We start from the raw sequence: 46,874 nt of genomic DNA, 5'->3' as shown, positions 1-46,874 counted from the left end.
CAAATATTGCGAAAACCCCTGTACCGTTTATTCGGTACAGGGGTTTTCTGCGTTTGGGCTACCGTTGCTGCCATGAACTACAAGATCCGTTCGATACGCGCCGACGAGTGGGCCGCGGCGAAGGAACTGCGGCTGGTCGCCCTGCAGGATCCCGTCGCGCATCTCGCCTTCCTGGAGACCTACGAGGCGGCGAAGGCCCAACCGGACTCCTTCTACCAGGAGCGGGCCGTAGGGGCCGCCGAAGGTGCTGAAAAGGCTCAGCAGATCATTGCCGAGGGGCCGGACGGCGAGTGGGTGGGGACGGTGACCGTGCTTCTTGAGGAGGCCGGGACCGTCGACTGGGCCGGCTTCGCGGTCGACCGGAAGCAGGGGCACATCGTCGGGGTGTTCGTGCGGCCGGAGGTGCGGGGCATCGGCCTGACCGAGGTGCTGTTCGACGCGGCGCTGGAGTGGGCCTGGGGGCGCGGTGTCGAGCGGGTGCGGCTCATCGTGCACGAGGACAACGAGCGGGCCCGGCGGTTCTACGGCAAGGTCGGCTTCGTGCCTACGGGAGTTGTCGTGCCGTTGTCCGGGGACGCGGCGGACGAGCGCGAGCTGGAGATGGCGTTCGAGCGGCCGTAGTCGCGGAGTGCCGTAAGTCCTTTTGCTACACCGGGAGTTCGTGGTGCGGCCAGCGGGCTCTGGCCTGTTCCCGGGAGCGGAGGAGGGCCAGGGTGGGGAGGCCGCGGTCGGCTCCGGTGGCCAGGAGGTCGGGGAGTTGGGGGAGCGGCGCGACCGCGGCGATGTCGTCCAGGACAAGCGTCATTGGTGGGTCGAGGCGACCGGCCGATGACCGTTCGGCCATGTGCCGGCCGCGCTCGACCACGCTTGATGCGAGGGCGGTGAGGAGAGGCATCGCACCCGGGTTCGTACGGGGGTCCTCGATGGATTCACCTACCAGATAAAGCGTGCCCCCTTCGTTCGCGAAGGAATCCAAGGAGAGCGCGTCAGTTCTGTTGGGTGTGCAGGCTTCGCGGATGTTGACCGTGAAGAGGGAGGACAGTGCGCGGCTCGTCAACTCCTGGGCGATGTCCCGGCGTTCGGGGTGGGAGGTGAGTGCGGCTTCCAGTTCGCCTGCCGCGCCGGGGGCCGCCTTGGGGTTCGTGCGGAGGGTTCGTACCGCGTCCTGGATCTGCGTGCCCTGGGACCAGCGGTGGACGTGGCGGATGGTGCGGCCGTCGATCGCGGCGGCGTGCAGGTAGCTGCGGAGGAGTGTTTCGGCCGTGTCCGCTACCGCCTGGTCGATCTTTGCGGTGGGTTTTACGGGGGCCAGGAGGGCGGCGGCTCGTTTTACCGCGGTCTGTTTGTCCTCGCAGCCTGTCGTGGGGGACCAGTGGAGGCGGGCCGGGGTGTCGCAGAGGTGGGTGGGGTCGTAGAGGAGGACCGGGCCGAGTTTGGCTCTGGCGTCCTTGGTGTCCTGCCAGACCGTCTTGTTGGACGTGACTACCAGGGCGGGGCCTTCCGCGTCTCGTACGGCCTGGGTGGCTGTGGATTGGCGGCTTTCCGTTGTCGCCAGAAAGATTCTTTCCCACCCACCCACCACCCGTTCACCGTTGGAGAGAGAAGTTGAGGTGACAGGTGCAGGTGCAGGTGCCGCCTGTTCCAGGAGGACCGTTGGCTGCAACTGTTGTTGTGGTTCCGGGCGTTGGGGCGGTACCTCTTGAGGTTCCGGTGAAGGTGGGGCGGCCAGGGCCTTTGCCCGCGTCCTTGCCCTTACCGCCCGCCATCTCGCCAGCGTGCCCATCACGAACACCGTCAGGACGACCAGGATCATCAACTGGCCGATGAACAGGCCCCAGAAGAGGCCGTAGCCGGAGAACTGGGCGGATGGGGACTGCGGCCAGGCGCCGGTGATGTCGTGGGGCTGGGCGATCAGGTGGCGCATGGCCAGCGGGGTGCGGGCGAAGGTCACGCCGGTCGGCCAGGAGCCTTTGGAGAACAGGGCGGCCAGGCCCGTGGCCGACCACACCAGCAGGGTCATGCCGATGAGGAACGCGAGCAGGCCCACCAACAGGCCGTCGGGGATACCCCCTTGACGCTCGCGTCCACCGTCGTCCGGTCTCATGTCATGCCACCGCCGTTCACGCCACCGTGGACTCGGAGGAGCCGTCGAGATCGCTCAAGTGCTGTTCCATGAAGGCAGCCGCGCGTTCTTCCGCCTCCAACTCGGCGGCGCGCAGGGCGTCGTCGGTCAGTTCGCGGTCGTGGTCGCGGGAGGACTGGGTCATCGCGCGGTCGGTGAAGACGAGGGGGCGTTCCGTCTCGGTGATGAGGTGTTTGACCACCTGGACATTGCCGTTGACGTCCCAGACCGCGATGCCGGGAGTGAGGGTCGGGATGATCTCCACCGCCCAGCGTGGTAGCCCCAACACCCGCCCGGTTGCCCGGGCTTCGTCCGCCTTCTGGGCGTAGATGGTCCTTGTCGACGCCATTTTGAGGATCGCCGCCGCCTCCTTCGCCGCCGCTCCGTCCACGACGTCCGACAGGTGGTGGACCACCGCCACGAACGACAGGCCGAGCCGTCGGCCGAACTTCAGCAGGCGCTGGAAGAGTTGGGCCACGAAGGGGCTGTTGATGATGTGCCAGGCCTCCTCGACCAGGAAGATGCGCTTCTTCCGGTCGGGGCGGATCCAGGTGTGCTCCAGCCAGACGCCGACGATGGCCATCAGGATGGGCATGGCGATGGAGTTGCGGTCGATGTGGGACAGGTCGAAGACGATCAACGGCGCATCCAGGTCGATGCCCACCGTCGTCGGGCCGTCGAACATGCCTCGGAGGTCGCCGTCGACCAGGCGGTCGATGACGAGGGCCACGTCCAGGCCCCAGGCGCGTACGTCGTCTATGGCGACGTTCATCGCCTCGGCCGACTCCGGTTCGGGGTGGCGTAGTTGCTCGACGATGTCCATGAGGACCGGCTGCCGGTCGACGATCGTCTCGTTGACGTAGGCGTGCGCCACCTTCAGCGCGAAGCCGGAGCGCTCGTCGAGGCCGTGGCCCATCGCCACCTCGATGATCGTGCGGAGCAGGGCCAGTTGGCCTGTGGTGGTGATCGCCGGGTCGAGGGGGTTCAGACGAATCCCCATGTCCAGGGCAGCTGTTGGGTCCAGGCGGATGGGGGTTATCCCCAACTCCTCCGCGATCAGGTTCCATTCGCCGACGCCGTCCTCGCCCTGGGCGTCCAGGACGACGACCTGGCGGTCGCGGAAGCGGAGTTGGCGTAGGACGTACGTCTTCTCCAGGGCCGACTTGCCGTTGCCGGACTCGCCGAGCACCAGCCAGTGGGGGGCAGGGAGTTGCTGGCCGTAGAGCTGGAAGGGGTCGTAGATGTACCCCTTGCCGGAGTAGACCTCGCGGCCGATGATGACGCCCGAGTCGCCCAACCCGGGGGCAGCCGTGGGCAGATAGACCGCCTGGGCCTGGCCTGTCGAGGTGCGGACCGGGAGGCGGGTGGACTCGATCTTGCCGAAGAGGAAGGACGTGAAGGCGTCGGTGAGGACGGACAGCGGATCCCGCATCTGAGCCCTACCTCCGGATGCCGGTGGCGAACGGCAGTGTGTTCACAAACGCTCGGTGGTGCTCGCGGTCGCACCACTCCAGCTTCAGATACGACTTGCCGGCGGACGCCCTTATCGTGCGCTTGTCGCGCGCGAGGGCCTCGGGATTGCGGGAGGAGACGGTGATGTAGCCGACCAGGTTCACCCCGGCAGCGCCGCTCGCCAGGTCCTCACCGCGCTGGTCCATGCGGCCGTGGGCGGCCACGTCACGGGGGTCGACGGTGCGGTTCATCTTGGCGGCGCGGGAGGCGTCGGCCTCGTCGTTCGTCTTCTCGGTCAGCATGCGCTCGATGGCGACCTCGGTGGGTTCGAGGTCCATCGTGACGGCGACCGTGCGGATCACGTCCGGGGTGTGGACGAGCAGCGGGGCGAGGAAGTTGACGCCCACGGGGGTCATCGGCCACTCCTTCACCCAGGCCGTGGCATGGCACCACGGCTCGCGGGTCGACGACTCACGGGTCTTCGCCTGGAGGAACGTCGGTTCCATGGCGTCGAGTTCGGCCGGCCAGGCGTTGCGCTTCGTCATCGCCTGGAGGTGGTCGATGGGGTGGTCCGGGTCGTACATGGAGTGGATGAGCGAGGCGAGCCGGCCCTGGCCGAGGGGCTGTCGTACGCGGATGTCGGCTTCCTGGAGACGTGAGCAGATGTCCGTCAACTCGCGCGCCATGACGACCGCGAGCCCCGCGTCCCGGTCGAGCTTGCGGCCCGCCTGGGGGCGGGAGGCGCGGGCCATCGCGTGGGCCTCGGCGGAGAGTTCGCGGTTGAAGTGCATACAGGCGACGAGGTAGGCGCGGTGCTGCTCGCTGCTGGTGGACACCATCGACTGGAGCTGGTCGTACGATTGTTGCAGCCAGGTCAGTGACTTCTCGTCGCCGCGCTGGGCCACGTCCTTGGCGTGCGCGTCCGGGTCGGCGGGCAGCGTGCGGGCGAGCATCTGGATGCGGGTGACGAAGCCGTCGCCGTTGGCCACATGCTTGAGGAGCGTGCCGAAGCGGTCGACGAGGGCTTCCTGGTCCTCGCTGTCGCGCAGGCCGACGCCCGGACCCTCGATCTCGATCGCCGCGGTGACCGTACGGCGGTCGGCGTGCAGGAGTACGGCGATCTCGTCCGGGCCGAAGGGGGCGGCCAGCCAGTTGATGCGGCCGATCCCCGGAGGCGGGCCGATCTCTACCTCGCGGCCGTCGAGGTGGACGCCGGCCTCCATGACGGAGGAGCGGTACGTCGTGCCGTTGCGCAGGGTCCGCTTGTAACTGCGGTTGATCTCGAACCACTTGTAGAACGTGCGGCGCTTGTACGGCACGTAGACCGCCATCAGCGCCAGCAGCGGGAAGCCCGTCAGCAGCACGATCCGCAGGGAGAGGACCGGGACGAGGAGCCCGCACATCATGCCGAGGAAGGCGCCCATGATGATGAGCGCGATCTCGCCGGTCTCACGATTCTTGCCGACGATCGCGTTCGGCCGTGCCCGGCCGATCAGATATGTCCGGCGGGGCGTGATCGGATGGGACAGGTGGGACTCTGTCGTCAACGCCCTTCACCTCCCGTGCGGTTGTTGCGGGCGTTGCTGGCGTGCGGGGTGTTCGCCGGGCTCTGGCGGGGCGGGGGCGCGGAGCTGGGGACTGCTCCGCCGCCGCCCGAGGAGGGGCGGGTGCTGTGGGCGGCGACGCCGCCGGAGACCGGGTTGGACGGGCGGGCGCCGCCGCCGGAGGACTGGCCGCCTCCGCCGTCGTTGGTGCGGGCGCTGTGGGTCTTGATGCCCTGGGCGACCATGGTGGCCGGGGAGCTGATGACCGCGGCGGCCTTGCCCTCGGCGCCCTGCATGATGCGGTTGTTGCGGCCGTTGGCGATCTCGTCGCCGAAGCCGGGGACGAAGCGGTAGATCATCGCGCTGGCGAAGATGGCCAGCAGGATGATGGCGAGGCCGGAGACGACGGCGGAGAACGAGTCCGGGCCGTCGGCGGAGGACAGCGCGCCGGCCAGGCCCAGCACGATGACGATGACCGGTTTCACCAGGATCACCGCGATCATGATGCCCGCCCAGCGGCGGACGTGGCCCCAGAGGTTCTTGTCGACGAGGCCCGCGTAGACGACGGTGCCGAGGAGGGCGCCGACGTAGAGGAGGGCGGCGCGGATGACGAGCTCCAGCCAGAGGACGCCGGCGGCGAGGATGCTGACCAGGGAGACGACGATCAGCATGATCGGGCCGCCGCCGATGTTGTTGCCCTTGGCCAGGGCGCTGGAGAAGTTGCCGAAGAAGGTGTCCTGGTTGCCGGTCGTCTTCGCGAGGACGTCCGAGATGCCGTCCGTGGCGGAGACGACTGTGTACAGGATCAGGGGTGTGAACGCGGAGGCGATGACCGTGAGCCAGAGGAAGCCGACGGCCTCGGAGATCGCGGTGGTGAGGGGGACGCCTCGCACCGCGCGCTTGGCCACCGCGAGGAGCCACAGGAGGAGGGTGAGGATCGTCGAGGCGGCGAAGACGACGGCGTACTGCTGAAGGAACTTGGAGTTCGTGAAGTCGACGCTCGCGGTGTCCTTGACGGCGGCGCTGAGCTTGTCGATCGTCCAGGAGGCGGCTTCGGCGCAGCCCTTGGCGAGGGAGGAGAGGGGGTCGAGGGTGTCGGTGGTGCTGGGGGTGGTGGTGCCCGCACCCTTCTTGCCGTTCTCGCAGATGTCCTTGGCCTCGCCGACCAGGAGCTTGCACTCCTGAGCCGCCGACGACCCCGTCGGTGTCGGGGTGGGCGAGGGGGCCGCGACGGCATGGGTGGCCAGCAGCACGGCAGTTGTCTGTACGGCGGTGAAGGCGGCCGCGGCCTTGAGTACGAGACGTGAGCTACCGGGCATAGGTGAACCCTCCGTACTCCTGGACGGCCTTGGCCATCTCGTCGGCAGTCGATGCCTTGTTGTCGCCGGGCACGGGGGCGGGGCCGTCCTTCTGGGAGAAGCTGTCGGCCTTCCAGTCGCCGTCCGCCCAGCGCAGGTGGAGCGTCAGGGTGAACCAGTCGCTGGTCACCGGGTTGGTCGAGACGGTGCCGGCCGTGCCGTACAGCCCGGTGCACCAGACTTCCACCGTCGCCGCGGTGTCCGAGTAGCTCGTGACCTTGGTGCCGATGGGCACGGTGCGGGAGACGTAGGTGTTGCCCGTGCTCGCGTTACCGTTCGCGTCCAGGCCGAGCTTGCTCAGGAACTCCTTGGAGTAGGCCTGGTCGAGGCTGTTCTGCAGCGCGGTCTGCCGGTCGGCGACGAAGACCTGCCGCACGATCTCCGCCCGCCGGGCCGGCTTGAGGATGTCCGCCGAGACGAGCACCGTCGCGTAGTTGGTCGCGGCGCTCTCCGCGCCCTGCTCGTCGTGCGCGAAGCCGGCGGGGATCCCGCCCGCCTTCGTCTGCACCGGCTTCGTGCCGCTGGCCGCCGTGGAACTCGCGTCCGGCTTCGAACCGCCGGACACGGTCGTGTCGTTGGAGGCGGAGTCGTTGCCGCCGCGGTTCGCGAAGGCGATGGCGGCGATGAGGAGGACGACTACTCCGACGACCGTCACCAGGCTTCTGGAGGAGGACCGGCCGCCTCTGCGGGCGCCGCCGTAGACGTCGCCCGCGGTCTGGGGGTAGCGGGTTCGGGTCTGGCCGGTGCCGCCGTAACCGCCGGAGGTCTCGTGCTCGTCTCCGGAACTCATGCCGGGTACGCCCCTTCGCCGTCGTCCAGAAACATCTGGAAGTACGACGGTAGCCGTGCTGGTTCCCGCGCGGGCGCGGTGTGGTGACTCGACATCAGGGAAACGCAACCTCAGCCGGTGGGCGCGACGGGCGGGTGGGGTGGGGAGAGCGGGCGGTCGAGTCCGGCGGCTATACGGCCATGCCGTACACGATCGTGAAGAGGGTGCCTAGGGAGCCGATGATGAAGACCCCGGTCAGCCCGGCGATGATGAGGCCCTTGCCCTGTTCCGCGCTGAACGTGTCGCGGAGCGCCGTCGCGCCGATGCGCTGTTTGGCCGCACCCCATACGGCGATTCCGAGACAGAGCAGGATGGCGACCGCCATCACGACCTCGATCATCACCTTGGCCTCGTTGCCCAGGCTGCCGAAGGGGCCCCAGTCCGGAGCGATCCCCCCGATGATGGTGTTGATGTCTCCCTTGTCGGCCGCAAGGAACATGTAAGTCACCGCCCCTGGTGGGTAGTTCCGCATCCCCTGCTGGTGCGCAGAGGTCAGGCATCATTGTCGCCGACAATGCCGCCGTCGTATGTCGACTTGGCGTCATTGGTTGGCGAGTTTCGTACGAATACTGCGTACGGTCACTCTGTGTATCACGGTAGGTAACGCCGGGCAACGAGGCCTGGGCGGAACCTGTGCGTGGTTCGGTCGTTAGCCCCTGATTATCGAGTTGCTCGTGCTGATGTTCTCATGATGAACGGGCCGCGGCTGGATGCCGCGGCCCGTTCCCTCATGCCACGTGTGGCCCCCACGACCCACGGTGGCATGACATGTGACTGTGGATCAGATCAGGGTGGGGGTCCCTCGGTCGGCCTCAGTTGGCGAAGGCCGAGATGCCTTCCGGGGTGCCCCAGCCGGTCGGGCCGTCGTAGCCGGTCTCGGCGGTGCAGAAGTACGCCGTGGTGCAGGAGCCGTTGTAGCCGCTCGTCACGTCGTTGAGGGACGAGGTGCCCGCGTAGTCGTAGGGGTACTGCGCCGGGTAGGTGCCGCTGGCCGGGGTGCCGGCGAGGGCGTAGACGCCGGCGATGATCGGGGCGGAGACGCTGGTGCCGCCGAAGGTGTACCAGCCGGCGGTGACGCCGTAGGAGTCGTAGACGGAGACGCCGGTGGCGGGGTCGGCGACGGCGGAGACGTCGGACTCCATGCGCTTGGTGCAGCCGGTGTCGGTCTGCCAGCTGGGCTTGGCGTCGTAGGCGGAGCAGCCGGAGCCGGTGCCCTCGGTGCTGGAGGTGCGCCAGACGGCCTCGGTCCAGCCGCGGGTGGTGGAGGAGGTGGAGAGCTTGGTGCCGCCGACGGCCGTCACGTACCGGGAGGTCGCCGGGTACTCGGCGCCGTAGGCGCTGTCACCGGAGGAGACGGTGATGGCCACGCCCGCGTGGTTGTAGTACGAGGTGTCGTACGACGTCTGGGAGGAGGACTCCGAGCCGCCGTAGCTGTTGGAGACGAACTTGGCGCCGAGGGCTACGGCCTCGTTCTCGGCGGTGCCGAGGTTGACGTAGCTGGCGCTGGTGGCCTCGACGAGGGTGATGTTGCACAGCGGGCAGATCGCGCTCGCCATGTCGAGGTCGAGGGAGATCTCCTCGGACCAGCCGGCGTCACTGGTGGGGAGGGACGTCGTGGAGCCGGTCTGGCTGACCTTCTTGAAGCAGCCGTTGGCCGTGGTGCAGGCGGAAAGGCCGTAGTACGAGCGGTAGGTCGCGAGGTCGGCCTCGGCGTTGGGGTCGTTGTACGCGTCGACGATCGCGATGGTCTCGCCCGAGCCGTTGGAGGCGGCGGCGGAGGTGAGGCCGTATGCCGACCGGAGGTTGGTCGGGCTGTAGCCGGAGGGGGTCGACGCGTCGGCGGCCTTGGGGGTGATGCCGGTCTTCGCGGCCTGCATCTTCTGGAAGGCGGTGAGGCCGCCGGTGACGCGGTAGGACTTGCAGGTGAGATCGCCGGTGTGCTTGGGGGTCGCACAGGGGGTGGCGGCGTAGGTAACCGCGGCGGAGGTGGTGGCGCTCTGCACGGCGTCGGCCTGTGCGGCGGTGCCGAGGCCGGTGAAGACGAGTGCGGCCGTGGCTACGGCCGCGGAACCTATGCGGCGCCATCTACCGTGCGTGTGGGGGGAGTTGGGGGTCGTGGTACGCAAGGTGCAGCCTCCTGAGTCGGTGGAACAGGGGCGGTGCGGGTGCGTCTCGCCGGTGCGGTTTCCCCGGCGGTGGGGGGCGGCCCGCGATGACCATCTCTTGTTGAGTACGCGACAACAAGAGGCTGCTGGAATCCTGACTTCCGGCTTACCGAACAGGGTCTGGCTCTTTACCAAACTCACAGGTTTTTCATGGGAGTTGGGGCCCATCGCGGGACCGGGACACGGCGAACGGGCCGCGGCTGGTTGCCGCGGCCCGTTGCCATTTGCTCCGCCAAGGGGACCCCACGTCCCCCTTTGCCGGCGGCTCCCCGTGACCCGACGGGGAGGCTCTGCGGTGGTGCCTCAGCCGGTGAAGGCCGAGATGCCCTCCGGGGTGCCCCAGCCGGTCGGGCCGTCGTAGCCCGACTTCGCGGTGCAGTAGTACGAGGTGGAGCAGGTGCCGTTGTTGCCGCTGGTCACGTCGTTCAGCGCGGAGGTGCCGGCCGCTGCGTAGGGGTAGGAGGCCGGGTAGTCGCTGCTGCCGGGGGTGCCGGCGAGGGCGTAGACCGAGGCGATGATCGGGGACGAGGCGCTGGTGCCGCCGTAGGTGCCCCAGCCCGTGCCGTCGGCGCCGTAGGTGTCGTAGACCGAGACGCCCGTGGCCGGGTCGGCGACCGCCGAGACGTCGGAGATCATGCGCTTGGTGCAGGTGGCGTCGGTCTGCCAGGTGGGCTTGGCGTCGTACGCCGAGCAGCCGGAGCCGGTGCCCTCGGTGCTGCTGGTCTTCCAGACGCTCTCGGTCCAGCCGCGGGAGTTCGAGGACGTGGAGAGCTTGGTGCCGCCGACGGCGGTGACGTAGCGGGAACCGGCCGGGTACTCGGCGCCGTAGGCCTCGTCGCCCGCGCTGGCGGTGATCGCGACGCCCGGGTGCTTGTAGTACGAGGTGTCGTACGTCGTGTCGGAGGAGGACTCCGAGCCGCCGTAGGAGTTGGAGACGAACTTGGCGCCCAGCTTGACGGCCTCGTTCACCGCGGTGCCCAGGTTGGCGTCGCTCGCCGACTTGGCCTCGACCAGGAGGATGTTGCAGTTCGGGCAGGTCGCGCTGACCATGTCGAGGTCGAGGGACTCCTCGCCCGCCCAGCCGCTGTCGGCGGAGGGGAGGGAGGTCGTCGAGCCGGTCTGGCTGACCTTGGTGAAGCAGCCGTTGTCGGTGGTGCAGTCCGAGAGGCCGTAGTACGAGCGGTAGGTCGCGAGGTCGGCCTCGGCGTTCGGGTCGTCGTAGGCGTCGACGATCGCGACGGTCTCGCCGGAGCCGTTGTCGGCAGCCGCGTCGGCCAGGCCGTAGGCGGACTGGATGTCCGAGGGGCCGTAGCCGGTGGGGTCGTCGGTGGTGGCCTTCGGGGAGATGGTCTTCGCGGCGACGCCCTTCAGCGCGGCCTGCTTCTCCATGAAGGCGGTGGTGCCGCCGGTGACGCGGAGGGCGTTACACGCGGCGAAGCCCTTCTTCGGGGTGGCGCCACAGGCTGCCTTCTCGTACTGCACATGGGCCTTGGCGACCTGTGCGGCGATGGCCTTGGAGCTGACCTTCTTGGTGCTCGCGGTGGTGTCCGCGGCGGCGCTCGCGTGGGCCGCGGTGCCGAGGCCGGCGATCAGGAGCGCGGCGGTCGCGGCGGCGGCAGAACCGATTCTTCGCCAGTTGCCGCGTATGTGGGGGGAGTTGGGGGGTGACGTACGCAACGTACAGCCTCCAGAGTGAGGTGGGCAGAGGCCTGCGGGTGGGGGATCCACCGGTGAGGTTCCCGGTGGGGGCGGCGGCCCGTGACGACCATCTCTTGTTGAGTACGTGACAACAAGAAGGGTTCCGGAGTTCTGACTTCCGCGTTACTCAAGGGGGTTGGGGGATTGCTGATCAATGGCGCCGGGATGACACGGCAATGGCCCGGGCTTGACTCTCTCCACGGAAAATCCACAGCGGGACGCGCGTTGACAGGCGTCAACGGGAGGCGTCTGCGGTGCGCTGGACGTGCGCTCGAAGTGCGCTAGAAGTGCGCGAGGATCTGGCGCAGGGGATGCCCGAGCGCGGTTGCGACGGAGGCCAGTTCCTCCTCGGTGAGCCACCCCCGGTTCGGGTACAGGACCTCGATCCTGAAGCTCGCGAAGCCCATCGGCCAGTCGTGGACCAGGTCGTTGAGTGATGTCTCGGCGCCGCAGCAGGGGACCGTGACCAGGAGGGTGGAAAAGCCTTCGTCGTACCGCTCCTGAACGGCTTCGCCCCACCAGCCGTCGGATTCCGTGCCGCAGTGCGGGCAGCTGATCGTCTTCAGGTTGCCGCCGCAGGAGACCACCTCGACGGTGTCGTGCCATCTGACGTCCAGGCCGCGACGGGCGTCGTCGTCGGGCAGCAGCCCGGACAGTACGGCCGCTGCGTGATCCGCGGCGTCCCGGTCGGGCTGCCAGGACGGATCGGTCGGAATCACCGTCAAGTAGTTGTCGCTCACTGTTCGTTCTCGCGGGGCTTGAGGCCGTTCAGCAGGTGGTGCACGAGGACCGGGATACCGGCGACCGCGGCCTCCGGGGTGAGCGTGCCCTGGGCCGCGAAGGAGGCCGTGCCGTGCAGTGCGGCGCCGACCACCAGGCTGACGGTCCAGGGGTCGCCGGCGACGATCTCGCCGCGCTCCTGGGCGTCGGAGATGATCCGCACGAACGGGACGGTCGTGCTCTCCACGGCCGCGCTCAACTGCTCGGAGATGTCCGGGTCGTGCTTGCGCGAGTACATGACTTCGAGCAGCTCGGCGTTGGACGCGGCGAAGTGCACATACGCCTTCGCCAGCGCGGTGAGGCGCTCCTCCAGCGGCAGCGCGGGGGCGTCGGCGCCGTCCAGCACCTGGGCCATGCGCTCGAAGCCGGACAGGGCCAGCGCGTCGACGAGGGCCTGCTTGTCCTTGAAGTGGCGGCCGGGGGCGGCATGGCTGACCCCGATGTCCCGGGCGAGCTCACGCAGGGACAGGGCCGCGACGCCCTTCTCCAGCAGGGTGCGCTCCGCGCTCGCGAGCAGGGCGGAGCGCAGGTCTCCGTGGTGATAGGGGCGTACAGGCATGTGAACCATCGTATCCCGATGTAGACAGCGGCAGCATTGTTGCTGGCGACATCATTGTTGTCATTGACAGCATTGTAGTCGTTGCCTACATTGGGAGGCATGGGCAACACGGACAAGACCATCAGTGACAAGAGCAGCGGCAGGGCGCCCAGGTGGGACGCGAGCCGGATCCCCGACCTCACCGGCCGGACGGCGGTCGTCACCGGCGCCAACAGCGGTATCGGCTTCGCCGCCGCCGCCGAGCTGGCCCGCGCGGGCGCACACGTCGTGTTCGCCGTACGGGACCCGGAGCGCGGGCGGGCCGCCGCGGCGAAGGCGGGCGGCAGCACCGAGGTGCGGCGGCTGGACCTCGCGGACCTGGCGTCCGTGCGGGAGTTCGGCGAGGGCTGGGACGGCCCGCTGGACCTGCTCATCAACAACGCGGGCGTGATGATGCTCCCCGAGGGGCGCACCCGGGACGGCTTCGAGACGCAGTTCGGCACCAACCACCTGGGGCACTTCGCCCTCACGAACCTGCTGCTGCCGCACATCACCGACCGCGTGGTGACCGTCTCCTCCGGCGCGCACAAGATGGGCGACGGCTACATCCACTTCGAGAACCTGAACCTCGACGGCATCTACGGCCCGCAGCGCGCCTACTCCCAGTCCAAGCTGGCCAACCTGCTGTTCACGCTCGAACTCCAGCGCAGGCTGGCCGAGTCGGGCTCACGCGTCCGCGCGCTGGCGGCCCACCCGGGCTGGGCGGCGACCAACCTCCAGAGCCACACGGCGAACCCGGTCAGCCGCGCGCTGATGGCCGTGGGCAACAGGGTCCTGGCCCAGGACGACAAGGGCGGCGCCCTGCCCACGCTGTACGCGGCGACCCAGGACCTGCCCGGCGCGAGCTACGTCGGACCGAACGGACTGGGCGAGATGCGCGGGGCGCCGACGCTGGTGGGGCGCAGCCCCGAGGCGAGTGACGTGGCGGCGGCGGGGCGGCTGTGGACGGCTTCGGAGGAGCTCACGGGAGTGCGGTTCTCGGTGGGGGCGGTGGCGTAGGAGGGTGCGGGGCGGCGGGGGCGCGGCTTCGATGGCAGGCGCCGACCGGACCGTGTGCGGTGCCTCGCGGGCCGGCAGCCCACGCTGGTGGCCCTAACTCCAGCTGCGCGACTGGGCGTTGAAGACGTCGGCGGGGCTGTGCACCGGCAGGACGCACAGGAGGTGGCCGCCGGGGGCGCGCAGGGTGCGGCACTCCAGCCAGCGGGAGACCGGGGTCGCGCCCAGGGCGAGCAGGCGGGCGGTCTCCGCCGCCACGTCGTCCGTCTCGATGTCGATGTGGAAACGCGGGTTGGGATCGTCGACGGCCTGAACCGCCGTCACCAGCCCCGGAATTCCCTCGTGCAGGGTGGTGAACTGCTCCTCCGAGGGGACCGGCTCGGCGGGGACGCCGAGGGCCGCCGACCAGAAGGCCGCAGCGGCGGCGGCCTCCGGCCCGGGGGTGTCGATCAGGAGGGCGAAGACGCGGCTTCTATGCATCTGGCCCGTTTTCCGGGCCTGTTGGGTCCGCCGGATCCGCCCCGTCCGTGTCCTCCAGGTCCTCCACGCCCTCCACGAAGTGGTCGAACTCGCCTGCCTGTACGCCCAGTACGAAGGCGTCCCACTTGCGGCGGTTGGTGGTGACGACGTTCTCCGGGTCGCTGGTCTCGCGGATGTAGACCGGGGCCTCGCCGTCGTCCCCCGCGCCGAAGGCGATCTCTATCCAGGGGCCGGGTCCGGTGGCGTCCGGTGGGGCGGCGCGTTCCCAGGTGAGGTCGGGGGGGATGTCTGACACGGGACATTCCTCTTTCTGGAGCCGGGGCGGCATCGAGTATCGCTCAGGGGGCAGAAGAGACGGGAGGACAGTACGGTGGACTGACCGCCGAACGAAGCGCCGAACGAGTCATTGCACGAGCCGTTCACAGCGAAATCTCAGCAAACGTCGACGTCCTTTCTCACCTTCGTGGGACAAAGTGGGGGCCGATGAAGCGCAGCTCACGCATCTCCCGTTCCGCTCGCCTCGCGGGCAACCGCCGGTACGCGCTGTTCGTCGCCGTGGTGACGCTGGCCCTGACCTCGGCGTCCGTGGCGACCGCCGACGACGGCCCGGGGCCCTTCGGCGTGACCACCGTGACCGAGGTGAACAAACAGAGCGTGCGCGTCGGAGCCCTGTTCGGCGCGGCCCATGCCACCAGCCTGGCCGGCGGCCACCACTGCACCGCGTCCGTGGTGCACAGCGCCGGGCACAACCTCATCGTCAGCGCGGCCCACTGCCTGGACGGCGACCCCGGCGACGTCTTCGTGCCCGGCTACCGGGACGGCAGGGCGCCGTACGGGGTGTGGAAGGTCGTGCAGCGGTTCCTGCCGGACGGGTGGTCCAAGGGGCAGGCCGAGGACAGCGACATAGGCTTCGCCACGGTCGCCGAGGTGGACGGCAAGAACATCGAGGACGTGGTCGGGGCCGACCGGTTCGTCACCGGGATGGCCACCGGGGCCACCGCCGTGACCATCACCGGCTACCCCTCCGCCACCGACCAGCCCATCAACTGCACCAACAAGCCCACCCAGCACAGCGCCACCCAGCAGCGCATCGACTGCCCGGGCTTCACCGGCGGCACCAGCGGCAGCCCATGGGTGAACGGCGACCAGCAGGTCGTCGGCGTCATCGGCGGACACGAACAAGGCGGACTGACACCCGACATTTCCTACAGTGTCGTGCTCGGGAAAGAAGCGGCCGAGTTGTACAAGGACGCCACGAGCGACCCGGAATAAGGGCCGCCGCACCACCCGGTCCGCTCGCTGAATACGCGTCACATCCGGCGGAAACACAGCGAAATGCCGCCACCCTGCCCCGAAATGGCCTTGAACAGGGCTGACATGGGGGAGGGTTGAGCCGTGCGAAAAGTATGGGTGATCGGTGGGGTCGCGGCCGGGCTCGGGCTCAGCTTCGTGATGCTGCTCGTCGTCGGGGTGTACCTCGTCGCCGGGAACCTCGTCAACGGAGCCGGCGGAGGCAGCGTCTCGCTCGCCAAGGGTGCGGTGCCGGCGGCCTATTCGTCACTCGTGCAGAAATGGGGCAACCTCTGCTCCGCCCTCAACCCCGCACTGCTCGCCGCCCAGCTCTACCAGGAGAGCGGCTTCAACCCGAACGCGAAGAGCCCCGCGAAGGCCGAGGGAATAGCGCAGTTCATCCCCGGGACCTGGGCCACGCACGGGATCGACGGCAACGGTGACGGCGTCCGCAACGTATGGGACCCGAACGACGCGATTCCGTCGGCCGCGACCTACGACTGCCAGCTCGCCTCGTATGTGAAGGACGTGCCGGGCAACCAGAGCGAGAACATGCTCGCCTCGTACAACGCGGGCGCGTACGCCGTCATCAAGTACCAGGGTGTGCCGCCGTACGCGGAGACCAAGAACTACGTGAAGACGATTACGTCCCTGGAGCAGAGCTTCGCCGCGCCCGTCAGCCGGGTCGACCCCTCCGAACAGGCCGCCACCGCCATCACCTACGCCCAGAGCAAGCTCGGCACCCCCTATCTGTGGGGCGGGAACGGCACCGCCGACCAGGGCGGGCGCTTCGACTGCTCGGGGCTGACCAAGGCCGCGTTCGAGAGTGCGGGGATCACGCTGCCGCGCGTTGCGAACGACCAGTACAACGCGGGACCGCATCCGCAGCGGGCCGAATTGCTGCCGGGAGATCTGGTGTTCTTCTCGGACGACCTCACCAATTCCCGCGCCATCCGGCATGTGGGGATTTATGTCGGCGGCGGATACATGATCGACGCGCCCCGGACGGGTGCTGTGATCCGGTTCGACCCCATTGACACCCCCGATTACTTCGGGGCCACCCGGGTCACCGAAGATGGCGCGAAAGCACTCCCCACGACGGTGTGAACCGAGCGTGAACCCACCCCCTGAGCTGGGGCGATGAGTCTCTCTTCGATAACGTCTGAGTGATCATTCGGTGGAGTGTGGAACGTACAAAGAGGGGCCGTGCGTTCCTGTTGAGTAATGCGCACGCGAGGTGCGCCCGGAACAACGACGAAGGAGCCGCAGCATCATGGCTGTACTCGCCGAATCCGGGTCGAACCCCGACGTCGATCTGCTCTACGACATCAATGGCCTCGCCAAGGACGCGCCGCACTGGTTCGACCGGGTCATGGAGTTCGTCGGTGAGTACGGACTGCTGGTCGCCATGGTGCTGCTGGTGGTGTGGTGCTGGTGGTCCGTGCGGCGGCGCGCGGACGAGGACTCCGCCCAGTCCGTCGCGGCGCTCGTCTGGACCCCGCTGGCCGCGGCGATCGCCGTTCTTGTGAACGTGCCCATCCGCGGGTTCGTGGAGCGGCCCCGTCCCTTCCTCGACCACACCGGCATCGATGTTCTCGTCTCCGGGAAGACCGACTACTCCTTCGTGAGTGATCACGCCACGATCACCATGGCGATGGGCGTCGCGCTGTTCGTCGCGAACCGGCGGTTCGGGCTGCTGGGGATCGGGCTCGCGCTGGTGGAGGGGTTCTGCCGGGTCTACATGGGCGTGCACTATCCGACCGACGTGATCGGCGGGTTCGCGCTCGGCACGGCTGTGGCTCTTCTGCTGTCTCCGCCGGCTATGGCTCTGCTTACGCCTGTGCTGAAGGCTGTTGAGGGCTCGCGGTGGGGGGCGTGGTTGGTTCGGTCCGGTGACGCCCGCCGGTTGGCCCGGGACGCGGTGATCCCGGGGGCGCGGACGGAGACTTCGGGGACTGAGGAACGGGACCTGGCTGCGTAAGCGTGGGTGCTGAACCGTTGGCTTACAAGCCCTGCGGGTAACTGAAGAACCGATTCGGGTCGTACTGCTTCTTCAACGTGGTCAGGCGGGTCGCCGCGTCGCCGTAATACGCCTTGCGCCAGTTGGTGAGGGTGGGGTCCGTGTAGTTCTGGTAGGCGGCGCCCGAGGCGTACGGCTTCATCGCGGTGTGGAACCTCGTCAGCCAGGACTGGGCGGCGGCGCCCGCGGTGCCGGCCGGCCAGGAGACGAGGTACTGGGCCAGCATGCGGGAGCGGCGGTGCACGAAGGCCGTCGCCGTGGGGGAGACCCGGTTGACCGCGCCGCCCAGGGCCGTCAGCGCGATGTCGCCGTTGCCGCTGACCGACCGCATCTGCGCCAGCATCGTCTGGATGCCCGCGTCCGAGATCGAGCGGTCGAAGAAGTCGGAGCGGCCGGTGTAGGTCTCCCTGGCCAGCGCGCCCTGCGGGTTACGGCCCGGGGTCGTACCCGGCAGATGGCACTGGGCGTCCGTCGAGAACGACGAGCAGCCCGCGTAGGCGTTCATCGACTCCTCGTACGTGTGCCGCCGGAGCGAGACGCTCGACGCGTTGCCGCCGACCAGGTGGGCCAGCTTGTCGACCGCGTTCTGGAGTTCGTTGTAGGTGCCCAGGGAGAAGGCGGCGACGGAGACCCTGGGGATGCCGCCGGGTGTGTTCGAGAGGTGGCAGGACGACCAGATCTCGTCGGGCTGGTCGGGGCCCCACTCCTGCCAGGCCTTCACCACGGCCGCAGCCATCGACGACGGCCAGGTCAGATACCCCGATACGGCCTGGGGTGCGGGGTGCGTCTTGAACTGCAGCTCGGTGACGACGCCGAAGTTGCCGTTGCCGGCGCCGCGCAGCGCCCAGAACAGGTCCTTGTTCTCGCTCGCGTTGGCGATCAGTTGCTTGCCGTCGGCAGTGATCAGTGTGGCCTGGGTGAGGCTGTCGCAGGTCAGGCCGTACGCCCGGGAGACCACGCCGTGGCCGCCGCCGAGGGTGAGGCCGGAGACGCCGACCGTGGGGCAGGAGCCGGCGGGTATGGTCACGCCCTTCGCGGCGAGGCTCCGGTAGACGTCGATCAGCTTGGCGCCCGCGCCGACGACCGCGGAGGAACCGCTCGCCCGGATCTTGTTCAGCTTCGACACGTCGACGATCAGCCGGTTGTCGCCGGAGGACCAACCGGCGTAGGAATGGCCGCCGTTGCGGATCGCGACCTTGATGCTGTGGGCGCGGGCGTAGGAGAGGACGGAGCGGATGTCGTCGGCGTTCGCGATATAGGCCACCGCGGCCGGCTTCAGGTTGTCGAAGCGGGTGTTGTACAGCTGGTGGGCCGTCTTCCAGGAGGCGTCACCGGGGCGGACCAGGGTGCCGTCCAGGTCCCGGGCCAGGGCGGTCCAGTTGGCCGCGGCGCTGGGCAGCTTGCCGGTGCCGGTCGTCTTGGCGGCGTTGGCCACGCCGGACGTGTCACCACTGCCGATGCCCAGGCTTCCGCCGCTGCACCCGGCCGTGGCCGCCGCCGCTATCGCAGCCGCGCCGCCGCCTATGAACGTACGCCGTTCCATTTCGCCTCCTGTGGGGATTCCGTGAAATGAGATACGCCCGGCGGCCCACAAGTTCTCGCGCTCATGTCACGGGTTCGGAACAGACGGGTTCGGAACAGACAGGTGCCCCGCGGCGTCCGTTCTGGCCTGGCTTCTCGCCCGTCTCGCCGGACCGCGCCAGCCGCACACGCACCGGCCGAAGCAGAAAGGTCCCTGCTCGACGAGTGTCGTGCGGTGCTCGGGATGTTCGGGGGGAGCCGCCAGGCTGTCCTGCTGTGCCACTCCGACAACGTTACCGAGCGCGGGTAAAGGACTCGCATGGCGGTTGTAGTGCGGTTGTACGGCCCCTGTGGTGCGTGACGGGGCCGACCGCGCGCTCGTTGAACGCTGCGACAGGGGCCCGTGACGACGTACCGGGGGTACGGCAGCGATGGAGGAGCGGCAGCGCAGGCGCACCGGTGGGGCGCTGGTCGCGGCGGGACTCGTGGTCGGGGTCTGTGTCGGTGCCGGTGGGTGCGGTGGTGGCGACGGGGTGGCCACGGCGGACGCGCGCGGAGGCGGGGACGCGGTCGCGGTGGTGCGGCGCGCGGCCGACACCCTTGTCACGGCGGGGAGTTCACAGGCCCGCACGTCCATGGAGATGGCCACCGGCGGCACCCGCGTGACCATCCGCGGCGCGGGCGGCTACGACTTCCACCGCCAACTCGGCCGACTCACCGTGCAGTTGCCGCAGGACCCGGCCGGTGCCAGTGAGCACCGGCCGATCACCGAACTCCTCGCGCCGGGCGCCCTGTTCATGAAGAACCGGGGCGCCGGAGTGCCCGCCGACAAATGGGTCCGCGTCGACACCGGCACGCTGTCCGACGGCAACCTCGTGACCGGCGGGGCCACCGACCCGTATGCCGCCGCCGAGGTGCTGCGCGGGACGACTACGGCGACGTATCTGGGGAAGACGGAGGTGGCCGGGGCCTCCGTGCGTCACTATCGGGGGGTCGCTGATCTCTCTGTCGCCGCGCGGAGCGCTTCGGCGGGGAACGCGGCGGCCCTGAGGTCGGCGGCGAAAGGGTTCGCCACCGCCCGGGTGCCCTTCGACGTCTACCTCGACGACGAAGGGCGCGTCCGCAAGGTCCGCCAGCGGTTCAGCTTCGTCAACGGGCAGCGCCGCAGCACCGTGGCGGTCGCCTCGACGACGCTGCTGTACGACTTCGGGGCCCCCGTGGACGTACGACTTCCGGCGTCGAAGGACATCTACGCCGGGCAGATCGCCGAGAAGTGACCTGAACCGATCGGTGACCAGTCTGTGTGAGAACTAGCCCGTCCGTGCCATGCGCGGTGTGTAGACCGCTCCCTACTCTAGGAAGTCGGTGACGGCAGAGAAGAGGTGACGCACGTGGCTCCGGTCGGCGGTACGGCAGTTCAGGACCACGTGGCACTCGCCGAGATCGAGCTGTGCGGAGACCTGATCATCGCGGCCTCGGCCGCCCAGGACCGGCTCAGCCTGGAGAGCATCGACGAGGTGCTGAAAGTGGCCGAGGAACGGGACGCCTCCAACAGGCCCTAGGTGCGCAGGAGTCGGGCGATCGCCTTTGTCGCCTCTTCGACCTTCGCGTCGATCTCCGTGCCGCCCTTGACCGCCGCGTCGGCGACGCAGTGCCGCAGGTGCTCCTCCAGGAGCTGCAGCGCGAACGACTGCAGGGCCTTCGTGGAGGCGGACACCTGGGTGAGTATGTCGATGCAGTAGACGTCCTCGTCGACCATGCGCTGCAGTCCGCGGACCTGGCCCTCGATCCGGCGCAGGCGCTTGAGGTGTTCGTCCTTCTGCTTGTGGTAACCGTGAGTTACGGGTTCCTGAGCCGGTTCGCCGGCCGGTTCGGAGGGCGCTGCCGCCGCGCCGGCCTCGGTGGTCGTCATCGCGTCCATCGCGTCCTCCAGACATATACCCCTAGTGGGTATATCGTAACGAACTTTGCTGGGTATAGGGCCCTTGGTACGCCCCCGTGCGGATCACTGTGCCTGATGGGCGACACTGGGGGACGGCCCATTAGCCGTGGCCGGATGATGCACTTAGCATCAGCCTGACCGAAACCGATGCATCCCGAGGACCCCTTGTGCGCTTTCGTCTGACCCCCAGGGAGACGAGCTTCTACGACATGTTCGCCGCGTCCGCGGACAACATCGTCACGGGCTCGAAACTCCTCATGGAACTGCTCGGGGCGGACACCGCCGGCCGGGCCGAGATCGCAGAGCGTATGCGGGCCGCTGAACATGCCGGTGACGATGCCACGCACGCGATCTTCCACCAGTTGAACTCCTCCTTCATCACGCCCTTCGACCGCGAGGACATCTACAACCTCGCTTCCTGCCTCGACGACATCATGGACTTCATGGAGGAGGCCGTCGACCTGGTCGTCCTCTACAACGTGGAGGAACTGCCCAAGGGCGTCGAGCAGCAGATCGAGGTACTGGCGCGGGCGGCGGAGCTCACTGCCGAGGCCATGCCGAACCTGCGCACGATGGAGAACCTCACCGAGTACTGGATCGAGGTCAACCGGCTGGAGAACCAGGCCGACCAGATCCACCGCAAGCTGCTGGCCATGCTCTTCAACGGCAAGTACGAGGCCATCGAGGTGCTCAAACTCAAGCAGATCGTGGATGTGCTGGAGGAGGCGGCGGACGCGTTCGAGCACGTGGCGAACACGGTGGAGACCATCGCCGTCAAGGAGTCCTGACCTCTCCATGGACACCTTCGCTCTGGTCGTGACCATTCTGGTCGCGCTCTTTTTCACGTACACGAACGGTTTTCACGACTCCGCGAACGCCATCGCCACGTCGGTCTCGACGCGGGCACTGACTCCGCGCGCGGCGCTGGCGATGGCCGCGGTGATGAACCTCGCCGGCGCGTTTCTCGGTTCCGGGGTCGCCAAGACCGTCAGCGAGGGGCTGATCGAGACGCCCGAGGGGTCGAAGGGGATGGGGATCCTCTTCGCGGCGCTGATCGGTGCGATCACCTGGAACCTGGTCACCTGGTACTTCGGGCTGCCGTCCTCGTCCTCGCACGCGTTGTTCGGCGGGATGGTGGGGGCCGCGCTGGCCGGCGGTACGGATGTCATCTGGCACGGTGTCGTCGACAAGGTCATCATCCCGATGTTCGTGTCGCCGGTCGTCGGTCTCGTCGCCGGTTATCTGGTGATGACGGCGATCATGTGGATCTTCCGGAAGGCCAATCCGCACAAGGCGAAGCGGGGGTTCCGGATCGCGCAGACCGTTTCGGCTGCAGGTATGGCTCTCGGGCACGGCCTCCAGGACGCGCAGAAGACCATGGGTGTGGTGGTGATGGCCCTGGTGATCTCCGGGCATTCGACCTACGGCGACCCGATCCCGGTGTGGGTGAAGATCGTCTGCGCGCTGATGCTGTCGCTGGGGACGTACGCGGGCGGTTGGCGGATCATGCGGACGCTGGGGCGGAAGATCATCGAGCTGGATCCTCCGCAGGGTTTTGCCGCCGAGACGACCGGGGCGGCGATCATGTTCACCACGGCGTATCTGTTCAAAGCGCCGGTGTCCACGACGCATGTGATCACCTCGGCGATCATGGGTGTGGGGGCGACGAAGCGGGTCAACGCGGTGCGGTGGGGTGTCGCCAAGAACATCGTGATGGGGTGGTTCATCACGATGCCGGCGGCTGCGGTGGTGGCGGCTTGTTCGTTCTGGGTTGTGAACCTGGCGTTCCTGTAGCCCTCCCCTCGCTCTGGTCAGTGGCCCGCTCCGGCTTCCGGAGCGGGCCATTCCTGTGAAGGTGAAACCGCTTTCTCGAAAGTCCGGTGGTGGCGCCGGGATCGCTGCTAGTTTCCGGGGCTCAAGCGTTCGAATAGAACGCGCCATACGAGGGTGGGGGTCCCCATGTCCAAACTTCGTCGTCACCTCATGTCCGGGGCGGGGGTGGCGTCGGCTCTCACGGGCCTGCTCCTCTACGCGGCCTCTCCCGCGTCTGCGGCGAGAGCCGAGGCCGAGACCGTCGCGTCGGGCTCGTACGTCGACTGGGCCGGATCCATGTACTTCGAGAGCTACGGCGACCACTTCGGGGTCTGCGACAACAAGGCGGACGGCGCCGGTGTCATCGGCTACTGGAAGGTCGGTGCCAGCGGCACCGAGCACTCGATCTACGACGGCAACGGCTACGGCAACTGCGAGTACGAGAGCCACAACGTCTCCGAGACTTCGTACGTGTACATCCAGGTCTGTCTCCGGGACGACGGTGACGTGAAGGAGAGCACGTGCAGCGCCTGGGAAAGGCAGTACGCCGGTAGCCCCCTCTAGGGACTGCTCTGCCGGACACACGAACGGGCCCGCCCCCGGGAGCCGGGGGCGGGCCCTTTTCGTCCTCGCGGTGGCACCGCCATGCAGCACCGCGAGGGGTTCTTGAAGAGGAGTGACCCGGGTTTAGCCGAAGCGGCCCGAGATGTAGTCCTCCGTGGCCTGGACCGACGGGTTGGAGAAGATGCGCTCCGTGTCGTCGATCTCGATGAGCTTGCCGGGCTGGCCGACCGCCGCGAGGTTGAAGAACGCCGTACGGTCCGAGACACGGGCCGCCTGCTGCATGTTGTGCGTCACGATGACGATCGTGAAGCGTTCCTTCAGCTCGCCGATCAGGTCCTCGATCGCGAGGGTGGAGATGGGGTCGAGGGCCGAGCAGGGCTCGTCCATCAGCAGGACCTTCGGCTCGACCGCGATCGCCCGCGCGATGCACAGACGCTGCTGCTGACCACCGGACAGGCCCGAACCGGGCTTGTTCAGGCGGTCCTTGACCTCGTTCCAGAGGTTCGCGCCCTTGAGGGACTTTTCCACGACGTCCGTCAGCTCGCTCTTCTTGTACGAGCCGGCGAGACGCAGACCCGCCGCCACGTTGTCGAAGATCGACATCGTGGGGAAGGGGTTCGGACGCTGGAAGACCATGCCGATCTCGCGGCGTACGGACACCGGGTCGATGGCGTTGCCGTAGAGGTCCTCGTCGTCGAGCAGCACCTTGCCCTCGACCCGGCCGCCGGGCGTGACCTCGTGCATACGGTTGAGCGTGCGCAGGAAGGTCGACTTGCCGCAGCCGGAGGGGCCGATGAAGGCCGTCACCGTGCGGGGCTCGACCGTCATCGAGATGTCTTCGATTGCCTTGTGGGAGCCGTAGTAGGCGGTGAGCCCACTTACGTCGATTCGCTTGGCCATGACTGCTTCACTTCCAGGGGGTTCAGAACGGTCGCTGAGGAGGTCGCGGTCAGCGACCGGTCTTGGGGGCCTTCCAGCGGGCGATGCCGCGGGCCACCAGGTTGAGGATCATCACGAAGGCGATCAGCGTGAGGGACGCGGCCCAGGCACGGTCGTAGGCCGCACCGGAACCCGCGCTCTGCGCGAACTGCTGATAGATGTACAGCGGCAGCGACGCCTGCGCCCCGTGGAACGGGTCGTTGTTGATGAACGGGTTGCCGAACACCAGCAGCAGGACGGGCGCGGTCTCACCGGCGATGCGTGCCACCGACAGCATGATGCCCGTGGTGATGCCGCCGATAGCCGTCGGGAGGACCACCTTCAGGATCGTGCGCCACTTCGGGATGCCGAGGGCGAGGGAGGCCTCGCGCAGCTCGTTCGGTACGAGCTTCAGCATCTCCTCGGTGGAGCGGACCACGACCGGCATCATCAGGATGGCCAGGGCCAGCGAACCGGCGAAGCCGAAGGGCTGCATCTCCCACATGATCATGAGGGACAGGATGAACAGACCAGCGACGATCGACGGGATGCCCGTCATGACGTCGACGAAGAACGTGATCGCCTTGGAGAGCCTGCCGTGTCCGTACTCGACGAGGTAGATCGCGGTGAGCACACCGATCGGGGCGCCGATCAGAGTGGCGAGGCCGACCTGCTCCAGGCTGCCGATGATGGCGTGGTAGATACCGCCGCCGGGCTCGGTGTCGCCGACCACACCCATCGAGTGCGTCAGGAAGTAGATGTCGAGGACCTTCACACCGCGCGAGATCGTCGTCCACAGGAGGGAGACGAGCGGGACGACGGCGATGAGGAAGGCGACCCAGACGAGGCTGGTCGCGATGCGGTCCTTGGCCTGGCGGGAACCCTCGACGCGCGACGCGATCACATAGGTGCCGACGATGAAGAGGATCGCCGCGATCAGGCCCCACTGGATCTTGCTGTCCAGGCTGCCGACCAGGCCGATGAGAACGGCCAGGACGATGGAGCCGCCGGCGATCGCGTACGGCGACCACTTGGGGAGCGTCGCGCCCTGGAGGGTGCTCGCGGGCTTGTCGACTACGGCTGCGTTGCTCATGCGTTGGCCCCCGAGTACTCCGCGCGGCGGGCGATGATGAGCCGGGCCGCACCGTTGACCAGCAGGGTGATGACGAACAGGACCAGACCGGAGGCGATGAGCGCGTCCCGGCCGTCCTGCGTCGCCTCGCTGAACTTGCTGGCGATGTTCTGGGCGAAGGTTCCGCCGCCCGGGTTGAGCAGGCTGGCGTGGATGATGAAGTCCGGGGAGAGCACGGTGGCGACGGCCATCGTCTCGCCGAGCGCGCGGCCGAGGCCGAGCATCGAGGCGGAGATCACGCCGGAGCGGCCGAAGGGGATCACCGCCATGCGGATGACCTCCCAGCGGGTGGCGCCGAGGGCGAGGGCCGCTTCCTCGATCATCTGCGGGGCCTGGCGGAAGACCTCACGGCTGACGTTGGTGATGATCGGCAGGATCATGATCGCGAGCAGGACGCCGACGGTGAGCATCGAGCGGGGCGCGCCCTCGTCCCAGGAGAAGATCCCGGTCCAGCCGAAGAAGTCGTTGAGCCAGCCGAAGAGGCCGATCATGTGCGGTACGAGGATCAGGGCGCCCCACAGGCCGTACACGATGGACGGTACGGCGGCCAGCAGGTCGATGACGTAGGAGACCGGGCCGCGGAGCTTGCGCGGGGCGTAGTGCGTGGTGAAGAGGGCGATGGCGACCGCGATCGGGACCGCGATGACCATGGCGATGATTGAGGACACCACGGTGCCGAACGCCAGGACGGCGATGCCGAACTTCGGCGGGACCAGGCTGGTGTTCCACTCGAAGGTGGTGAGGAAGTTTGCGTGGTCCTTGCTGATCGCGAGCGAGGCGCGGTAGGTGAGGAAGACCGCGATGGCGGCCATGATCACCAGCAGCAGGATGCCCGACCCGCGGGAGAGACCGAGGAAGATCCGGTCACCGGGTCGGGTGGCGCCGCGGGCCGAGGGCTTCTGCGGGGCGACGGGCTCGGGGGTGGGAGGAGGTGCTTCTTCAGGGTTCTTTGTCGATATATCCATCGGGGTTCTCCGGTCTGCGGGTCCACACGTGCGGTGTGCGGTCCGTGGCGGCGGTGCACCGGACGGTGCGGCCGGGCCCCTGGATCGGGACCCGGCCGCACACTCGGACTAGCTGATGCTCGCGATGGTGCTGCGAACCTTGGTGATGATCGCGTCGGGGATCGGCGCGTAGTTGATGCCGGAGAGGACCTTCTGGCCGTCCTCGCTGGCGATGTAGGTGAGGAACGCCTTCGTGGCGGGCAGCGTGTCGGCCTTGTTGCCCTTGTCGCAGACGATCTCGTACGTCACCAGGGTGATCGGGTACGCGCCCTCGGCCTTGGTGTTGTAGTCCAGCTTCAGCGTCAGGTCGTTGCCGGTGCCGACGACCTGGGCGGCGGCGATGTCCTTGGTGGCGCTGTCGGTGCTGGGCGCGACCGGGGCGGCGGCACCGGTGTTGATGCTGACGGCCTTGACGCCGTCGGCGACGTAGGAGAGCTCGAAGTAGCCGATGGCGCCGGAGGTCTGCTTGACCCCCGCGGCCACGCCCGCGGAGCCGGCCGCCGACTGGCCGCCCTTGCCCTGCCAGGCCTTGCCGCCGGAGTACTTCCAGTTGTCCGGGGTGGTGGCGATCAGGTACTTGGTGAAGTTGTCCGTGGTGCCGGACTCGTCCGAGCGGTGGAACGCCTGGATCTTGAGGTCGGGCAGCGTGGCGGACGGGTTCAGCTTCTTGATCGCCTCGTCGTTCCACTTGGTGATCTTGCTGTCGAAGATCTTGGCGAGCGTCGGGGCGTCCAGGACCAGGTTGTCGACACCCGGGACGTTGTAGCCGAGCGCGATCGGGCCGCCGACCATCGGGAGGTCGATGCCCTGGCCGCCGGAGCAGACCTTCTTGGAGGCGGTGACCTCTTCGGGCTTCAGCGCGGAGTCGGAACCGGCGAACGCCAGCTGACCCTGGTTGAAGGAGGTGACACCGGCGCCGGAGCCGCCGCCCTTGTAGTTGATCTGGACGCCACAGGCCGTGCTGAACGCCTTGACCCACGCGTCGATCGCGTTCTTCTGCGCGGACGAGCCGTCGGCGAGCAGCTGCTGGCCCTTCTTGGCGTCGCCGCAGACGGCCGAGCCGGCGTTGGCCGCCGAGGAGCTGGTGCTGCTGCCCGAGCCGCCGCCGTTGTCGTCCGAGCCGCACGCCGTGAGGGCCAGGGCGCCGGAGACCGCGAGAGCACCGAGGGTGAGGGCCCGCCGGTTCATGCGCTGAAGCTTCACTTGAAAGAGTTCCTTCCGAGAGCCGCCGTCCTGAATTCCGGCGGCGTGCGAAGACGTGGGTGACGCGGGTAGCGACCCCCAGGTCGCGACTCGCATCGCGTAAGGCCGAAATTAGGCAGAACAGGTGAAGGCGCCTATGGGCATAAGTGAACGGAGGGTGAACCCCTGTGGGCGGTGCGGTTAGGTCACGGAACGCTCACGTCGAGGACACGAGCTGATTCCGGACTATGCCAGCTGCGGCGGGCCCGGAAACGCGTCCACGAGCGGGCGGTCCCTCGGTTGGGCCACGGCCCTGCTTCGGCCGCCCCTTTGCAACGTAACGCGAGGTGGGCGGCACGGCAGCCCAGGAATCGCGGTCAGTCGAGAGGGTCCTCGTCGGTGCCGACCGCGATGAGAACCAGGGAGATCAGGTCCCGGTCCCGCTCGTGGGTGAGTCGCCGGTGGGCCTCGTCCGGCCTGAGCCAGACGAGGGCGTTGACCTCGTCGTTGGGCTCGAAGGTTCCGCCGGTCGCCTCCGCCGCCCAGTAGCGGACCTCCTTGGGCCGCCCGTGGTGGTCGATGTACCGGGCCGAGGGGAGCCGCGTCCCCAGCCGGCAGGTGTGGCCGGTCTCCTCCAGGACCTCGCGGCGGGCCGCCTCCTCGAATGTCTCGCCCCGCTTGAGCTTGCCCTTGGGCCACGACCAGTCGTCCCACTTGGGCCGGTGGACCAGCGCCAGTTCGAGATCTCCGGCGGACCGGTGCCGCCACAGGACGCAGCCGGCCGCCTGGACGGTGGTGTCGTTCGTCGAGGAAGTCACTGGGGGTTCACCGTCTCCTCCGCGCGGGTTGGTGCAGGGCGTCAGGTGGTGCCCGCCACCCGTTTCTGCCACGACTGCTGGAAGGCGAAGCGGGCCGCCTCCACCTCGTGCCGCTGGTCGGCGTGCAGTACCCCGAGGGCGTACGCGGTCGCCGGGGCGATCCGCGGGGTCCGGGCCGCCGACGCCGCCGCGGCGGCGGCCTCCGAGGCGTCCCGGTGCAGATTGAGGGCCTGGCCGGCCGTCAGCAGGCGTACGTCCAGCGGTGGGCCGTCCCCGTGCAGGACCTCACCGGCGTAGCGGTGCAGCCGTAGCAGCAGCCGGACCTGGTGCCAGGGGCCGTCCTGGGGGTGCGGGGCCGGGTCGGGGGAGAGGCCGTGGATGAGGGCCTCCGCGTTGTACGGGTGCCCGGCGGTGACCAGGGGCAGCGCGGTGACCGCGTCGTTCAGGCGCTCCCCCGCGGCGGCGGCCAGCGGGCGCAGGTCGGCGCCGGCGGCGGCCGGGATCAGGGGGACCTCGCTGGCCAGTACGGCGACCTTGTCGGCGACCGCGTGGAAGCGGGAGGAGCCGAGGGCCTGGAGGGCGCTGGAGTGGGCCCGGGTCCGGGCCAGGGTGAGCTGGCGTTCCAGGAGGGCGCCCGCCTTGGCCGCGCCCACGGTGAGGTTGCCGCGTTCGGCGGTGGGCGTGGCCGGTCCGCGGGCGCCGACAGCCGTGGCGGGTCCCGGGACGCCCCGGCCCGCGCCGGTGAGCCGGCCGCCCACGGCCGAGGCCGCCGACTGCGTGGGGAACGCGGCCGAGCCCGAGAGCCGGTGCAGGGCGAGCAGCAGCCGTTCCAGCCGGGCCGCGCACGCGTGCTCCAGCGCCAACGTGCCCGACAGCCACGCCAGTTCGGGGCGCATCGCCTCGGACCAGTCGGCGTCGAGGAGCGGCCGGAAGGTGTGCAGGCTGCCGCTGATCCGGCGGGCCGAGTGGCGCAGGGCGCGCGCCGCGTCGACGGACTCCTCCGTGCCGTTCTGGCCGCTGCCGGTCTCCCGGTGCAGTCGCAGGGCGCGGAGGAACTCCGTGGCCTGGCCGCGCAGGTAGCCCGCGAGGGCGTCACCTGTCACGGCACGGGCCGTGGGATCCGTCGGGTCAAGGTGTTGCTGTGCCACGCCGGCGCCTCCGGGCGTCTATGAGCATCTCCTGGACGTTGCGCAGGGGTTGGCCTTCCGCGTCGGTCGCGTGCCGGGTCCACTCGCCGTCCGGGCCCAGGTGCCAGGAGGAGGTGGTGTCCGACATGCCGGTCTCCAGGAGCCGGCTGATCGTGGCGCGGTGGGCCGGATCGGTGACCCTGACGAGGGCCTCGATCCGACGGTCGAGGTTGCGGTGCATCATGTCGGCGCTGCCGATCCACACCTCGGGCTCGCCTCCGTTGCCGAAGCCGAAGACCCGGGAGTGTTCGAGGAAGCGGCCGAGGATGGACCGTACGCGGATGTTCTCGGACAGGCCGGGGACGCCGGGCCGCACCGCGCAGATGCCGCGCACCCACACGTCGACCGTGACGCCCGCCTGGGACGCGCGGTAGAGCGAGTCGATGATCGCCTCGTCCACCATCGAGTTGACCTTGATGCGGATGAACGCGGGGCGTCCGGCACGGTGGTGCTGGACCTCCTTGTTGATCCGGGCGATCAGGCCGTCGCGCAGGGACTTGGGGGCGACCAGCAGACGGCGGTAGGTCTCGCGGCGCGAGTATCCGGACAGCCGGTTGAAGAGGTCCGAGAGGTCGGCGCCGACCTGCGGGTCCGCGGTCAGCAGGCCGAGGTCCTCGTAGAGGCGGGCCGTCTTCGGGTGGTAGTTGCCGGTGCCGACATGGCTGTAGCGGCGGAGCGTGTCGCCCTCCTGGCGGACCACGAGCGACAGCTTGCAGTGGGTCTTGAGTCCGACCAGGCCGTAGACGACATGGCAGCCGGCCTCCTCCAGCTTGCGCGCCCACTTGATGTTGGCGTGCTCGTCGAAGCGGGCCTTGATCTCGACCAGGACGAGGACCTGCTTGCCGGCCTCGGCGGCCTCTATGAGCGCGTCCACGATCGGGGAGTCGCCCGAAGTGCGGTACAGGGTCTGCTTGATCGCGAGGACGTCGTCGTCGCCGGCCGCCTGTTCCAGGAAGCGCTGCACGGACGTGGAGAACGAGTCGTAGGGGTGGTGCAGCAGCACGTCCCGGTTGCGCAGGGCGGCGAAGATGTCGGGCGCGGACGCGGACTCGACCTCGGCGAGGTCGCGCTGGGTGCCCGCGATGAACTTGGGGTACTTCAGCTCGGGCCGGTCCAGCGAGCCGATGCGGAACAGGCCGGTGAGGTCGAGCGGGCCCGGCAGCGGGTACACCTCGGCCTCGCTGATCTTCAGCTCGCGCACCAGCAGGTCGAGCACCTCGCGGTCGATGGACTCCTCGACCTCCAGGCGCACCGGCGGCCCGAAGCGGCGCCGCATGAGTTCCTTCTCCAGGGCCTGGAGCAGGTTCTCGGCGTCGTCCTCCTCGACTTCGAGGTCCTCGTTGCGGGTCAGCCGGAACGCGTGGTGCTCCAGGATCTCCATGCCCGGGAAGAGTTCCTCCAGATGGGCGGCGATGACGTCCTCCAGGGGGACGTACCGGCCCGGCGAGGACTCCAGGAAGCGGGAGAGCAGCGGCGGCACCTTGACGCGCGCGAAGTGGCGGTGCCCGGTGACCGGGTTGCGTACGACGACCGCGAGGTTCAGCGAGAGACCCGAGATGTACGGGAAGGGGTGCGCGGGGTCGACGGCCAGCGGGGTCAGCACGGGGAAGATCTGGTGCCGGAACAGGGTGAAGAGGCGGGCCTGCTCCTTCTCGGTCAGCTCGTTCCAGCGGACCAGGTGGATGCCCTCCTCCGCGAGCGCGGGGGCGACGTCCTCGTGGTAGCAGGCGGCGTGCCGGGCCATCAGCTCGCGCGAGCGGGCCCAGATCATCTCCAGCACCTCGCGCGGCTGCAGGCCGGACGCGGAGCGGGTGGCGACACCGGTGGCGATACGGCGCTTGAGGCCGGCCACCCGGACCATGAAGAACTCGTCCAGGTTGCTGGCGAAGATCGCGAGGAAGTTCGCCCGCTCCAGGAGCGGGGTGTTCGGGTCCTCGGCGAGCTCCAGGACTCTCTCGTTGAACGCGAGCCAGCTCCGCTCCCGGTCCAGGAAGCGGCCCTGCGGAAGCTGGGGCCCGTCGTACGGCGACTCCTCGTACTCGTCGAGGTCGGCGTCGATGTCGGGTTCCAGATCGGAGACCGCCGCCGACACGGTGTGCGGGCGGTGGGCGGCTATGGAGCCCACGGAGGGCTGCGCGTGCTGGACCTGTGCCTGGGCGTTGGGCTGGCTGCTCATGTGCCCATTGTTCCGCGCCACCGGCGATACGGGCGCGTCGGACAGCGCCGGAAGGAGCGGGACGACGGCGCCGTTGCTCCCGTTCACCTCGGGAGGCGGCGAAGGCTCTGGCACGACGGGCTTCATTCGCCGAGCGTCGCAAGCCCGTCTGAACCGTTGGTTACGGCGACATGGCGTGCGGGATATCGGGGGGCGGCTCCCGGACGTCTACGCCACCGAAACGAACGTAACGGATGCCTGGGAGCCACTGTGAGGCGGGATCCGGTCAGGAGGTGCGGCGGCGCAGCAGGGTGAAGGCGGCGGCGGTGGCCAGGGCGGCGACGGCGAGGATCAGGGCGGTTTCGGTGAGTTGGAGGGGCCAGAACTGGGAGGAGGCGTGGTAGTCCCGGTAGTGGCCGACGACGTCATGGGCGGCCAGGCACGCCTGGCCGGCTCCGGTGCACGGGTCGGGGATGTGGGCGCCGGTGGAGGTGACGGCGCCCTGGCCGCCGTAGATGGCTGCCCCCTTCGTCGGGTAGCCGTGCGGCAGGGAGCTGACGGCGGACTTCCACGGCCAGAGGTGGGGGCTCGCCCAGAGGACGAGGTTCCTCGCGATCAGGGTCGCCACGGCGGCGACGGCGAGGCCGGCCACGGCGCGGCGTACGGCCAGACCTCCGAGGGCGCCGAGGGCGAGGCCGAGCAGCGGGAACGCTACGGCGATCGGCCCGTTGGTCTCGAAGGTGCCGTTGTCGGACCAGTTCCAGCCCTCCGGTACCTGGTGCGCGTCGAACAGCAGGCGGTGCAGCAGGACGAGCAGGGTGGTGCCCGCGGTGAGCAGTGCGGCCGGGACGGCGAGCTTGGCCGCCAGCCAGCGGGCCGGGCTGACCGCCTGGGTCCAGGCGAGTTCCGCGGTGCCGTTCTCCAGTTCGCGGCCGATCAGCATGCCGCCCGCCCAGAGGGCGACGAGGACCGGCAGGAAGCCGACCGCGGCCTCGCTGAACCGGTAGGCGAGGTGGTACGTGTCGACCGCGTAGCCCACGTCACACAGGTCGACGGTGCACTTCCGCCGCCACGCGGCGCTCGCCGCGCTCCCTCCCGGGCCGTACGCCCACAGGAGCACCGCCGAGACCACGGCGACGAAGACTCCCCAGAGGACGAGGGCGGGCCGGTGCAGCCGCAGGACGGCCCGGCCCGCGCGGGCCGGTCTCGGGTGGTGCGTCGCGGCGGTGGCCAGGGCGGTCATACGGCGGCTGCCTTGCGTGCGGGCGCCGAACCGGTCCGGCGCTGGAGGAGTCGGAACGCGGCCACCGTCAGCAGCCCGGCGACGGCGAGGATGATCGCGGTCGCGGTCAACTGGAGCGGCCAGTAGTGGGATTGGGGGTGGTAGTCGCTGTAGTAACTGGCGGCGTCGAGCTTGTCGTAGGCGATCTGGCAGGGCTTGTAGGTGGTGCTGCCGCACACGTGGCCGGAGATGTGCTTGCCGGTGGACGTGACCAGGCCCTGGTCGACGACGATGCCGGAGCCGGCCGGGACGCTGTGTGTGAGGCTGCTGACCGTGGTGACCGAGGGCCACAGGTGGGGTGTCGCGATGGCGACGACGCTCCACAGGAAGCCGGTGCTCGCCAGTGAACCGACGAGCGCGCCGAGGGAGTTGCGCTTGTACAGCCCCCAGAAGACGCCGCTCGCAAGGCCGGCCAGGGCCATCGCGGCGGTGGCGGTGCCGTTGGCGGCGTAGGTGCCGAGGTCGTACCAGTTCTTGGCCGTGTCGATGCGGCCCTGGCCGTTGGACCAGGCCCAGTGGTGCAGTGCCGCCAGGAGGCCGGAGCCGACGGTGACCAGCACGGCCGGGACGGCGAGCTTCGCGGCCAGCCAGCGGGCCGGGGAGACCGCCTGCGTCCAGGCCAACTGGGCGGTGCCGTGCTCCAGTTCGCGGCTGACCAGCGCGGCACCGGACCAGGCGGTGACCAGGAACGGGGCGGCGACGACGGCGATGGTCGTGTAGGTGTACCAGTCCTTGTAGCGGCCGATCGCGCCCGCGTCGTACGCGCAGCTGTCCGTCTTGCAGGCGCCGTACTGCTTCCAGGCCTCGGCCGAAGCGTCGGTCAGCGGGCCGCCCAGCCACAGCAGCAGGCCGCCGACGACGAGCACGAAGGCGATCCAGGAGAGCAGGGCCGGCCGGTGCAGCCGGATCAGCCAGCGCAGCAGACGCGGTGACCGGGCCGGGCGCGCGGTGAGCGCCGACGGTGTGGCGAGGGCGGTCATACGGCGGTCTCCGGGCTGTTGGGGGTGGGTACTTGCTGGACGATGGGGATAAATCTAACCACTGTCCTGGTTGGTGAATGGTTAGGAAAGACCCCATCGTTCAGAGGGCGCAGGGTCGGGAGCGGGGAGGGGAGGGCCGGGCGCGCGGTGAGCGCCGGCGGTGTGGCGAGGACGGTCACGCGACGGTCTCCGGGGTCTTGGTGACGGGGGCCTCGGGGTTGCGGAGGTAGGAGAGGACCAGCTCCTCCAGCGTGGGTGTGCCGGTCCGCCAGTCGGCGGCGAGCGGGGCCAGGGGGCGTATCAGGGCCGTGAGTTGGCGGCCGGTCGTGCGTGACTCGACGACCGTGTGCGCGTCGAGCACGGTGTCGGCGGGCGCGGACACCCGCCGGTGCGCGGCCAGCAGTTCGTCGATCTCGCCCGCGATGCGGACCTTGCCGTCGCCGATCAGCAGCAGGTGGTCGCAGGAGTCCTCCAGTTCGGCCACCACGTGCGAGGACATCACGATCGTGGTGCCGGACTCGGCGGCCTGCGCCATGAGCAGGCCCATCATCTGGTGCCGGGCCAGCGGGTCCAGGTCGGCCATCGGCTCGTCCAGGAGCAGTAGTTCGGGCCGCTTGGCCAGCGCGAGGGCGAGTGCGACGCGGGTGCGCTGGCCGCCGGAGAGGGCCCGGATGCCCGACTTCGGGTTGAGGTCGCCGTCCGCGACGATGCGTTCGGCGACGGAGGCGTCCCAGCGGTCCGTGTTGAGGTCGGCGCCCATGCGCAGCGTCTCGGCGACCGTGAGCTGCGGATAGAGGGGCTTGTCCTGAGCGACGTAGGAGACCCGCTCGCGGGCCGCGCCCGGCCGTCCGCCGAGGACGGACAGCTCGCCCTCGCCGGGGGCCAGCAGCCCGGCGGTCAGGGCGAGGAGCGTGGACTTGCCCGCGCCGTTGGGGCCGACGACCGCGCAGACGCGCCCGGCGGGCAGCCGGAACGCGCAGTCCCGCAGCGCCCACCCTCCCCGCCGGCCGAACCGCTTGCCGAGCGCGACGGCCTCTATCGCGGCGGTGCCTGTCATGAAGGTTCTCCTTGGAAGTGCTTTTCGAGTACGGCGGTGAAGAGGGCGTCGACGTCGTCCCGGCCGAGTCCGGCGGCCCGGGCCCGCTCGGCCCAGTCGTCGAGCTCCAGCCGCAGCGGCGAGTCGGCGGGTGTGGTGCTCAGCCCCTTGCGGACGAAGGTGCCGAGGCCGCGGCGGGCCTCGACCAGCCCCTCGCGCTCCAGCTCGCGGTAGGCCTTGAGGACGGTGTTCGGGTTGATGGCGGTGGCCTCGACGACCTCGCGGGCCGTGGGCAGCTTGTCGCCGGGCTCCAGCATTCCCAGCCGCAGCGCCTGCTTGGTCTGCTGGACGATCTGGACATAGGTGGCCACGCCGCTGTGCCGGTCGATGCGGTACTCGACCACTGGGGTTCCACCACCCTTTCACTAATTGAGTAGTGAAAGGGTGGTGCAGGAGGGGTGCGAAAGTCAAGACAGATCTGTGCGCCGGTCCGTGAACCGATCGGCGGGGCTCGTGCGATGAGGAGATGTGAGCGATACGGGAAGCGACGGGGAGCTGCTGCGGGCCATCGCGGCGGACGGCGACCGACGCGCGTTCGAGGAGCTGTACCGGCGGTACGCGCCGTGGCTGACCGCGCGGCTGCGCGGCCGGTGCGCCGACGCCGGGATGGTCGACGACGTCGTACAGGAGACGTTTCTCGCGGTGTGGCGCGGCAGTGCCCGCTACCGCGAGGACGGCGATGTGGCCGGGTGGCTGTGGCGGATCGGGTCGCGGCGGCTGATCGACGTGCTGCGCGGCGACGGGGCGCGCGGCCGGATGCGGCAGGCGCTGGCGCGGCTGCGGCACCGGGACGAGGCGTCGGCGGAGGAGCGCGTGCTCGCGGGGGTGGAGCACGGGGACCTCGCCGGCGCACTGGTCCGGCTCTCGCCCGAGCTGCGGGCGGTCCTCCAGGCCACCGTGATCGACGGGCTGACCACCCGGGAGGCCGCCGTCCTGCTGGGCATCCCGGCCGGCACGGTCAAGACACGGGCCATGCGGGCCCGTAAGCAACTGCGGGAGGAGCTGGCATGACCTGGCATGTGGCCGAAGACGACGTACGCGCCTATGCGCGGGGCGAGTTGGCACCGCCCATGCTCTGGTCCGCCGACACCCACATCGCCCAGTGCGCCGAGTGCCGGGACCTGCTGGCGTCCGTCACCGACCCCGTCGCGCTGGACGCCGGCTGGGAGCGGCTGGACGCCGAACTCGACGCCCCGAAAAGGGGGTTGGTGGAGTCGCTGCTCGTGCGGATCGGTGTCGCCGACCACACGGCACGGCTGCTCGCGGCGACACCGGTGCTGCGCCGCTCGTGGCTGGGCGCGGTGGTCGCGCTGCTCGTGATGACGGTGCTCGTGACCAACTCCCTGAAGAACACGGCCTCCCCGACCCTCTTCCTGGGCCTGGCCCCGCTGCTGCCACTGGCGGGGGTGGCGCTGTCCTACGGTCCGAAGTTCGACCCGACGTACGAGATGACGGTCGTCGCCCCGCTGCACGGCTTCCGTCTCCTGATGATCCGCACGGTCGCCGTCCTGGTCGCCGGTCTCGGCCTCAACGGCCTGGCCACCCTGGCCCTGCCGGGGTACGGGCTGCGCGCCCTGGCCTGGCTGCTGCCCGCCCTCGCCCTCACCACGACCGGCCTGGCGCTGATCCCGCGCCTGGGCCCGGTACTCGCGCCCGCCCTGGTCGGCGGTGGCTGGGTGGCGTTCCTGCTGGTGGCCAACAACCTGCACCGCGGCACGCTCGCACCGTTCACCCCGGCCGGGCAGGCAGTGGCCGCCGCGGTGGCCGGACTCGCCGCCGGGCTCCTCTATCTCCTGCGGGACCGCTTCGACACGCGTCCCGTCGCCTTCGGGCCCCTCATCTGAACCTCTCGAACCCTGACTGGAGTTCCGTACATGACCACCACCGTCTCCGCGGCCGGGCTCAGCCTGCGCTACGGCTCGACGCACGCCCTCGACGACGTGTCGCTGCGGCTCGGCGAGGGCGTCACCGGGCTGCTCGGCCCCAACGGGGCAGGAAAGACCACCCTGTTGAGGGTGCTCGCCACCGCGCTGCCCGCCGACTCGGGCACGTTCACCGTGCTCGACCACGACCCGGGCACCACCGGCGGACGCCAGGAGGTGCGGCGCGTCCTCGGCTATCTCCCGCAGACCCCCGGCTTCCACCCGGACTTCACCGCCTTCGAGTTCGTCGACTACGTCGCGATCCTCAAGGAACTCACCGACCGCGAGGGACGCCACCGCGAGGTGCGCCGGGTCCTGGCGGAGGTCGACCTCTCCGACGTGCGCGGCAAGCGCATCAAGAAGCTGTCGGGCGGCATGCGGCAGCGCGTCGCGCTCGCGGCGGCCCTCGTGGGCGACCCGGGCTTCCTGGTCCTCGACGAGCCGACGGTCGGACTGGACCCCGAACAGCGCATGCGCTTCCGGGAGTTGATCGCGAGGGCGGGCGAGGGCCGCACGGTCCTGCTCTCCACCCACCAGACCGAGGACGTCGCGATGCTCTGCAACCGCGTCGTCGTCATGGCCGGCGGCACCGTCCGCTTCGACGGCACCCCGGCCGAACTCACCGCACGGGCCGCCGGCCGGGTGTGGAGCGGTACGGAACGCGACCCGGCCGCGATGGCGGGCTGGCGCACCGGCCTCGGCGCCTTCCGCAACGTCGGCGACCCGCCCCCCGGCGCGGAACTCGTCGAACCCACCCTGGAGGACGGCTACTTGATCACCCTCGACGGCATGGCCGCGGAGGTGGCGGCATGAGCGCCGTACTGGAGAAGAAGGCACCCTTGGCCGAACGCGCCGACGAGCAACGCCGTTCCTGGGCGGCGGTGTTGGCGCTGGCCCTCTTCGAGGCCCGCAAACTCCTGCTGCGCCTCCCGGTGTTGCTCATGTTCGTCCTCTACGCCGCCTGGATCGGCTGGACCATGCGCGACGCCTGGACCAGCTACCCGGCCCTCCAGGACGTCGACCGCGCCACCCAGACCGGCCCGCTGCTGCCCGCCCTGGCCGTCCTGCTCTGCGCCAACCAGGCCGTGCTGCGCTCCCGACGCCAGGACACCGACCGGCACTTCGACGTGCTGGTCCTCGAACCCTGGCGCCGTACGGTCGCGTTCGTGCTCTCTGTCGTACCCGCCGTAGGACTCACCGCGCTGCTGGTGGCCGCGCAGTTCACCTGGGGCGTGCTCGCGCCCGGCTCCGTCGGCCACGGCTCGGTCGGCGAACTGCTCGTCGGACCGCTCACGGTGCTGCTCGCCGGAACGGGCGGAGTACTGCTGGCCCGGATCGTGCGGTCGCCGTTCGCGGCACCGATGCTCCTGGTGCTGGCCTTCTTCTCGACCCTCTTCCTCGGGGCGGTCCCTGGAGACGGCAACGGCAGCGCGACACGGTGGCTGGTACCGGTCATCGGCGACGCGAGCAGCAAGACGCTCCCCTCCGACCTGCTGGGCCGCCCCGCCGTCTGGCACGCCCTCTACCTGTTCGGACTCGCACTGACCCTGGCGCTGGCGGCCGTACTGGTCAACGGCGGTCGTACGAAGACCGTCGCCGCCGCGCTCGTCGTGGCCGTCGGCCTCGGCACCTGGGGCGCGGTGGGCCAGGCGGCCAAGGTGTCCAAGTCGACCACCGCCGCCCGGGTGCTGGCCACCGTCAACCCGGCGAAGGTCCAGTCCTGCGCCCGGCACGGCAACTCCACGTACTGCGCGTTCCCCGAGTGGCTGCCCCGCACCGGCACCTGGGCCGAGGTCACCGACCACGTCCAGTCCCTGGCCGGCGGCACCGCCGCCCAGGAGAAGCTGCTCGTACGGCAGCGCGTGGATGCCCGCTACGGCATGGACGGCGACGGCGCGATCCAGCCGTCCACCGTGCCCTACCAGGTGACCGTCGGCACCCGCTGGGGCGGCACCCGGGTACCGGAGTTCGCCGCCGCCGTCTCCTCCGTGCTGGTCACGGGCAGCGAGAAGGCGACCGAGTCCCTCTGCGACGGCCGCATGGTCACCATCATGTGGCTGGCCGTCGGCTGGCAGTCCGACCCGCTGACCCAGCTGCGCGCGGTCCGCCTCGACGACAGCATCAGCGGCTCCGCGATCGTGCTCTCGCCGACCGACCCGATGTCGATGACGGCCGAACAGACCACGGTCGTACGGGAGTTGCTGGCAGCCGGGCAGAACACCGTCACCCCCAAGGTGAAGGCGCACTGGGCGGAGCTGACGGCACCCAAGGTGACCACGGCGAAGGTGGCCGAGCTGCTGGGCGTCAAGGCGCCGACGGGAGCGGACAAGTGCGAGTGACCACAGGGGTGTTGGGGCAGCTGGCGCGCCCGGTGCTGCGCGCCATGCCCTGGCGGGCCCTCGGCGCGGGCGCCGCAGCGGGACTGCTGCTGGCCGCGCTGCCGCGCCTCACCTCGGCCGACTTCGACCCGCGGTCGGCCCTGATCCTGCTGCGCGGAGCCGTGCTCAGCTTCGCCCTGGGCCTGACCTTCCTCCTGGACGACCCGGCCCGCCAGGTGACCGTGGCGGTCCCGACCCGCCGTATGCTCCGGGCCGCCCTGCGCACCGCGCTGGTCGCCCCGCTCGCCGCGCTGTGGTGGACCGCCGCCGTGCTGCTGATACCGGCGCAGGCACGGCCCCCGGTCGGTGACATCACCCTGGAGGCCGCCGCGGCGGCGCTCGTGGCCCTCGCGGCCTCGGCCGCCGCGATCCGCCTCACCGACGAGGCGGAACCGGGCCAGCGGCTCGCGATCGCCCTCCTCGCCACGTCCATGGCGGCGGCCCTGCTGTTCCCGGAGAGCTGGGGCCTGTTCGCCATGCCGAAGGACAAGTGGTGGACGACGGGCCATCAGCACTGGGCGTTCGTCCTGGCGGGGGCGGCGCTGGTGTGGGCGTCGTGCGGGCCGGAACCGGTGAGGCGCAGGCGGCTGAGGCTCACCCCGTCCTGACCGAGCCCCTCGTGACTCGGCCGTTCACGACTCCGACCGGTACATCAGATCCGTCTCGAACGTCGTGAACCCCAGCCGCTCGTACACCGACACCGCCGCCTTGTTGTCCGCGTCGACGTACAGCATCGCGGTCGGCAATCCCTGCGAAGCCAGGTGCCGAAGCCCGATCGTCGTCAGGGCCTTGCCCAGCCCGCCGCCCTGCGCACCGGGCAGGACCCCGACGACGTAGACCTCACCCCGCTGCTCCTCCGCGTGGACCTTCGTCCAGTGGAAGCCGATCAGCTCACCGTCGCGTTCGGCCAGGAAGAACCCCTCGGGGTCGAACCACGCCTCGGCCTTGCGGTCGTCCAGGTCCCGCTGGGTGAGGGAACCCTGCTCCGGGTGGTGGGCGAAGGCCGCGGCGTTGACGGCGAGCCAGGCCGCGTCGTCGGCGCCCGGCACGAAGGTCCGTACCGCAACCCCCTCCGGAAGCACCGGCTCGGGCAGCTCCAGATCCGCCAACGACCGCCGCAGCTGGCGCAGTTCGCGGAACAGCGCGAGCCCGAGCACCTGGGCCAGATGGCGCGCGGCGGGATGCCCGCCGTGCGCCCACACCCGCAGCCGCTTGCCCGAAGCGGCCAGCAGCGCCGAACCGAGCGCCCGCCCGTGCCCGTGCCCCCGCTGCGAGGGGCGGACGAGGAGTTCGGCGGCCGGTGCCTCCACCGGGTCGGTGTCCTCCAACTGCCCGTAGCCGACGAGCTCTTCGCCCAGCGTGAGCAGCAGATGCGAGACCCCGGGCCGCGCACCCCCGCGCAGCTGCAGCCGCCCCTGCTCGGACACCGCGGGCTGCCCGTCGGTCCCGGCGGCCTCGGCGATCAGCGCGAGGACGGCCCCGGCCTGGTCCGGGGAGAGCTCGGAATAGGTCTCGATGGAACGGGAGATGGGCGCGGGCCGTGCGGTGTCGTCGCTGGTCATGGCCTCAGGGTAAGCGGACGTACCAGCAAAGTGGCGGCAAAGAAGAAACCAGGATGTAACCAAGAACCCCCTGTCACGCTACGCGCGTTGACCCTAGGCTGCGCCGCAACGTGGTGACTTCTCAGCCGACTCACAGGGGGGCTCATGCCAGCCACTTCCCAGCCGTACCGCCCGCGCAGACGCCGTGTCGCAGGCCTGCTCGCCGCCGCCGCGAGCCTGGCCACGGCCGGTGCGCTGGCCGCCGCGCTGCCCGCCGGCGCGCACGGAAACCCCAGCGGCGACTACGGGCACAAGCCCAGCCGCTACCAGGACGTCCAACTCCTGTCCTTCAACGACCTCCACGGCAACCTGGAGCCCCCGTCCGGTTCCTCCGGCCGGGTCACCGAACTCCAGGCGGACGGCACGACGAAGACGATCGACGCGGGCGGTGTCGAGTACCTCGCGACGCATCTGCGCGAGGCCCGCAAGGGCAACCCGTACTCGATCACCGCGGCCGGCGGCGACATGGTCGGCGCCTCCCCGCTGATCTCGGGTCTGTTCCACGACGAGCCGACCATCGAGGCCCTCAACAAGCTTGACCTGGACGTCACTTCGGTCGGCAACCACGAGTTCGACGAGGGCGCCAAGGAGCTGGCCCGCCTGCAGAACGGCGGCTGTCACCCCACCGAGGGCTGCTACACGGACAAGAAGTTCAAGGGTGCCGACTTCCCCTACCTCGCGGCCAACGTCCTCGACGAGAAGACGAAGAAGCCGATCCTCAAGCCGTACTGGGTGTGGAAGAAGAACGGCGTCAAGGTCGGCTTCATCGGCGTCACGCTGGAGGGCACCCCGGGCATCGTCTCCGCGGACGGCGTCAAGGGCCTGCAGTTCAAGGACGAGGTCGAGACGATCAACAAGTACGCCAAGGAGCTGCAGAAGCAGGGCGTCAAGTCGATCGTCGCGCTGATCCACGAGGGCGGCTTCCCGGCCTCCGCCTCCTACAACTACGACTGCGACGCGGGCGGCGCCGGCTCCGGCATCTCCGGCCCGATCGTCGACATCGCGAAGAACGTCACCCCGGCCGTCGACGCCCTCGTCACCGGCCACACCCACAACGCGTACGTCTGCACGATCAACGACCCAAGTGGCAAGCCCCGCATGGTCACTTCGGCCGCCTCCTTCGGCCGCCTCTACACGGACACCACGCTGACGTACGACCGCTGGACCGGCGACATCGCCCGTACGGCGGTCAAGTCCGCGAACCACGTGGTCACCCGGACCGTGCCCAAGGCCGCCGACATGACCGCCCTGATCAGCAAGTGGAACACCCTCGCGGCCCCCATCGGCAACCGCGCGATCGGCTACATCTCCGCCGACGTCAACAGCACAGGCACCGAGTCCCCGATGGGCGACCTCATCGCCGACGCCCAGTTCGCCTACGGCAAGGAGCTGGACCCGGAGACCGACCTCGCGCTGATGAACCCGGGCGGGGTGCGGGCGGGCCTGACCTACGCGGCCAAGGGCGCGGAGGGCGACGGCGTGGTGACGTACGCCGAGGGCTTCACGGTGCAGCCGTTCGCGAACACCGTGAACCTCCAGAACTTCACCGGCGCGCAGCTGGTCCAGGTGCTGAAGGAACAGGTGAGCGGCACGAACGCGGCGGCGCCGAAGGTGCTCCAGCCCTCGTCCGGACTGACGTACACGCTGGACCTGACGAAGACCGGCGCGGACCGCGTGGTCACCGACTCCATCCGCCTGAACGGCGCCGCGATCGACCCGGCGGCCACCTACCGCGTCGCGACGAACAGCTTCCTCGCGGGCGGCGGCGACGGCTTCCCGACGCTGGGGCAGGGCACCGGTGACCTGGTCGGCACGGACGACCTGAGCGCGCTGGCGCAGTACCTGACGGCCCACTCGTCGGCGGCGAGCCCGCTCACGCCTCCGGCGGCGAACCGGATCACGGTCGTGCAGTAACAGCCGACCCCTCGGGGGCCCGGTGCCGCAGGTCGGCGCCGGGCCCCTTCCGTTTTCCCGTTCTAAATTCTGTGTAAGGGCGGTTTCGGTTCCGCGAATTCCATAAGAGTCATCCACAGCAATCGCTCAGGAAGGTCTAAGCGAAAATCGCTTTTCCTGCGCCGGAAGTCCAGTAGTGTTTTCCATGTCGAAAGCGAACGGCGCAAACGACAGAAGTAAAAGGAGAGCACGATGAGCTTCCACAAGATCGTCCCCGTCAAGAAGCACCACAAGCCCGCCCCGGCCCCCAAGAAGGCCCCGAAGAAGCCTGCTCCGGCCCCGAAGCGCCGCCCGGTCGGCCACAAGTAAACAGTCCATAAGACGTCGTAACAGGGAGGGAATTAATCATGAGCCTCAACAAGATCCACCCCATCAAGAAGTCCTGCAAGCCCGCTCCGGGAGCCAAGAAGGCGGCCCCGAAGAAGCCCGCTCCGAAGCGTCGCCCGGTCGCCCACAAGGGCTGACAAAGAATTTACAGGCGTAATTCAAAGGCAGTTGCAGCAGATCGGTAGAGGAACTGTTGCAGAACCGCAGCAGACACCGCGAGAGCCGTACCAGAGAGGGAACCCGTCATGAGCTTCCACAAGATCGTCCCGGTCAAGAAGCACCGCAAGCCGGCCCCGGCCCCGAAGAAGCCCGCGCCGAAGAAGCCGGCGCCGAAGCGTCCGGTCGGGCACAAGTAAGCAGTCCCACGAGCCGCAGAAGAAGACCCGCACCACCCCCCACCCGGCCGCAGCGCCGAACTCCCGGAGAGGGAACCCACCATGAGCTTCCACAAGATCGTCCCCGTCAAGAAGCACCGCAAGCCGGCCCCGGCCCCCAAGAAGCCCGCGCCCAAGAAGCCCGCGCCGAAGCGCCCCGTCGGGCACAAGGGCTGAGCCGTCACCCAGTGAGGCGGGGCCGCCGGTTAGCGAGTTCGCTCGCTCCGGTGGCCCCGCCTCGGCCACGTCCAGGCCGCGTTCCGTAGTCCGAAGGGAGTTGTTGACCATGAGGGAAGCCCGTGAGGCCTTCCGCCGTTTCTGGCCGCTGACCCGCGGTGACCGCAAGTGGCTCGCGGTGATCATCACGTGCGTCATCGTGTCGGCGCTCGCCGAGACCGCCGCGATCCTGCTCTTCGCGGAGCTCACCGACAACGCCCTCAAGGCCGGTTCGCTGTCCGCGTTCTGGGGCCCGGCCGCCGCCTGGCTCGGCGTCGCCGTACTCGGCGCGCTCGTCGGCTACTTCGGCAACTCCCTCGCCACCTGGACCGCCGAACGCTTCGTCCTGCGCCTGCGCGCGAACGTCTTCCGCCATGTCCAGGACCTCCCACCCCACTTCTTCCAGAAGCACCGCCAGGGCGACCTGGTCGAACGCCTCACCGGAGACGTCGAGGCCATCGAGCAGATGGTCGTGTCCGGCGTGGTCGGCACGATCTCGGCAGCCTTCTCGGCGGTCTTCTACGCCTGCGCGGCCCTGTACCTCCGCTGGGACCTGGCCCTGGCCACGTTCGTCCTGGCCCCCCTCTTCCTGCTGGCCGCCCGCCGTTTCTCCGGCCGCATCAAGCAGGCCTCGCAGGACGAGCGGGTCGCGGACGGCGCGATCACGTCGGTGGTGGCGGAGTCCCTCGGCAACGTCGTGCTGACCCAGGCGTACAACCGCCGCCGGGACGAGGAGAAGCGCCTCGACACCGAGGCCCGCGCCTGGATGAAGGCATCGGTACGAGGCGCCCGCCTGAGCGAGATGTACGAGCAGTTCGTGGAGGTCGTAGAGACGCTCTGCGTACTGGCGGTCATCGGCCTCGGCGTCTGGGAGATCTCGGCCGACCGCATGACCCTCGGCGCACTCCTCGCCTTCGCCGCCTTCATCGGCTACCTCTACCCCCCGGTCCGCAACCTCGGCCAGCTCGGCCTCACCCTCACCGCGGCCACGGCCGGCGCCGCCCGCATCAACGAGATCCTGGACGCCACCCCGTCCGTGGGCGACCCCCGCGAACCCGTCCCCGCCTGGCCCGTCCACGGCTGGGTCAGCTTCCACGGCGTGACCTTCCGCTACCCCGGCGCGGCCCGCGACACAGTCGAGAACGTCACGTTCCGGGCGGACCCCGGCGAGCTGGTCATCGTCACCGGCGAGAGCGGAGCGGGCAAGTCGACGCTCTCCAAACTCCTGACCCGCTTCTACGACCCCTCCGAGGGCGTGATCTGCCTGGACGGCGTCCCCCTCCGTGACGTACCGCTCGAATTCCTGCGCGAGAACGTGGCGTTGCTGCCCCAGCAGACCCTGATCCTCAACGGCACGATCCGCGAGAACATCGAGTGCGGTCGCCCGGGCGCGACGGACGAGGAGATCGAGCGAGCGGCACGCGCGGCGGCGGCGCACGACTTCATCACCGCACTCCCGGAGGCCTACGACACGGAGATCGCCCCCGGCACGGCCGCACTCTCCGGCGGCCAGCTGCAGCGGATCGCGATCGCGAGGGCGATGCTGCGCCAGGCACCGGTCCTGGTCCTGGACGAACCGACGGCCGGCCTCGACTCGGTGGCCGCCCGCCAGGTGATCCAGCCCCTGCGCCGCCTGATGTCCGGCCGTACGACCATCATGATCACCCACGACCTGAGCCTCGCCCCCGACGCCGACCGCATCCTGGTCCTGGAGGGCGGACGCCTGGTGGAGACGGGCACGCACGCGGAACTGGTGGCAAGGGGCGGCGCGTACGCACGCCTTGCGGGTCCGCTCCCCGAAATGGCGATCACGGGATCGGGATCGGGACGGCACCGTGCGGAGGACACGATGATCCTGCGTCCGCTCCCGCCGCAGGCCCCGGCCTCTGCCCTGGACGAGACGATGATCCTGAGGCTGCCGCTCAAGTAGCCGTCAACCGGCGGGTGTTGCCCGGAGGGTGTACCCGAGCCCCCGCACGGTGTGGATGAGCCGCGGTTCGCCGCGGCTCTCCAGTTTCCGGCGCAGATACATGACGTAGACGTCGAGGGTGTTGGACGCGGGCTCGAAGTCGAAGCCCCAGACGTGCCGGTGGAGCCGGGACCGGGTGAGCACGGTGCCCGGATGGTGGAGCAGGTACTCCAGCAGCAGGAATTCGGTCCGGGTGAGTTCGAGCGGCCGGCCGCCGCGGGTGACGGTACGGGTGCGCGGGTCCATGACGAGATCGTCGAGGGCGAGCAGCCCGAGCTCGGGAGGCGAAGGCGGATCCTCGGCCTCCCGCCGTCCGCTGCGCCGCAGCAACGCCCGTACCCGCGCGAGGAGTTCGTCCACCGCGAACGGCTTGCTGAGGTAGTCGTCGGCGCCGTTGTCGAGGGCGACGATACGGTCGCCGACGGCGGTCCGCCCGGTGAGCATCAGGATCGGCACGGTGGACCCGGAGGCGCGGATGCGTCGCGTGGCGGCGAGCCCGTCCAGCTCCGGCATGGTGACGTCCATCAGCACGAGGTCGGGCGCGGTGGCGTCGTCCGGTACGCCGAGGAGATCGATGGCGGTACGCCCGTCTCCCACGAGGACGGTTTCGTACCCCTCGAATCTGAGCACCCGGCCGAGCCCTTCGCGTACGTCCGCGTCGTCGTCGGCCAGCAGGATCTTCCGCGCCAGCGCCATTCGGACACGGTGTGACGGGTGACTGTGGCGGGGCTGGCAGGGGGCTATGTGTGGGCTGGGGCTCGGGACGCGAGCCGGCGGAAGAACGGGAGGAGGAGGGCGTAGACGGCGAGGGGAGCGCAGAGGAGCAGGAGGAAGGGGTGAGGTTCGCCGTCGGTGTTCACCTCCCACACGAGATAGATACCGCCGGCGAAGAAGGCGAGCAGAGCCCAAGTGATCGCCCGCTCCTGTGCCTTACGGTGCCCCGCGCGCAGCCGGATCCGTGCCTCGACCTCGGGCCGCGGTTCCCAGGTCATGCCGCGGTGCGCGGCGGCGACGGTCCGCAGATCGTCGATCTCGGCCTGGAGATCCGGGAGTTGCCAGTCGTCGACGTTGGGGAGGCGCAACCTGCGGCCGTCGTAGTCGTAGAGCCAGGTCCACTTCCGGAAGTCCGTGCGGGCCTGCTTCGGACGTTCCTCGACGCGCAGATCGTAGATGTCGTGCCAGGCCCGCCTGCGCTCGCGGAAGGCACCG

General features: G+C 69.5%; 45 protein-coding genes (1 of these 45 only partly in view). 17 read left to right on the top strand and 28 right to left on the bottom strand.

Annotation, left to right across the window (positions count from 1 at the left end; genetic code table 11):
* The first annotated feature begins 72 nt into the window (after positions 1–72).
* Positions 73–621 (top strand): GNAT family N-acetyltransferase, encoded by a 549-nt coding sequence (locus OC490_RS32200; RefSeq protein WP_262061536.1) that lies wholly within the window; start codon positions 73–75, stop codon positions 619–621.
* 25 nt (positions 622–646) lie between these two features.
* On the opposite strand, the gene OC490_RS32195 is transcribed toward OC490_RS32200, so the two are convergent.
* From OC490_RS32195 to OC490_RS32150, 10 genes are all read right to left on the bottom strand, one after another.
* Positions 647–2,104 (bottom strand): type IV secretory system conjugative DNA transfer family protein, encoded by a 1,458-nt coding sequence (locus OC490_RS32195; protein WP_262061535.1) that lies wholly within the window; start codon positions 2,102–2,104, stop codon positions 647–649.
* A gap of 16 nt (positions 2,105–2,120) precedes the next feature.
* Positions 2,121–3,554, bottom strand: coding sequence for an ATP-binding protein (locus OC490_RS32190; RefSeq protein WP_019073677.1), 1,434 nt, complete (start codon positions 3,552–3,554; stop codon positions 2,121–2,123).
* Positions 3,555–3,561: 7 nt separating this feature from the next.
* Positions 3,562–5,121: an SCO6880 family protein gene (locus OC490_RS32185; RefSeq protein WP_262061534.1), complete on the bottom strand. Its 1,560-nt coding sequence runs from the start codon at positions 5,119–5,121 to the stop codon at positions 3,562–3,564.
* A complete protein-coding gene (locus OC490_RS32180) occupies positions 5,118–6,437 on the bottom strand; it encodes a hypothetical protein (protein WP_262061533.1) in 1,320 nt (439 codons plus the stop codon). Before OC490_RS32180 ends, OC490_RS32185 begins: the two co-directional genes overlap by 4 nt.
* Positions 6,427–7,266 (bottom strand): hypothetical protein, encoded by an 840-nt coding sequence (locus tag OC490_RS32175; RefSeq protein ID WP_262061532.1) that lies wholly within the window; start codon positions 7,264–7,266, stop codon positions 6,427–6,429. Before OC490_RS32175 ends, OC490_RS32180 begins: the two co-directional genes overlap by 11 nt.
* 169 nt (positions 7,267–7,435) lie before the next feature.
* Positions 7,436–7,744 carry a hypothetical protein gene (locus tag OC490_RS32170; RefSeq protein WP_093628177.1) on the bottom strand — a complete coding sequence of 103 codons (309 nt, stop codon included), beginning with the start codon at positions 7,742–7,744 and terminating at the stop codon, positions 7,436–7,438.
* Between the two features lie 373 nt (positions 7,745–8,117).
* A complete protein-coding gene (locus tag OC490_RS32165) occupies positions 8,118–9,431 on the bottom strand; it encodes a S53 family peptidase (protein ID WP_262061531.1) in 1,314 nt (437 codons plus the stop codon).
* Positions 9,432–9,773: 342 nt separating this feature from the next.
* Positions 9,774–11,147 (bottom strand): S53 family peptidase, encoded by a 1,374-nt coding sequence (locus OC490_RS32160; protein WP_262061530.1) that lies wholly within the window; start codon positions 11,145–11,147, stop codon positions 9,774–9,776.
* 302 nt (positions 11,148–11,449) lie between these two features.
* Positions 11,450–11,908: a hypothetical protein gene (locus tag OC490_RS32155; RefSeq protein WP_262061529.1), complete on the bottom strand. Its 459-nt coding sequence runs from the start codon at positions 11,906–11,908 to the stop codon at positions 11,450–11,452.
* A complete protein-coding gene (locus tag OC490_RS32150) occupies positions 11,905–12,507 on the bottom strand; it encodes a TetR/AcrR family transcriptional regulator (protein WP_262061528.1) in 603 nt (200 codons plus the stop codon). The genes OC490_RS32155 and OC490_RS32150 overlap by 4 nt, the downstream gene beginning before the upstream one ends.
* A 99-nt stretch (positions 12,508–12,606) precedes the next feature.
* On the opposite strand from OC490_RS32150, the gene OC490_RS32145 reads away from it, so the two are divergent.
* Positions 12,607–13,545 (top strand): oxidoreductase, encoded by a 939-nt coding sequence (locus OC490_RS32145; RefSeq protein ID WP_262061527.1) that lies wholly within the window; start codon positions 12,607–12,609, stop codon positions 13,543–13,545.
* A 93-nt stretch (positions 13,546–13,638) separates the two neighbouring features.
* Here the strand turns inward: OC490_RS32145 and OC490_RS32140 are convergent, their stop codons facing one another.
* Both OC490_RS32140 and OC490_RS32135 read right to left on the bottom strand, forming a co-directional pair.
* Positions 13,639–14,022 carry a VOC family protein gene (locus tag OC490_RS32140; protein ID WP_262061526.1) on the bottom strand — a complete coding sequence of 128 codons (384 nt, stop codon included), beginning with the start codon at positions 14,020–14,022 and terminating at the stop codon, positions 13,639–13,641.
* Entirely contained in the window at positions 14,015–14,317 is a 303-nt protein-coding gene (locus tag OC490_RS32135; RefSeq protein WP_262061525.1) for a DUF397 domain-containing protein, read from the bottom strand. The genes OC490_RS32140 and OC490_RS32135 overlap by 8 nt, the downstream gene beginning before the upstream one ends.
* A 188-nt stretch (positions 14,318–14,505) precedes the next feature.
* Between OC490_RS32135 and OC490_RS32130 the strand changes: the two genes are divergently transcribed.
* From OC490_RS32130 to OC490_RS32120, 3 genes are all read left to right on the top strand, one after another.
* A complete protein-coding gene (locus OC490_RS32130; protein WP_262061524.1) occupies positions 14,506–15,294 on the top strand; it encodes a trypsin-like serine peptidase in 789 nt (262 codons plus the stop codon).
* 180 nt (positions 15,295–15,474) lie between these two features.
* Positions 15,475–16,419 carry a bifunctional lytic transglycosylase/C40 family peptidase gene (locus OC490_RS32125; protein WP_262061545.1) on the top strand — a complete coding sequence of 315 codons (945 nt, stop codon included), beginning with the start codon at positions 15,475–15,477 and terminating at the stop codon, positions 16,417–16,419.
* Positions 16,420–16,585: 166 nt separating this feature from the next.
* The gene (locus OC490_RS32120; RefSeq protein ID WP_262061523.1) at positions 16,586–17,293 is read left to right on the top strand and encodes a phosphatase PAP2 family protein; all 708 of its coding nucleotides are present in this window, start codon (positions 16,586–16,588) and stop codon (positions 17,291–17,293) included.
* Between the two features lie 22 nt (positions 17,294–17,315).
* Here the strand turns inward: OC490_RS32120 and OC490_RS32115 are convergent, their stop codons facing one another.
* Positions 17,316–18,875: an FAD-binding oxidoreductase gene (locus OC490_RS32115; RefSeq protein WP_262061522.1), complete on the bottom strand. Its 1,560-nt coding sequence runs from the start codon at positions 18,873–18,875 to the stop codon at positions 17,316–17,318.
* 409 nt (positions 18,876–19,284) lie between these two features.
* Here OC490_RS32115 and OC490_RS32105 point away from each other — a divergent pair, with 409 nt between their 5' ends.
* Complete coding sequence (locus tag OC490_RS32105; RefSeq protein ID WP_262061520.1) at positions 19,285–20,130, top strand: hypothetical protein; 846 nt, start codon at positions 19,285–19,287, stop codon at positions 20,128–20,130.
* Between the two features lie 105 nt (positions 20,131–20,235).
* Positions 20,236–20,415 (top strand): hypothetical protein, encoded by a 180-nt coding sequence (locus OC490_RS32100; RefSeq protein WP_262061519.1) that lies wholly within the window; start codon positions 20,236–20,238, stop codon positions 20,413–20,415.
* Here the strand turns inward: OC490_RS32100 and OC490_RS32095 are convergent.
* Positions 20,412–20,765, bottom strand: a complete 354-nt coding sequence (locus tag OC490_RS32095; RefSeq protein WP_262061544.1) for a metal-sensitive transcriptional regulator — start codon at positions 20,763–20,765, stop codon at positions 20,412–20,414. The genes OC490_RS32100 and OC490_RS32095 overlap by 4 nt on opposite strands.
* 197 nt (positions 20,766–20,962) lie before the next feature.
* On the opposite strand from OC490_RS32095, the gene OC490_RS32090 reads away from it, so the two are divergent.
* The 3 genes from OC490_RS32090 to OC490_RS32080 all read left to right on the top strand — a co-directional run bounded on the left by OC490_RS32090 (position 20,963) and on the right by OC490_RS32080 (position 23,171).
* Positions 20,963–21,583, top strand: a complete 621-nt coding sequence (locus OC490_RS32090) for a DUF47 domain-containing protein (protein WP_043672967.1) — start codon at positions 20,963–20,965, stop codon at positions 21,581–21,583.
* Positions 21,584–21,590: 7 nt separating this feature from the next.
* A complete protein-coding gene (locus OC490_RS32085; protein WP_262061518.1) occupies positions 21,591–22,589 on the top strand; it encodes an inorganic phosphate transporter in 999 nt (332 codons plus the stop codon).
* A gap of 165 nt (positions 22,590–22,754) precedes the next feature.
* Positions 22,755–23,171 (top strand): hypothetical protein, encoded by a 417-nt coding sequence (locus OC490_RS32080; RefSeq protein ID WP_262061517.1) that lies wholly within the window; start codon positions 22,755–22,757, stop codon positions 23,169–23,171.
* Between the two features lie 123 nt (positions 23,172–23,294).
* Here OC490_RS32080 and pstB read toward each other — a convergent pair whose 3' ends face one another.
* From pstB to OC490_RS32025, 11 genes are all read right to left on the bottom strand, one after another.
* Complete coding sequence (pstB, locus tag OC490_RS32075; RefSeq protein ID WP_262061516.1) at positions 23,295–24,071, bottom strand: phosphate ABC transporter ATP-binding protein PstB; 777 nt, start codon at positions 24,069–24,071, stop codon at positions 23,295–23,297.
* A gap of 49 nt (positions 24,072–24,120) precedes the next feature.
* Complete coding sequence (gene pstA, locus OC490_RS32070; protein ID WP_262061515.1) at positions 24,121–25,182, bottom strand: phosphate ABC transporter permease PstA; 1,062 nt, start codon at positions 25,180–25,182, stop codon at positions 24,121–24,123.
* Positions 25,179–26,186, bottom strand: coding sequence for a phosphate ABC transporter permease subunit PstC (pstC, locus tag OC490_RS32065; RefSeq protein WP_262061514.1), 1,008 nt, complete (start codon positions 26,184–26,186; stop codon positions 25,179–25,181). Before pstC ends, pstA begins: the two co-directional genes overlap by 4 nt.
* Before the next feature lie 108 nt (positions 26,187–26,294).
* Positions 26,295–27,428: a phosphate ABC transporter substrate-binding protein PstS gene (pstS, locus tag OC490_RS32060; protein WP_262061513.1), complete on the bottom strand. Its 1,134-nt coding sequence runs from the start codon at positions 27,426–27,428 to the stop codon at positions 26,295–26,297.
* A gap of 356 nt (positions 27,429–27,784) precedes the next feature.
* On the bottom strand, positions 27,785–28,225 hold the full coding sequence (locus OC490_RS32055; RefSeq protein WP_262061512.1) for an NUDIX hydrolase: 441 nt from the start codon (positions 28,223–28,225) through the stop codon (positions 27,785–27,787).
* Between the two features lie 41 nt (positions 28,226–28,266).
* Positions 28,267–29,373 (bottom strand): CHAD domain-containing protein, encoded by a 1,107-nt coding sequence (locus tag OC490_RS32050; RefSeq protein ID WP_262061511.1) that lies wholly within the window; start codon positions 29,371–29,373, stop codon positions 28,267–28,269.
* Complete coding sequence (locus OC490_RS32045) at positions 29,354–31,714, bottom strand: RNA degradosome polyphosphate kinase (RefSeq protein WP_262061510.1); 2,361 nt, start codon at positions 31,712–31,714, stop codon at positions 29,354–29,356. The genes OC490_RS32050 and OC490_RS32045 overlap by 20 nt, the downstream gene beginning before the upstream one ends.
* 139 nt (positions 31,715–31,853) lie before the next feature.
* The gene (locus tag OC490_RS32040; protein WP_262061509.1) at positions 31,854–32,810 is read right to left on the bottom strand and encodes an ABC transporter permease; all 957 of its coding nucleotides are present in this window, start codon (positions 32,808–32,810) and stop codon (positions 31,854–31,856) included.
* Positions 32,807–33,829, bottom strand: coding sequence for an ABC transporter permease (locus OC490_RS32035; RefSeq protein WP_262061508.1), 1,023 nt, complete (start codon positions 33,827–33,829; stop codon positions 32,807–32,809). Before OC490_RS32035 ends, OC490_RS32040 begins: the two co-directional genes overlap by 4 nt.
* A 175-nt stretch (positions 33,830–34,004) precedes the next feature.
* Positions 34,005–34,886 (bottom strand): ABC transporter ATP-binding protein, encoded by an 882-nt coding sequence (locus OC490_RS32030; RefSeq protein WP_262061507.1) that lies wholly within the window; start codon positions 34,884–34,886, stop codon positions 34,005–34,007.
* Complete coding sequence (locus OC490_RS32025; RefSeq protein ID WP_262061506.1) at positions 34,883–35,269, bottom strand: GntR family transcriptional regulator; 387 nt, start codon at positions 35,267–35,269, stop codon at positions 34,883–34,885. The genes OC490_RS32030 and OC490_RS32025 overlap by 4 nt, the downstream gene beginning before the upstream one ends.
* 124 nt (positions 35,270–35,393) lie before the next feature.
* Here OC490_RS32025 and OC490_RS32020 point away from each other — a divergent pair, with 124 nt between their 5' ends.
* The 5 genes from OC490_RS32020 to OC490_RS32000 are packed head-to-tail and all read left to right on the top strand — an operon-like array spanning position 35,394 to position 39,833.
* Positions 35,394–35,936, top strand: a complete 543-nt coding sequence (locus tag OC490_RS32020) for an RNA polymerase sigma factor (protein WP_019064514.1) — start codon at positions 35,394–35,396, stop codon at positions 35,934–35,936.
* On the top strand, positions 35,933–36,769 hold the full coding sequence (locus OC490_RS32015) for a zf-HC2 domain-containing protein (protein WP_262061505.1): 837 nt from the start codon (positions 35,933–35,935) through the stop codon (positions 36,767–36,769). The genes OC490_RS32020 and OC490_RS32015 overlap by 4 nt, the downstream gene beginning before the upstream one ends.
* Positions 36,770–36,799: 30 nt before the next feature.
* The gene (locus OC490_RS32010) at positions 36,800–37,660 is read left to right on the top strand and encodes an ABC transporter ATP-binding protein (protein WP_262061504.1); all 861 of its coding nucleotides are present in this window, start codon (positions 36,800–36,802) and stop codon (positions 37,658–37,660) included.
* The gene (locus OC490_RS32005) at positions 37,657–39,186 is read left to right on the top strand and encodes an ABC transporter permease (RefSeq protein ID WP_262061503.1); all 1,530 of its coding nucleotides are present in this window, start codon (positions 37,657–37,659) and stop codon (positions 39,184–39,186) included. The genes OC490_RS32010 and OC490_RS32005 overlap by 4 nt, the downstream gene beginning before the upstream one ends.
* Complete coding sequence (locus OC490_RS32000) at positions 39,177–39,833, top strand: ABC transporter (RefSeq protein WP_410099202.1); 657 nt, start codon at positions 39,177–39,179, stop codon at positions 39,831–39,833. The genes OC490_RS32005 and OC490_RS32000 overlap by 10 nt, the downstream gene beginning before the upstream one ends.
* A gap of 24 nt (positions 39,834–39,857) precedes the next feature.
* Here the strand turns inward: OC490_RS32000 and mshD are convergent, their stop codons facing one another.
* Positions 39,858–40,787, bottom strand: coding sequence for a mycothiol synthase (gene mshD / locus OC490_RS31995; RefSeq protein ID WP_262061502.1), 930 nt, complete (start codon positions 40,785–40,787; stop codon positions 39,858–39,860).
* Between the two features lie 144 nt (positions 40,788–40,931).
* Here mshD and OC490_RS31990 point away from each other — a divergent pair, with 144 nt between their 5' ends.
* Positions 40,932–42,740, top strand: a complete 1,809-nt coding sequence (locus OC490_RS31990; RefSeq protein WP_262061501.1) for a bifunctional metallophosphatase/5'-nucleotidase — start codon at positions 40,932–40,934, stop codon at positions 42,738–42,740.
* Between the two features lie 1,026 nt (positions 42,741–43,766).
* The gene (locus OC490_RS31985) at positions 43,767–45,626 is read left to right on the top strand and encodes an ABC transporter ATP-binding protein (RefSeq protein ID WP_262061500.1); all 1,860 of its coding nucleotides are present in this window, start codon (positions 43,767–43,769) and stop codon (positions 45,624–45,626) included.
* Positions 45,627–45,629: 3 nt separating this feature from the next.
* Here the strand turns inward: OC490_RS31985 and OC490_RS31980 are convergent, their stop codons facing one another.
* Together OC490_RS31980 and OC490_RS31975 are read right to left on the bottom strand one after the other, a co-directional pair.
* Positions 45,630–46,361 (bottom strand): response regulator transcription factor, encoded by a 732-nt coding sequence (locus OC490_RS31980; protein WP_315986716.1) that lies wholly within the window; start codon positions 46,359–46,361, stop codon positions 45,630–45,632.
* A 44-nt stretch (positions 46,362–46,405) separates the two neighbouring features.
* Positions 46,406–46,874: the 3' portion of a PH domain-containing protein gene (locus OC490_RS31975; RefSeq protein WP_262061499.1), read on the bottom strand. 254 nt of this gene lie beyond the right edge of the window; 469 of the gene's 723 nt are visible here — the last part of the coding sequence; its start codon lies off the right edge, out of view; its stop codon occupies positions 46,406–46,408.

The organism is Streptomyces sp. STR69, assembly GCF_024519455.1.
In the GTDB taxonomy this organism is placed as follows: Bacteria; Actinomycetota; Actinomycetes; order Streptomycetales; family Streptomycetaceae; genus Streptomyces.
This window is presented reverse-complemented; position numbering and strand designations above follow the sequence as displayed.

Bases quoted from the DNA above. Each gene is read 5' to 3' on its own strand.
- OC490_RS32200 (WP_262061536.1), top strand. From the start codon at position 73: ATGAACTACAAGATCCGTTCGATACGCGCCGACGAGTGGGCCGCGGCG.
- OC490_RS32195 (WP_262061535.1), bottom strand. From the start codon at position 2,104: ATGAGACCGGACGACGGTGGACGCGAGCGTCAAGGGGGTATCCCCGAC.
- OC490_RS32190 (WP_019073677.1), bottom strand. From the start codon at position 3,554: ATGCGGGATCCGCTGTCCGTCCTCACCGACGCCTTCACGTCCTTCCTC.
- OC490_RS32180 (WP_262061533.1), bottom strand. From the start codon at position 6,437: ATGCCCGGTAGCTCACGTCTCGTACTCAAGGCCGCGGCCGCCTTCACC.
- OC490_RS32175 (WP_262061532.1), bottom strand. From the start codon at position 7,266: ATGAGTTCCGGAGACGAGCACGAGACCTCCGGCGGTTACGGCGGCACC.
- OC490_RS32170 (WP_093628177.1), bottom strand. From the start codon at position 7,744: ATGTTCCTTGCGGCCGACAAGGGAGACATCAACACCATCATCGGGGGG.
- OC490_RS32150 (WP_262061528.1), bottom strand. From the start codon at position 12,507: ATGCCTGTACGCCCCTATCACCACGGAGACCTGCGCTCCGCCCTGCTC.
- OC490_RS32145 (WP_262061527.1), top strand. From the start codon at position 12,607: ATGGGCAACACGGACAAGACCATCAGTGACAAGAGCAGCGGCAGGGCG.
- OC490_RS32140 (WP_262061526.1), bottom strand. From the start codon at position 14,022: ATGCATAGAAGCCGCGTCTTCGCCCTCCTGATCGACACCCCCGGGCCG.
- OC490_RS32130 (WP_262061524.1), top strand. From the start codon at position 14,506: ATGAAGCGCAGCTCACGCATCTCCCGTTCCGCTCGCCTCGCGGGCAAC.
- OC490_RS32125 (WP_262061545.1), top strand. From the start codon at position 15,475: ATGCTGCTCGTCGTCGGGGTGTACCTCGTCGCCGGGAACCTCGTCAAC.
- OC490_RS32120 (WP_262061523.1), top strand. From the start codon at position 16,586: ATGGCTGTACTCGCCGAATCCGGGTCGAACCCCGACGTCGATCTGCTC.
- OC490_RS32115 (WP_262061522.1), bottom strand. From the start codon at position 18,875: ATGGAACGGCGTACGTTCATAGGCGGCGGCGCGGCTGCGATAGCGGCG.
- OC490_RS32105 (WP_262061520.1), top strand. From the start codon at position 19,285: ATGGAGGAGCGGCAGCGCAGGCGCACCGGTGGGGCGCTGGTCGCGGCG.
- OC490_RS32095 (WP_262061544.1), bottom strand. From the start codon at position 20,765: ATGACGACCACCGAGGCCGGCGCGGCGGCAGCGCCCTCCGAACCGGCC.
- OC490_RS32085 (WP_262061518.1), top strand. From the start codon at position 21,591: ATGGACACCTTCGCTCTGGTCGTGACCATTCTGGTCGCGCTCTTTTTC.
- OC490_RS32080 (WP_262061517.1), top strand. From the start codon at position 22,755: ATGTCCAAACTTCGTCGTCACCTCATGTCCGGGGCGGGGGTGGCGTCG.
- pstB (WP_262061516.1), bottom strand. From the start codon at position 24,071: ATGGCCAAGCGAATCGACGTAAGTGGGCTCACCGCCTACTACGGCTCC.
- pstA (WP_262061515.1), bottom strand. From the start codon at position 25,182: ATGAGCAACGCAGCCGTAGTCGACAAGCCCGCGAGCACCCTCCAGGGC.
- pstC (WP_262061514.1), bottom strand. From the start codon at position 26,186: ATGGATATATCGACAAAGAACCCTGAAGAAGCACCTCCTCCCACCCCC.
- OC490_RS32045 (WP_262061510.1), bottom strand. From the start codon at position 31,714: ATGAAGCCCGTCGTGCCAGAGCCTTCGCCGCCTCCCGAGGTGAACGGG.
- OC490_RS32040 (WP_262061509.1), bottom strand. From the start codon at position 32,810: ATGACCGCCCTGGCCACCGCCGCGACGCACCACCCGAGACCGGCCCGC.
- OC490_RS32035 (WP_262061508.1), bottom strand. From the start codon at position 33,829: ATGACCGCCCTCGCCACACCGTCGGCGCTCACCGCGCGCCCGGCCCGG.
- OC490_RS32030 (WP_262061507.1), bottom strand. From the start codon at position 34,886: ATGACAGGCACCGCCGCGATAGAGGCCGTCGCGCTCGGCAAGCGGTTC.
- OC490_RS32015 (WP_262061505.1), top strand. From the start codon at position 35,933: ATGACCTGGCATGTGGCCGAAGACGACGTACGCGCCTATGCGCGGGGC.
- OC490_RS32010 (WP_262061504.1), top strand. From the start codon at position 36,800: ATGACCACCACCGTCTCCGCGGCCGGGCTCAGCCTGCGCTACGGCTCG.
- OC490_RS32005 (WP_262061503.1), top strand. From the start codon at position 37,657: ATGAGCGCCGTACTGGAGAAGAAGGCACCCTTGGCCGAACGCGCCGAC.
- mshD (WP_262061502.1), bottom strand. From the start codon at position 40,787: ATGACCAGCGACGACACCGCACGGCCCGCGCCCATCTCCCGTTCCATC.
- OC490_RS31990 (WP_262061501.1), top strand. From the start codon at position 40,932: ATGCCAGCCACTTCCCAGCCGTACCGCCCGCGCAGACGCCGTGTCGCA.
- OC490_RS31985 (WP_262061500.1), top strand. From the start codon at position 43,767: ATGAGGGAAGCCCGTGAGGCCTTCCGCCGTTTCTGGCCGCTGACCCGC.
- OC490_RS31980 (WP_315986716.1), bottom strand. From the start codon at position 46,361: ATGGCGCTGGCGCGGAAGATCCTGCTGGCCGACGACGACGCGGACGTA.